This is a genomic window from Klebsiella sp. RHBSTW-00484 (genome assembly GCF_013705725.1).
Classification (GTDB): domain Bacteria; phylum Pseudomonadota; class Gammaproteobacteria; order Enterobacterales; family Enterobacteriaceae; genus Klebsiella.
This window is the reverse complement of record NZ_CP055486.1, coordinates 1-46,437: the sequence shown is the minus strand read 5'-3', so window position 1 is coordinate 46,437 and position 46,437 is coordinate 1. Positions and strand designations below refer to the sequence as shown.

The 46,437-nt window shown below is 54.4% G+C and carries 54 protein-coding genes and 6 pseudogenes; 32 read left to right on the top strand and 28 right to left on the bottom strand.

The features are described 5' to 3' along the window. Nucleotides 1–165: 165 nt before the first annotated feature. From parC to HV213_RS32845, 8 genes and pseudogenes are all read right to left on the bottom strand, one after another. Nucleotides 166–552: a ParC family partition-associated protein gene (parC, locus tag HV213_RS32875; RefSeq protein WP_011270177.1), complete on the bottom strand. Its 387-nt coding sequence runs from the start codon at nt 550–552 to the stop codon at nt 166–168. A 33-nt stretch (nt 553–585) separates the two neighbouring features. Beyond that, nucleotides 586–786, bottom strand: coding sequence for a plasmid partition protein ParG (locus HV213_RS32870; protein ID WP_008166578.1), 201 nt, complete (start codon nt 784–786; stop codon nt 586–588). 42 nt (nt 787–828) lie between these two features. Continuing rightward, nucleotides 829–1,467: a ParA family partition ATPase gene (gene parA, locus HV213_RS32865; protein ID WP_008166580.1), complete on the bottom strand. Its 639-nt coding sequence runs from the start codon at nt 1,465–1,467 to the stop codon at nt 829–831. A gap of 154 nt (nt 1,468–1,621) precedes the next feature. Further along, a complete protein-coding gene (locus tag HV213_RS32860; protein ID WP_154597817.1) occupies nt 1,622–1,789 on the bottom strand; it encodes a hypothetical protein in 168 nt (55 codons plus the stop codon). 36 nt (nt 1,790–1,825) lie between these two features. Further along, nucleotides 1,826–2,449 (bottom strand): annotated as a pseudogene (locus HV213_RS32855) (Tn3 family transposase); the annotation flags it as partial. Further along, a pseudogene (locus HV213_RS33675) lies at nt 2,398–2,614 on the bottom strand (hypothetical protein). The pseudogenes HV213_RS33675 and HV213_RS32855, both read right to left, overlap by 52 nt. Next, a complete protein-coding gene (locus HV213_RS32850) occupies nt 2,596–3,495 on the bottom strand; it encodes an IS5 family transposase (protein WP_442788180.1) in 900 nt (299 codons plus the stop codon). Before HV213_RS32850 ends, HV213_RS33675 begins: the two are co-directional and overlap by 19 nt. Nucleotides 3,496–3,890: 395 nt before the next feature. Continuing rightward, complete coding sequence (locus tag HV213_RS32845) at nt 3,891–4,790, bottom strand: integron integrase (protein ID WP_228288650.1); 900 nt, start codon at nt 4,788–4,790, stop codon at nt 3,891–3,893. 174 nt (nt 4,791–4,964) lie between these two features. On the opposite strand from HV213_RS32845, the pseudogene istA reads away from it, so the two are divergent. The 14 genes and pseudogenes from istA to HV213_RS32775 all read left to right on the top strand — a co-directional run. Next, nucleotides 4,965–6,437 (top strand): annotated as a pseudogene (gene istA, locus HV213_RS32840) (IS21-like element ISAs27 family transposase); the annotation flags it as partial. 252 nt (nt 6,438–6,689) lie between these two features. Next, a pseudogene (istB, locus tag HV213_RS32835) lies at nt 6,690–7,238 on the top strand (IS21-like element ISAs27 family helper ATPase IstB); the annotation flags it as partial. 428 nt (nt 7,239–7,666) lie between these two features. Then, entirely contained in the window at nt 7,667–7,921 is a 255-nt protein-coding gene (locus tag HV213_RS32830; RefSeq protein ID WP_181486567.1) for a hypothetical protein, read from the top strand. An 81-nt stretch (nt 7,922–8,002) separates the two neighbouring features. Further along, nucleotides 8,003–8,383: a hypothetical protein gene (locus tag HV213_RS32825; protein WP_181486566.1), complete on the top strand. Its 381-nt coding sequence runs from the start codon at nt 8,003–8,005 to the stop codon at nt 8,381–8,383. Nucleotides 8,384–8,478: 95 nt separating this feature from the next. After that, on the top strand, nt 8,479–8,871 hold the full coding sequence (locus HV213_RS32820) for a VirB8 family type IV secretion system protein (RefSeq protein ID WP_181486565.1): 393 nt from the start codon (nt 8,479–8,481) through the stop codon (nt 8,869–8,871). A 98-nt stretch (nt 8,872–8,969) separates the two neighbouring features. Then, complete coding sequence (locus tag HV213_RS32815) at nt 8,970–9,299, top strand: DUF6966 domain-containing protein (RefSeq protein WP_181486564.1); 330 nt, start codon at nt 8,970–8,972, stop codon at nt 9,297–9,299. 158 nt (nt 9,300–9,457) lie between these two features. Further along, nucleotides 9,458–9,718, top strand: coding sequence for a hypothetical protein (locus HV213_RS32810; protein ID WP_181486563.1), 261 nt, complete (start codon nt 9,458–9,460; stop codon nt 9,716–9,718). Between the two features lie 1,098 nt (nt 9,719–10,816). Beyond that, nucleotides 10,817–11,158 (top strand): hypothetical protein, encoded by a 342-nt coding sequence (locus HV213_RS32805; RefSeq protein WP_181486562.1) that lies wholly within the window; start codon nt 10,817–10,819, stop codon nt 11,156–11,158. A 195-nt stretch (nt 11,159–11,353) separates the two neighbouring features. Next, complete coding sequence (locus tag HV213_RS32800) at nt 11,354–11,737, top strand: hypothetical protein (RefSeq protein ID WP_181486561.1); 384 nt, start codon at nt 11,354–11,356, stop codon at nt 11,735–11,737. A 581-nt stretch (nt 11,738–12,318) separates the two neighbouring features. Then, complete coding sequence (locus HV213_RS32795; RefSeq protein WP_181486560.1) at nt 12,319–12,810, top strand: hypothetical protein; 492 nt, start codon at nt 12,319–12,321, stop codon at nt 12,808–12,810. 95 nt (nt 12,811–12,905) lie between these two features. Further along, the gene (locus HV213_RS32790; RefSeq protein ID WP_181486559.1) at nt 12,906–13,181 is read left to right on the top strand and encodes a hypothetical protein; all 276 of its coding nucleotides are present in this window, start codon (nt 12,906–12,908) and stop codon (nt 13,179–13,181) included. Between the two features lie 26 nt (nt 13,182–13,207). Next, nucleotides 13,208–14,152, top strand: a complete 945-nt coding sequence (locus HV213_RS32785; protein ID WP_181486558.1) for an IS1595 family transposase — start codon at nt 13,208–13,210, stop codon at nt 14,150–14,152. A 58-nt stretch (nt 14,153–14,210) separates the two neighbouring features. Then, on the top strand, nt 14,211–14,417 hold the full coding sequence (locus HV213_RS32780; RefSeq protein WP_181486557.1) for a hypothetical protein: 207 nt from the start codon (nt 14,211–14,213) through the stop codon (nt 14,415–14,417). A 299-nt stretch (nt 14,418–14,716) separates the two neighbouring features. Continuing rightward, nucleotides 14,717–14,974, top strand: a complete 258-nt coding sequence (locus HV213_RS32775) for a hypothetical protein (protein ID WP_181486556.1) — start codon at nt 14,717–14,719, stop codon at nt 14,972–14,974. Nucleotides 14,975–15,240: 266 nt separating this feature from the next. On the opposite strand, the gene HV213_RS32770 is transcribed toward HV213_RS32775, so the two are convergent. Continuing rightward, nucleotides 15,241–15,816: a recombinase family protein gene (locus HV213_RS32770; RefSeq protein WP_001173919.1), complete on the bottom strand. Its 576-nt coding sequence runs from the start codon at nt 15,814–15,816 to the stop codon at nt 15,241–15,243. A gap of 179 nt (nt 15,817–15,995) precedes the next feature. Here HV213_RS32770 and HV213_RS32765 point away from each other — a divergent pair, with 179 nt between their 5' ends. The 3 genes from HV213_RS32765 to HV213_RS33475 are packed head-to-tail and all read left to right on the top strand — an operon-like array spanning nt 15,996 to nt 17,187. Continuing rightward, the gene (locus HV213_RS32765) at nt 15,996–16,247 is read left to right on the top strand and encodes an AbrB/MazE/SpoVT family DNA-binding domain-containing protein (RefSeq protein WP_003108276.1); all 252 of its coding nucleotides are present in this window, start codon (nt 15,996–15,998) and stop codon (nt 16,245–16,247) included. Then, on the top strand, nt 16,244–16,639 hold the full coding sequence (locus HV213_RS32760; RefSeq protein WP_003159186.1) for a type II toxin-antitoxin system VapC family toxin: 396 nt from the start codon (nt 16,244–16,246) through the stop codon (nt 16,637–16,639). The genes HV213_RS32765 and HV213_RS32760 overlap by 4 nt, the downstream gene beginning before the upstream one ends. 11 nt (nt 16,640–16,650) lie before the next feature. Further along, entirely contained in the window at nt 16,651–17,187 is a 537-nt protein-coding gene (locus tag HV213_RS33475) for a hypothetical protein (RefSeq protein ID WP_003159187.1), read from the top strand. Nucleotides 17,188–17,600: 413 nt separating this feature from the next. Here the strand turns inward: HV213_RS33475 and intI1 are convergent, their stop codons facing one another. After that, entirely contained in the window at nt 17,601–18,614 is a 1,014-nt protein-coding gene (gene intI1, locus HV213_RS32750) for a class 1 integron integrase IntI1 (protein WP_000845048.1), read from the bottom strand. Nucleotides 18,615–18,770: 156 nt separating this feature from the next. Here intI1 and dfrA1 point away from each other — a divergent pair, with 156 nt between their 5' ends. The 5 genes from dfrA1 (at nt 18,771) to HV213_RS32725 (ending at nt 22,100) form a co-directional block, all read left to right on the top strand. After that, a complete protein-coding gene (gene dfrA1 / locus HV213_RS32745; protein WP_181486555.1) occupies nt 18,771–19,244 on the top strand; it encodes a trimethoprim-resistant dihydrofolate reductase DfrA1 in 474 nt (157 codons plus the stop codon). Nucleotides 19,245–19,336: 92 nt separating this feature from the next. Then, the gene (aadA1, locus tag HV213_RS32740; protein ID WP_032490338.1) at nt 19,337–20,128 is read left to right on the top strand and encodes an ANT(3'')-Ia family aminoglycoside nucleotidyltransferase AadA1; all 792 of its coding nucleotides are present in this window, start codon (nt 19,337–19,339) and stop codon (nt 20,126–20,128) included. A gap of 163 nt (nt 20,129–20,291) precedes the next feature. Continuing rightward, complete coding sequence (locus tag HV213_RS32735) at nt 20,292–20,639, top strand: quaternary ammonium compound efflux SMR transporter QacE delta 1 (protein WP_000679427.1); 348 nt, start codon at nt 20,292–20,294, stop codon at nt 20,637–20,639. Continuing rightward, nucleotides 20,633–21,472 carry a sulfonamide-resistant dihydropteroate synthase Sul1 gene (gene sul1 / locus HV213_RS32730; protein WP_000259031.1) on the top strand — a complete coding sequence of 280 codons (840 nt, stop codon included), beginning with the start codon at nt 20,633–20,635 and terminating at the stop codon, nt 21,470–21,472. The genes HV213_RS32735 and sul1 overlap by 7 nt, the downstream gene beginning before the upstream one ends. A gap of 127 nt (nt 21,473–21,599) precedes the next feature. Continuing rightward, nucleotides 21,600–22,100 (top strand): GNAT family N-acetyltransferase, encoded by a 501-nt coding sequence (locus HV213_RS32725; protein WP_000376623.1) that lies wholly within the window; start codon nt 21,600–21,602, stop codon nt 22,098–22,100. Nucleotides 22,101–22,156: 56 nt separating this feature from the next. On the opposite strand, the gene HV213_RS32720 is transcribed toward HV213_RS32725, so the two are convergent. From HV213_RS32720 to HV213_RS32685, 8 genes and pseudogenes are all read right to left on the bottom strand, one after another. Further along, nucleotides 22,157–23,056, bottom strand: a complete 900-nt coding sequence (locus HV213_RS32720; protein WP_011899345.1) for a TniB family NTP-binding protein — start codon at nt 23,054–23,056, stop codon at nt 22,157–22,159. Nucleotides 23,057–23,058: 2 nt separating this feature from the next. Beyond that, nucleotides 23,059–24,738, bottom strand: coding sequence for a Mu transposase C-terminal domain-containing protein (locus HV213_RS32715; protein WP_000179844.1), 1,680 nt, complete (start codon nt 24,736–24,738; stop codon nt 23,059–23,061). A 74-nt stretch (nt 24,739–24,812) separates the two neighbouring features. Continuing rightward, nucleotides 24,813–24,878: pseudogene (locus HV213_RS32710) on the bottom strand (EAL domain-containing protein); the annotation flags it as partial. An 85-nt stretch (nt 24,879–24,963) separates the two neighbouring features. Beyond that, a complete protein-coding gene (locus tag HV213_RS32705; RefSeq protein ID WP_015060223.1) occupies nt 24,964–25,386 on the bottom strand; it encodes an antitoxin MazE-like protein in 423 nt (140 codons plus the stop codon). Continuing rightward, complete coding sequence (locus tag HV213_RS32700) at nt 25,383–25,703, bottom strand: BrnA antitoxin family protein (protein ID WP_045286807.1); 321 nt, start codon at nt 25,701–25,703, stop codon at nt 25,383–25,385. Before HV213_RS32700 ends, HV213_RS32705 begins: the two co-directional genes overlap by 4 nt. Next, nucleotides 25,663–25,941 (bottom strand): BrnT family toxin, encoded by a 279-nt coding sequence (locus HV213_RS32695; RefSeq protein ID WP_015060221.1) that lies wholly within the window; start codon nt 25,939–25,941, stop codon nt 25,663–25,665. The genes HV213_RS32700 and HV213_RS32695 overlap by 41 nt, the downstream gene beginning before the upstream one ends. A 41-nt stretch (nt 25,942–25,982) precedes the next feature. Next, complete coding sequence (gene traI / locus HV213_RS32690) at nt 25,983–28,655, bottom strand: TraI/MobA(P) family conjugative relaxase (protein WP_181486576.1); 2,673 nt, start codon at nt 28,653–28,655, stop codon at nt 25,983–25,985. Further along, a complete protein-coding gene (locus tag HV213_RS32685; RefSeq protein ID WP_021029055.1) occupies nt 28,636–28,956 on the bottom strand; it encodes a plasmid mobilization protein in 321 nt (106 codons plus the stop codon). The genes traI and HV213_RS32685 overlap by 20 nt, the downstream gene beginning before the upstream one ends. A 310-nt stretch (nt 28,957–29,266) precedes the next feature. Here HV213_RS32685 and HV213_RS32680 point away from each other — a divergent pair, with 310 nt between their 5' ends. From HV213_RS32680 to HV213_RS32660, 5 genes are all read left to right on the top strand, one after another. Beyond that, nucleotides 29,267–29,623: a hypothetical protein gene (locus HV213_RS32680; protein ID WP_021029054.1), complete on the top strand. Its 357-nt coding sequence runs from the start codon at nt 29,267–29,269 to the stop codon at nt 29,621–29,623. 12 nt (nt 29,624–29,635) lie between these two features. Next, nucleotides 29,636–30,319 (top strand): nucleotide-binding protein, encoded by a 684-nt coding sequence (locus tag HV213_RS32675; protein ID WP_181486575.1) that lies wholly within the window; start codon nt 29,636–29,638, stop codon nt 30,317–30,319. Further along, nucleotides 30,312–30,953 (top strand): DUF6753 family protein, encoded by a 642-nt coding sequence (locus tag HV213_RS32670; protein WP_181486574.1) that lies wholly within the window; start codon nt 30,312–30,314, stop codon nt 30,951–30,953. Before HV213_RS32675 ends, HV213_RS32670 begins: the two co-directional genes overlap by 8 nt. Beyond that, nucleotides 30,950–31,702: an OfxX fusion product gene (locus HV213_RS32665; RefSeq protein WP_181486573.1), complete on the top strand. Its 753-nt coding sequence runs from the start codon at nt 30,950–30,952 to the stop codon at nt 31,700–31,702. Before HV213_RS32670 ends, HV213_RS32665 begins: the two co-directional genes overlap by 4 nt. 479 nt (nt 31,703–32,181) lie before the next feature. After that, nucleotides 32,182–32,814, top strand: a complete 633-nt coding sequence (locus tag HV213_RS32660) for a DUF6904 family protein (RefSeq protein WP_001567369.1) — start codon at nt 32,182–32,184, stop codon at nt 32,812–32,814. Nucleotides 32,815–32,842: 28 nt separating this feature from the next. Here the strand turns inward: HV213_RS32660 and HV213_RS32655 are convergent, their stop codons facing one another. Together HV213_RS32655 and HV213_RS32650 are read right to left on the bottom strand one after the other, a co-directional pair. Then, entirely contained in the window at nt 32,843–34,246 is a 1,404-nt protein-coding gene (locus HV213_RS32655) for an ISNCY-like element ISKpn21 family transposase (protein ID WP_001567368.1), read from the bottom strand. 400 nt (nt 34,247–34,646) lie between these two features. Then, nucleotides 34,647–34,913, bottom strand: a pseudogene (locus tag HV213_RS32650) (site-specific recombinase); the annotation flags it as partial. Nucleotides 34,914–35,311: 398 nt separating this feature from the next. Here HV213_RS32650 and ampC point away from each other — a divergent pair. Next, nucleotides 35,312–36,487, top strand: coding sequence for a class C beta-lactamase (ampC, locus tag HV213_RS32645; protein ID WP_181486571.1), 1,176 nt, complete (start codon nt 35,312–35,314; stop codon nt 36,485–36,487). Nucleotides 36,488–36,570: 83 nt separating this feature from the next. Here the strand turns inward: ampC and HV213_RS32640 are convergent, their stop codons facing one another. Further along, nucleotides 36,571–37,224, bottom strand: coding sequence for a hypothetical protein (locus tag HV213_RS32640; protein WP_228288651.1), 654 nt, complete (start codon nt 37,222–37,224; stop codon nt 36,571–36,573). Nucleotides 37,225–37,275: 51 nt separating this feature from the next. Here HV213_RS32640 and HV213_RS32635 point away from each other — a divergent pair, with 51 nt between their 5' ends. Both HV213_RS32635 and HV213_RS33860 read left to right on the top strand, forming a co-directional pair. Further along, on the top strand, nt 37,276–37,488 hold the full coding sequence (locus tag HV213_RS32635; RefSeq protein WP_001326882.1) for a hypothetical protein: 213 nt from the start codon (nt 37,276–37,278) through the stop codon (nt 37,486–37,488). A 54-nt stretch (nt 37,489–37,542) separates the two neighbouring features. After that, nucleotides 37,543–37,671, top strand: coding sequence for a type VI secretion protein (locus HV213_RS33860; protein WP_001260374.1), 129 nt, complete (start codon nt 37,543–37,545; stop codon nt 37,669–37,671). A 55-nt stretch (nt 37,672–37,726) separates the two neighbouring features. Here the strand turns inward: HV213_RS33860 and tet(C) are convergent, their stop codons facing one another. Continuing rightward, a complete protein-coding gene (gene tet(C) / locus HV213_RS32625; protein WP_000841446.1) occupies nt 37,727–38,917 on the bottom strand; it encodes a tetracycline efflux MFS transporter Tet(C) in 1,191 nt (396 codons plus the stop codon). A 92-nt stretch (nt 38,918–39,009) separates the two neighbouring features. On the opposite strand from tet(C), the gene tetR(C) reads away from it, so the two are divergent. After that, nucleotides 39,010–39,645, top strand: coding sequence for a tetracycline resistance transcriptional repressor TetR(C) (gene tetR(C) / locus HV213_RS32620; protein WP_181486570.1), 636 nt, complete (start codon nt 39,010–39,012; stop codon nt 39,643–39,645). A 22-nt stretch (nt 39,646–39,667) separates the two neighbouring features. Here the strand turns inward: tetR(C) and tnpA are convergent, their stop codons facing one another. Continuing rightward, the gene (gene tnpA, locus HV213_RS32615; protein WP_009873365.1) at nt 39,668–40,123 is read right to left on the bottom strand and encodes an IS200/IS605 family transposase; all 456 of its coding nucleotides are present in this window, start codon (nt 40,121–40,123) and stop codon (nt 39,668–39,670) included. A 76-nt stretch (nt 40,124–40,199) separates the two neighbouring features. Between tnpA and HV213_RS32610 the strand changes: the two genes are divergently transcribed. Beyond that, complete coding sequence (locus HV213_RS32610) at nt 40,200–41,579, top strand: RNA-guided endonuclease InsQ/TnpB family protein (protein ID WP_009873366.1); 1,380 nt, start codon at nt 40,200–40,202, stop codon at nt 41,577–41,579. 50 nt (nt 41,580–41,629) lie between these two features. Here HV213_RS32610 and HV213_RS32605 read toward each other — a convergent pair whose 3' ends face one another. From HV213_RS32605 to HV213_RS32585, 5 genes are all read right to left on the bottom strand, one after another. Continuing rightward, nucleotides 41,630–42,457, bottom strand: coding sequence for a 3'-5' exonuclease (locus HV213_RS32605; RefSeq protein ID WP_059385974.1), 828 nt, complete (start codon nt 42,455–42,457; stop codon nt 41,630–41,632). Nucleotides 42,458–42,651: 194 nt separating this feature from the next. After that, nucleotides 42,652–42,843: a hypothetical protein gene (locus HV213_RS32600; RefSeq protein WP_033147142.1), complete on the bottom strand. Its 192-nt coding sequence runs from the start codon at nt 42,841–42,843 to the stop codon at nt 42,652–42,654. Further along, a complete protein-coding gene (locus tag HV213_RS32595; protein WP_064169966.1) occupies nt 42,843–43,754 on the bottom strand; it encodes a DNA-binding protein in 912 nt (303 codons plus the stop codon). The genes HV213_RS32600 and HV213_RS32595 overlap by 1 nt, the downstream gene beginning before the upstream one ends. 305 nt (nt 43,755–44,059) lie before the next feature. Continuing rightward, a complete protein-coding gene (locus HV213_RS32590; protein ID WP_058686741.1) occupies nt 44,060–44,305 on the bottom strand; it encodes a hypothetical protein in 246 nt (81 codons plus the stop codon). Between the two features lie 755 nt (nt 44,306–45,060). Continuing rightward, nucleotides 45,061–46,437, bottom strand: coding sequence for a helix-turn-helix domain-containing protein (locus tag HV213_RS32585; protein WP_015060213.1), 1,377 nt, complete (start codon nt 46,435–46,437; stop codon nt 45,061–45,063).

Sequence of the window (46,437 nt, the reverse complement as noted above, 5' to 3'; positions counted from 1 at the left end):
AACCCTCTTTCCGCTTGTGCGGCAAGAGGTAGGGCGCTACAATGCAGACCATAGTTTGGGTGTTTCTGGTCGTCTGCATCGGTCACGCCTTGGGGTTCCAAACAGTGCCACCTGCTAGGTTCCCACCTCTTGCCAAGCCCCGCTGCCACGCGGGGCTTTGCTTTTTCATCCATCTGAACTCCGCTCCTTCGCTTCCAAAGTTCGCGGAATCCAGCCTTTTGCATTCGCCGTCCAGTGCAGCACGCCATGCTGCCGCAGCACTGCCGCCGCGCCATCGAAAGAGCGAAAAAACCGGATGCCTCCCCGGTACTGGCCGAGAATGCGCCGCTCGTTGCCAACGTGCAGCACGATCACCAGCCCGCGCTCTGTGTTCTCGATGACAGCGCCCTTGATCTCATGCGGTGCGTTCTTCGCAAACGCCTTGAAATGAGAGGGCGGCAGTACCTCCAGACTCAACGGTTCCATTTCAACCATCACTTTATACCCCACGCGCCGTATTTCATCAACATTATTAAATTTCGCCAAATCAAAAATGTATGGACTATAGTCCATGCTTTTGACCCGTCCAGCCGGTTAAGTGATTACTCAATCACTCTTTTCATCAAGTGAGCGCACCAGTTCGCGCAGAATGTCCGTGATGCTGCGCCCGGTCTTGGCGGCGTAAATCTTCAGCTTCGTGTGCTCGGCCCGGTCGAGGTCGAAATTCACCCGGACGGTGGCGGCCTTGTCGGCAAGGTCGGACAAGGTAGGGCCAGCCTTCGCGGCGCTCGGGCGGCCTGCTTTCATGCCAAGTTTCCCGCTACTCATTTTCACCTACTCCTTAATTACTCAAATGGTGCAATTGAGGAAACGGCGCACTTCCTCAGCCAGCGCCCGGATTTCCTCGGCGGCCTCGCTCGTCGGCTCTTGGTCAATGGCCGTGGTGCCGCTGGCCGCGCTGCTCGGGTAGATGACGCGCTGCGTGATGCGCGTTTGCAGGATCGGCAGGCCGTACCCGGCCAGCGCCTCGGAGACTTCCGCACCAATCTTGGTGCCCTTGATCGCACGGGACACCACGAAAGCCGCTTTCAGCTTGCCGTCGGTCAGCTCGATGCGCTGCTTGACCAAATCCACGAGGTCAGAGGTTGCCCAAATGTCGTAGGGCGACGGCTGCACCGGGATCAGCACGCAATCGGCGGCCTTCATTGCCGACACGGCCAAGTCATGAGCCTGCGGCGCTCCGTCGATCACAACAAAGTCTTTCCGGGCCACGCTCTTTAGATCGCGCTCGATGGTGGGCCGGTCGATGCCAACCACGGGCACGGGTTGATCCTCGCGGACGGCGGCCCAATCGCGGGCGCTGCCCTGCGGGTCAGAATCAACCAGCAACACGTCTGCGCCGTCGAGTTGCAGGGCGCGGGCAAGGTGGGTGGCGATGGTGGTTTTACCCGCCCCGCCCTTCTGGTTCAGTACAGCAATGACTTGCATATGCGCTCCTTGAGCTATTGAGCGTTTGAGGAAAAAAGGAATTACTCAAGCGCAGTATAGCATATTGAGGATTTGAGTAAATGCACCTTTTGAGGGTTTGAAGTCATAAAAAACCCCGCACGCGGCGGGGTTCGGTGGCAGGGCAGGGGAGGGCTTAGGCGGCCTGGTGGATCTCGTCGGCCACCTGTCGGCACATGGCCAGCATGTCGAGCGTGCCCGCTGCGATGGCCTCAAGGGTCGCATCATCCAGCGCCTGCACGATGCTGGTAGCCCGGCGCTCAAGCTCCTGCCGGGCGATGCGCTGCCAGTCTTGCACGTCCATCAGGGGGTCGTCTCAGAAAACGGAAAATAAAGCACGCTAAGCCGGTGGCAGCGGTCGCAATGGCCTGAACTTCCCCGCACCGACCTTGGCACTGCTGCGCCATAGGTAATCGCCGGTCAGGTTGATATGCTCCCACCCCAGCGGGGACAGATATTGCAGCAACGTATCGTCCAGCGCCTTGCCGTGGGCACGCAAAGCACTGGTGGCACGCTCCAGATAGACCGTGTTCCACAACACGATGGCCGCCGTCACCAGATTGAGGCCACTGGCCCGGTAGCGCTGCTGCTCAAAACTGCGGTCGCGGATTTCACCCAATCGGTAGAAGAAGACCGCCCTGGCCAGCGCGTTGCGCGCCTCGCCCTTATTCAGCCCCGCATGGACGCGGCGGCGCAGCTCCACGCTTTGCAGCCAATCCAGAATGAACAGCGTGCGCTCGATGCGCCCCAGCTCGCGCAGGGCGACGGCCAAGCCGTTTTGGCGCGGATAGCTGCCGAGCTTGCGCAGCATCAGCGAGGCCGTCACCGTGCCCTGCTTGATCGAAGTGGCCAACCGTAGGATTTCATCCCAATGAGCGCGAATAGCCTTGATGTTCAGCCTGTCGCTGCTAATCATCGGCTTGAGTGCATCGTAGGCAGTATGGCCCTTGGGAATGAACAGCTTGGGAAGGTGCGAATAAGCAGGTCATTTCTTCCCAAGCTGACTCGCTGATTAAAATTTCGCGGATCTGGGCCGATTTTTTTCCCGCAAACACATCGAATCAGCCTATTTAGGCTATTTTTCGACATTTCTGGCGTTATTTCCGGTTTTTACTGAGATCTCTCCCACTGACGGATCATCTGGTCCACCCGAAACAGGTTGGCCAGGGTGAATAACATCGCCAGTTGGTTATCGTTTTTCAACAGCCCCTTGTATCTGGCTTTCACGAAGCCGAACTGCCGCTTGATGATGCGAAACGGGTGCTCCACTTTGGCACGGATGCTGGCTTTCATGTATTCGATGTTGATGGCCGTTTTGTTCTTGCGCGGATGCTGCTTCAAGGTTTTTACCTTGCCGGGACGCTCGGCGATCAGCCAGTCCACATCCACCTCGGCCAGCTCCTCGCGCTGTGGCGCTCCTTGGTAGCCGGCATCGGCTGAGACAAATTGCTCCTCTCCATGAAGCAGATTACCCAGCTGATTGAGGTCATGCTCGTTGGCCGCGGTGGTGACTAGGCTGTGGGTCAGGCCACTCTTGGCATCGACACCAATGTGGGCCTTCATGCCAAAGTGCCACTGATTGCCTTTCTTGGTCTGATGCATCTCCGGATCGCGTTGCTGCTCTTTGTTCTTGGTAGAGCTGGGTGCCTCAATGATGGTGGCATCCACCAAAGTGCCTTGGGTCATCATGACGCCTGCTTCGGCCAGCCAGCGATTGATGGTCTTGAACAATTGACGGGCCAGTTGATGCTGCTCGAGCAGGTGGCGGAAATTCATGATGGTGGTGCGATCCGGCAGGGCGCTATCCAGGGATAATCGGGCAAACAGGCGCATGGAGGCGATTTCGTACAGGGCATCTTCCATGGCACCGTCGCTCAGGTTGTACCAATGCTGCATGCAGTGAATACGCAGCATGGTCTCCAGCGGATAGGGCCGCCGGCCATTACCAGCCTTGGGATAAAACGGCTCGATGACAGCGGTCAGATTCTGCCATGGCAGAATCTGCTCCATGCGGGAGAGAAAAATCTATTTTCGGGTCTGACGGCGCTTAGTGCTGAATTCACTATCGGCGAAGGTGAGTTGATGGCTCATGATGTCCCTCTGGGATGCGCTCCGGATGAACATGATGATCTCATATCAGGAACTTGTTCGCACCTTCCTTAGCCCTCGCCTCACTACTGTCTATCGCACATTTTTGCAAATCCCGTCGATTATTTATTTCCATATGAAACTGAAATCCGTAGCATAGTTTGACGAAAAGAACAGGCCATCAGGATGAAAATGGCCCGGGTAACAACCCACCACCTGAAACGGATGTCAGCCTCTAGGAGCTGTAACCTAAGGGCGGTAGCGTGCCTGCGTCAGGCCACTCGTTCTGAAAAACCGAGCGTCCCGCCCCCCAACCATTACAGATCAGACAAAGGGCTACGTACCCCATTGGCGCCGTTTTGCAGCACATGGGTATAAATTTGTGTGGTTCGGACATCAGAATGGCCCAGTTGCTCCTGCACGGTTCGAATATCCGCCCCCCGCGCCAGCAAATGGGTGGCAAAGGAATGGCGCAAGGTATGACAGATGACCGGTTTTCCCAGCTGTAGCTGACGCGCCGTGGCTCGAACCGCTTTTTGCAGGGTAGTTGGATCCAGATGATGTCGACGCAAGGCCCCATCGACAGGATCGCGACTCAGATGGGATGCCGGAAACAGGTAGTGCCAACCCAGCTCTTTGCTGGCAGCCGGATACTTGCGCGCCAATGCCGTCGGCAAGGCCACCCCGGCATACGCGTCGTTTAAGCAGTCCGTCATATAAAAGCGCTGGACGTAGGCAATTTGCTCCCGCAGGGCCGGAATGAGTTCCGAGGCCAGAGTCACACGCCTGTGCTTGCCCCCTTTGCCATTCCAGACCATCAGGCAGAGGTAGTTGAAGTCGATATCCTGCACGCGCAGGCGCATCACCTCCATCAGCCTGAGTCCGCTGCCATACATCAGTTGCGTCAAGAGACGAAGATGAACTGGCATAGCCAGCAACAAGGCTCGGACTTCACTTTGCGTCAAAACAGTTGGCAGTTTGGGAGGGCGCTGGCCGCGCGTAAATTTCATCTCGAGCTGCAGAGGCCGTAACAAGACAGTGCGATACAAGAAGACCAGCGCATTCAACGCCTGGGCCTGAGTCTTGACAGCCACATGGCGCTCGGTGACCAGATAGGACAAAAATTGCTGAACCTCCGCCTCACCCAGCTCGACCGGATGCTTCATCCGGGAAAAACGGATAAATGCTGCATATTCCCACGCATGGCGATCGCTCAATAACATTCATGCCGATCACGTAATAACATCCATGCCGATCACTCAATAACATCCCAAGCCGATCACTTTTTACCCTCGATGGGAAACCATGATCGGCATCCATGTTATTGGTGACTTTTTCTTCCCGCTTCGTTAAACCCGCACTTTCCCATCTGCTCCAACAGAGGAACGTGCATGTCTGCGAGGCCTATCACTGTGAGAAAACTCAAAGAAATTCTTCGCCTTAAATATCAGGCTCAACTGGCTCATCGGCAGATCGCCCTCAGCCTGCATATCTCTCCTAGCACCGTATCCTATTACCTCAACCGGGCGGCTCAACTGGGTATCATGACCTGGCCCCTGTCTGAGTCCTGGGATGATGTCTCCCTGGAGCGCGCATTTCTCAAGACCTGCTCTGTCCATAACACTCAGCACAAACCCACTCCCAACTGGGCCTTGTTGCATCAGGAACTCAAAAAACCAGGTCAAAAAGGCGTGACCCTCGAGCTGCTATGGCAGGAGTACGCCGAGCGCCATCCAGGCTCCCACTACAGCTACAACCACTTCTGTCGGCTCTATAAAGAGTGGGCGGCCCTGCTGCAACCCTCGATGCGGCAGACCCATATTGCGGGCGAAAAACTCTTTGTCGACTACTGCGGCCAGACCATGCCCATTGTCGATCCGCATACCGGCGAGATCCTTTACCGGGCCCAGATCTTTGTCGCCGTGCTGGGGGCCTCCAACTACACCTTTGCCGAGGCCACCCGCTCCCAGCAGCTCGATGACTGGGTGATGAGCCACAAGCGCGCTTTCGAGTTCTTTGGCGGTGTGCCGCAATTGGTAGTACCTGATTGCCTCAAGAGTGCCGTCAGCGTGGCGCGCAATACCGATCCGGATCTCAACCCCACCTACCAGATGCTGGCGGCCCATTTCGGTACGGCGATCATGCCCGCGCGGCCCCGCAAGCCGAAGGATAAGTCCAAGGCGGAGGTGGGCGTGCAGATCGTCACCCGCTGGATCCTGGCGGTGCTGCGTCATGAAACCTTCCATAGCCTGGCCCAGCTCAATCAGCGAATGGGTGAACTGCTGACCCGGCTCAACCAGAAACCCTTCCAGAAGCTGCCTGGCTGCCGTGCCTCACTGTTTGCCGAGCTCGATGCACCGGCGCTCAAGCCGTTGCCGGATTATCCCTATCACTACACCAAAGTAGTGCCGGTGCTGGTTGGTAAGGACTACCACGTCGATCTGGAAAAGCACTATTACTCAGTGCCCTATGCCTTGCAGGGCAAGCGGCTGGAGGCGCATCTGGCCGAGCATACCGTCACGCTGTACCACGCGGGCAAGATCGTGGCCGAACACCAGCGGAGTCATCACAAAGGCCAGCACAGCAGCCTGCGTGAACACATGCCCGCGCATCATCAGGCACTGCTGGAGTGGTCGCCGGAGCGACTGCTTGGCTGGGCGGCGTCCATCGGCCCCTACACCACGCATTGGGTGGATGGCTTTATCCGGCAGGCAGAGCATTCGACGCAAGCGGTGCGTCCTTGCCTGGCCTTGCTGGGGCAGAGCAAAACCTATGGCAAGGAGCGGCTGGAAGCGGCCTGCCTCCGGGGGCACCTGACCGGCGCCAACCGGCTGCACAACATCCGCAGCATGCTCAAGCAGGGGTCAGTTTGGAGATCGGAAATTTTTGTACGTTAAGCACATTATTCAACCAATTCGGATGCGTAAGTGATTGATTTATCGTCAGTGGCTATCGCTTTTAGGTTGTCGCTCTTGCTGTATCGCATTTAGGTTATCCGATTAAGACAAAATCCCCTGAAAACGCTGTATAGCGCGGGAGTACACCCTATTGCTATAGGTAAGTCTGTTCAAAAAACAGGCTTACCGTACAATAATTCTCTATATCCAAACTGACCCCAGGTGGAGCAGCTCGACTATCGGGCGGGTCGAGGCGTGAGCAAAGCGCAGATCCGCCAACTGCTGGAAGGACACTGGCTGAGTCATCAACAAAACCTGCTGCTAACGGGCGCGGCAGGCTGTGGCAAAAGTTACCTGGCGTGTGCCCTGGGTCGTTACTTTATCCGGCAAGGAGTCGGCGTGCGGTACTACCGGCTGAAAACCCTGCTCGAAGAGATGCGACTGGCCCAAGCGGATGGCAGCTATCCGAAACTGCTGGAGCGGGTAAGCAACATAGGGGTACTGATCCTGGATGACTGGGGCATGGAGATGCTGGACGCGAGCGAACGCAGCAACCTGCTGGAGATCATCGATACCCGCTACGGCAACGTCTCAACGATAGTGGCGAGCCAATTGCCGGTGGAGAAGTGGTACGGGATGATCGGAGAGGCAACCTTCGCCGAGGCGATCTTGGACCGACTGATCCACAGAGCGGTGCGCGTGACCTTAACGGGAGAATCGATGAGAAAACAGGGCGCCAACTTGACCGATGCCGATCAGGCGGAGTAAAAGGAAGACGCTATAAACGCGGGCAGAAAAAAAGTGATCGGCATGATGTTATTGGCTGATCGACATGATGTTATTAGCCAAATGCCTTGATCCAGTGCAGATAGGCTTCAACGGTTGCCATCGCGTAACGCAGCATCAACATCTGCTCATAGATGCTTGCCAAAAACGGCGAATGAGGCTTGCGCATGAGTCACCTACACATGTATATATAAACAGTATATATACGAGCAAGTCCCATTGCTGACTATGAAGAAACTTTCCGCATTTTTGCATAATCTATGCGGTACAAAAACATTGCCAAAGCGGGCTTTATCCGGGATTTTCAAGCTTCCGGTACATAGTCTCACACCAGACTATGACGACCCGATCCACCCCAAAATCACGGATAGATTCCGTACAATAAATTGTTGGGCGTCAAGGAGACAGTGGTGATCGAATCTGGCAGCGAAGACATTTACGCCGGGCTTAGTGAACGCGACTGGCACTCTCTCAAGACTTTGGTGTTGGATGCGGCACATAGCCCGGCGGGCATTTCAGTACCACCACATTTGCGGTTCCATGACGCAGCAAAGTCTTTGCAGTTGTTTGTCGAAACGCGTGACGCGAAGCATTTGGATCAAGCAGCCAAGGCGTTGTGCCCGTTATATCCGGAGAGGGCATGGTTAGCCTTAGCAAAGAGTTGACGCCCAACCCATCCATCGAGAGGGACCGCCTATCGGCGGCCCCTCATGTCAGACGTTAGGCCAAAAGATAGGACGCTTGCGATGATTCAATGTAATAGCTTGACAGATCTTATAAATTTGTCGATTGATAAAGGTGACGATCTGAATTGCTGGATCTATACCAATATAAGTACATGGAATAACTCACCATCCTCAGCAAAATTCTTTTTCATTGACGAAGATGAAGTCTATGATATGGCAGATGATGAAGTATATGAAACTGAGAATGGCGGGTATCTCCCTCTGACTCTTCGTGAGCTTGATCTTTATCCGTGGTTTGAAAGCGGAACACTGGTCGGAGTGATTGAAAATGCATCTATTACTCAAGCGCCAGGTCAAAATGAAGTCGATCGATTTATTTTCGCTGCAAACTACTACCGCGAATATGATGACTTTTATGATTACCCAGATACTTCGGCCTAACAATTCATTCAAGCGGACGCCATAAAGCTTCGCTTTTCGGTGCCCTCGCCTGTGGCTCGGCGCCGCTTAATTCAAACGTTAGGGCTAATTTCATCATGCACAGAAAACTGCTTGCTGCATTTTTAATATTCACGGCGATCATATTGGGGTGTTCCGATAATTCGTCAGAAGAGCGCATTCGCGAGGTGCTTGGAATTCCAAAAAACCAGGAACTTACTGAATCGCTGGTATCAGAGCGAGTCAAAGCACTCGTTCCTATTGAAACGCCGGAATGGTTGGTGGCCGAGAAATTAAAGAGAGCCGGTATTGGAGAAGACTCATTAAGTAGCTATAGCTTCATCCCAACGAAAAACATTGCAATTGTACGAGTCGAGTTCGATTCGAACACATCCGGTGTCGTGAAGAGCACATGGATCATCACTCTGCAATTTGATTCTTTGAAGAAGCTTCAGGCTGTCTCAGCAAAGCGTTACCTTACAGGCATATGAGAGCCAACGAGCCCTAACAAATAGTTTAAGTCGTTCGCTTCGCTCACTGGGACGCGCAAAAAGCACGCGCGCCCCATAACTAAAGTGTTAGGTGCCAGATGCATCCAGAAATCGAGGATTTATCCAGAACTATCCAAGAAGCTGCAGACTTTCTTTTGTCTGTAGGTGAGCAGCACTGGGGCAACTGGCTTGCAAAAGATGCAGCTTTAATCCGAAATTCGGATTTTAGAGGCGTTGAACATGTTTTAAATGCATTTGGCGGTATGGGCAGCATCAACGATTTGATCATTCATCCAATAAATGGTCACTCAGTGAGCGAAGATCAAGTTTCAACCGCTAATGAAAAACTAGAAGTATTACTAAGCTCTGTAGCCATCAAATCGAAAAAGCTCTACAACGAAGAAGTTGATGCTCGGCGAGGCACCTAACTAGTGGTTCAATCCGTTCGCTTCGCTCACTGGGACGCGCATAAAAGCCGCGCGCCCCATAACTAAAATGTTATGTGGGCAGCAGAATTGAATTTATCAGTTTCGTCTAGTTTTATAGAAAACACTGAAAAATATCAGAATTTTTCAAGGTATTAAAAATGGCTAGAGACAAAAGAGAATATGGCCTTACAGGTTCTGACAGAAAGTATATTATTCAAGTAAAATTTGGATCAAATCATATTCCTGCAATTGAAGCACTCCTTTCAAATGTGGTTGAACCAAGAGAAAATGTTTTGGGGGCAATATTATTTTTAGCTCGCCCTGGCAATTTTGAAGACATAGAAAACTTTATTGAATTGGCTAATAATAATGTAAGCACATTATTGAATGCAGCTCAGGTTAAAGATGAAAGAACATAATTATTAAATTAATGCATAGTTTTTTTACTTTCTTAAAATGCAAGCACATAACAAGGCGTTCCAGCACGCACACTTCGTGTGCTGGACAGTTTGTAAGTCGCAGTTTTGTGGTTTTGCTGCGCAAAATTTTTTCACAAAACCGCAACTTACAAACTGCCGCTGAACTTGGCGTTATGCAACTACATTATGATTATGAAATTTTTTCTTAGAGTGATCTTTATTTTTGTATTTATTTATCTAGGCTGGTTGTTCAATGATATTCGAAATGAATTTTCTAATATTAAAAAAGTAAACAATCACAGCTTTAGTGAGATACTACCGTTTATTGATCGTCGTATAAGCAAAGAAAAACTACAATCATGTAGTGAACTTAAAGGGAATACCGTTGGTGATGTTCTAGCTTCAATCATAGATATTAACAATCTATTCAAAACCAACAGAATGTCATTTTATTGTATGGATAATTCATGTTATATAACTGTTTCTTCATGCAATAAATACAAGCAATCAGAATGTGGTAGTAGAATCCTTCATTTTAATTACATTGGTAAAAGCATTGATAACTCCTCTTTTGAGTGCATCGATACACCTTAGATATAACGAATGTCAACATATAGATTAATATACATATTAACGACTCCTATAATTGCCACAATAACTTTAGTTATTGGATATGAATATGGGCATCATTTAGCTGCTCTTCACGGTAGAACTTATAGAGGAGGTATCGGTTTTGGTTTTTCCTTGTGGGTTTCTTATGCTATATTTTTTATAGCATTTGTTTTTCAATCAATATACATAACAAAGAAAAATTGTAATCCTTTAGCAGTAACTACAATTCTATTTTGCATATTTTATGTGTATAGTTTTCATTTTTTAGGTGGTTATTTTTCAAGCAGATGGTCGCACCCATACAGAACTATGTATTTTCATTTATGTGCAACCACTATATTTTTCACACCTGTCATGTTAATTAAATTAACATCTAGCATGCATCGTTGCATAACAAAAAATTAATGTAGGACCACTTCGTGGCCCCATAATTCGAAGTTATGCAGCACAAATAGACTGCTTGTGCGTCTTTAAAAGGATTTTGCTATGTTGTTGTTTACTCGAATGGGATGGCTTGTTCCAGTTTTATGGTTATCTGCTGTTTGCGTGGCATCTCAAGTTCCAGCCGGTTGGTTTCTTGAAAACATCCCACAGTTATCAGGAGTAGCGGCTATCTTTATTTTGGCTGCAATTCTCTCTACCCCGTTAGTGCTTATTGCAGGTTTGATTTTAAACAAAAACAAAGTGCAACGCACCATAGTAAGATATGGAAAGAAGAAAATAGTAAACTGGGGCACTCACACTTTCTATTTCCTGCCAATTGAATATTGGGCTTGGCTTATTCCTGTGTTCACCATTTTATCCTGGGCCATTTGTTCATTCGTATGAACTCCCCCCATTAAATTGCCAACGCATATTACTCCGTATCAGCATGTAGCAAAACAAAAGTGAATAAACTGAAAAACGCATAACCAATAGTTTAAGTCGCTCGCTTCGCTCACTGGGACGCGCATAAAGCCGCGCGCCCCATAACTAAAATGTTATGCAAGCCAGAAAGTCAATGATTAGACAAGGAGTAACATCATGAAATCCAAGCTAGAAATATATGCACTTGCTATTTGCTTTACATCTGTAATATGCCTAGTTATTTCTTTTGGCATTGGCGGCTATGCAATTGTTACGATTGGCGCTCCAGAATTTACAATGAACTCATATGAATACAAAAAATTCACATCTAATGACGCTTATTGGGAAAACATTAACTCGTGTTACAAACATGAAAAGTGCAAAGATAGACCATCCGAAGATGTGCTAACAAAAGAAAGAAACGAATCAAAGGCCATTGCAATCAAAGAAGAAAAGCGAACTGGAATGCAGTTATTAATTCAATGTTTGATATTTATAACTGCTTCTGGTGTTGCATTATACATTCACTCAAAAATAGCAAAGCAAGCAAGGGCAGAATAAAGCATAACAAATAGTTTAAGTCGTTCGCTTCGCTCACTGGGACGCGCAAAAAACACGCGCGCCCCATAACTAAAATGTTAGGGTTCTCAAATTGCTACGGCGCTATGGCCTCTGGCTCTTCACCTGCTCCCGCTCCTTTGATGATCCAAGGATTTGGCGCGAGGACAAAAATTCAGACTCCTTGCCTACTCCATTCCAAAGAGCAATCGGTGTGCGTTACGTCGGGCGAAGATCATCCCGCTATCCCAACTCAAAGGGTGGCTATTGTGATAATCGGTTGTCTGGCCCGCCCAAGAGCATTCCGTTATTGCTCAAAGGTTTCTTCTCTCCGGGGCCTGTCTCACCGCCCAAGCTCGCACTTGTTCCAGGTCATCGTGCAATCCTGCGGCGCTCAAAAGGCTATGCAATTCTTTGGGCACCTCACATTCGTTTTATTTCGGTCGGTGGTTTCGCACACTTTGTCGGGAGCGTTTTGGTCAATGAAACAACCAAGCCCTAACACTGAGGTCAAGTTCGCTCCACTTCGTTCCGCTGGGACGCGCCGCAAGCGGCGCGCCCCTTACCTTGAACGTTAGCCGTCTATGACAAATCTCCTTCGCTCGATCTTTTCGTTTCTGAACCGCGATCTATCTGGCCAATCATGGGAAGAAACCCGGTCTCACCCATTCTTTGGGGAGCTCATTTACTTTGGTTTCAAAGATCCAGCGAAATCCTATTGGGAAGGTGAGTTGTCCCTTCCAGGAGAGAGCACCAAATTTAGCGTCACAATGCAGGGCACAGCCGAAGGCCCAACAGCAGAAGAAGAAGCGTTCTGCCGTCACGTTCTTGGCAACCCAGACGCTCTATTTGAGAAATGCCGCCAAGCGTTTGAGCCCGTTTTCAAAGAATGGACACACCAGTCAATTCCAAGTGGTGATTGGAAAACAAATTTCCAACTCGACGGACTCGAAATCCCAATGCGTGGAGACGAAAATTCGCCGTGGCAAGCTACCTATTTCGTCACCGCCCCCGGTCTATATTTCACTGCCAATTTTCAAAATAGCCATGTTTCTCAAGTGCTGGTCAACGGCTAACATCCCAGTCAAACCGCGCCCTGCGGGCGCTTGGACGTGCCGTAAGCGGCACGCCATTTACTTTGCACGTTATACGATATAAATGGTGCGCATGAATGCTTATTGAGCGAAATATCGCAGATGATTTCTTATATAAATATCAAGCGGTGATGATGTACCTGAATGGTGGTTTGCTTCCAAATGGCGCCTTGGGGTTTGCAGCCATTCGACCTGAAATTTATAACTGCCTTGATGAAATTAATGATGCAATGTCAGGTGTTGTTGGTGGTGATTTTGTGAACAACCTGAGACGTGCAGTTTATGGAAAATTCATATATCTTAAAAATTATCCTGATTACCACCATGATTCAGCCCTTCAGGACTACACTTAAAGGGTTCTGTTCTGGAGGGTTAAATCATGGCCAGAAACAAGGTTCAATTTCAAAAAAGCATGAGCATTCATACCTTTATTCAGCGTTATGGCGATGAAGCGCAGTGTCAGCAGCGACTTTTTGACATCCGCTGGCCACAAGGATTCCAGTGCCCAAACTGCGGACACACCCATGCTTGCAAACTCAAATCGCGACCCGTCTACCAATGTAATCAATGCCACCAACAAACCTCGCTAACAGCCGGAACTCTCTTTGCCTATTCCAAATTGCCTCTTTCCATCTGGTTTCTGGCCATCTATCTGATGACTCAAGAGAAAAATGGTGTTTCCGCTCTCGAGCTATCCCGTGAGCTTGGAATTTCCTACAACGCCACCTGGCGGCTTAAGCACAAGCTCATGCAGGCCATGAAAGAGCGGGATGATGAGGCTCCTCTCTCCGGTATCATCCAGCTTGATGATGCCTATTGGGGCGGTGTCCACACTGGAAAGGTTGGCCGTGGCGCAGCTGGCAAGCGCCCTTTTGTTGCTGCCGTTTCACTCAATCATGAAGGGCACCCGATCCATATGCGATTCAGTGCCGTTGAGGGATTCAAGAAAAAAGAACTCACGCAATGGGCTATTAAACACCTGCGGCCATCTTCCTTGGTGGTATCCGATGGTTTGGCCTGCTTCCGTGGCGTTGAAGAAGCCAAGAATGCTCATTTAGCTATCGTGACAGGCGGTGGTCCTGCCAGCGTAAAACTGCCGTATTTCAAGTGGGTCAACACGATGATAGGCAACGTGAAAAACGCCATGCATGGAACGTATCACGCAATCAATCAGAAGCATCTGCCGCGGTATTTAGCGGAGTTCTGCTTTAAGTTCAATCACCGATTCAATCTGGAGTTGATGATAATGGAACTGGTCAGGATCGGCTGTCGAACGGCTCCAATGCCACAACGCCTGTTGAAGCTGGCTGAGTCTCGATGGTAATCAGGAAAATTATAAAGATGGTTATGCTTTTATGCATATAGAGACAGGTGCTTTCTATATGGCATTTGCATTAACAACGCGCATCGAAGAACTATCCAAAGAGTTTGCCGTGGTTAATACCGCACTAATCCCATTTAACGGAATTCTTGTGTGTGATGGTCTGCTGGCAAGATGCAACGTCACATTAGGTAAAAACTACATCAAAGAAATCCGTGATGCTTATTGGAAAGCAAAGCGGAGCGGCTCGCTAATTAGATTTGTATAACAAATAGTTTAAGTCGTTCGCTTCGCTCACTGGGACGCGCATAAAGCCGCGCGCCCCATAACTAAAATGTTATGTCTTGCAACTTGCAGCGCCAAGGTTACGACAAAAATGGTTAAGTTAAATTTTATTGTTTACTTCGTAGGTGTTGTAGCATTCGCGATAGTTTATGAGCCAGTAAAACAATCCTTAGGTGGCGGGTTATTGTTTTTTATTTTAGCCATCGCATACCTGATCTCCCTAAGAGCTCTTGGATGCCTATTAATAAATAAACTTAATCAACCGGAAGGCATGAACAAGAAATGAAATATGTGATTGTTATTATTTCATGCTCCATTTGGTTGTTAATTTTTAAACTCTCAGGGTGTGAACTACTTGACTCGCCGTTTGGTTTTGTTTCTGGGTGCAAGAATCATGGAGTGAATTGGAACTCATTTTTAGCACCAAGTGGTTTAATTCTTTTGATTATTATGCCAATGGCTCTTATCCATTTGTTGATGACAGTAATTGGTGTGTTAATTAGTTATATCAAATTCATCATCAAAAAACAGAAAACATAATCGGGTAGCCGGGGGTTTCTAGCCCCCAGCCCCCACAACACCCTGCGTGCGGGTCCGCACAGGGCGTTTCACTTAGAATGGTGAAGCCGTATCCAACCATCGCGCAGCGCAAACAATCCTTGGGATTTCAGATAGGCGTTCGATAACGCCTGCTGGATCCCCGGGGTTTTCGAGCTACGCCATGGGCCTTTACTGGTGATGCCACACGCCACCGCCGTCCGAACGTGGACGCCCCTGTCGTTTTCAGAAGGCGACTGCACGAAATATCAGGAGTCGGCTGCACTGCCAGAACTGGCCGCCTGCAAGGCAGCGTAGAGAGCGGTTTTTCCTACCTTGAGGCGTGCGGCGGCCTCGCGGACATTCAAGCCGTTGGCGACAAGCTCCCGCGCTCGTTGCAACTTGTCGGCAGTGACAACCGGCTTGCGTCCGCCTTTGCGCCCGCGTGCGGCGGCAGCGGTCAACCCGGCCTTGGTGCGCTCGCGGATCAGGTCGCGCTCGAACTGGCCCAGCGCACCGAACACATGGAAGATGAGCCGTCCGCCCGGCGTGGTGGTGTCGATGTTTTCAGTCAACGAGCGGAAGCCGACGCCCCGTGCTTCCAGCTTGCCGACCGTCTCAATCAGGTGCGGCAGGGAGCGGCCAAGCCGATCCAGCCGCCAGACGACCAGCACATCGCCATCGCGCAGATAAGCCAGCGCATCGGCCAAGCCGGGCCGGTCTGCCTTGGCCCCGGATGCCGTGTCCTCGAAAACCCGTTCGCAGCCTGCATTGCGCAGCGCATCCGTCTGCAAGGCGGTGTCCTGTTCCGCCGTCGATACCCGCGCATAGCCGATGAGTGCCATTTCCGCCCATTTGTCCGTTATACCGTCCGCCTATCTTATTGTCCGTCATCCCGTTGCGCAAGATGTTTTCGGACAGGCGTCCGGTTTGGCCGCCTAATGATCGTTTGACGGACATTGACGGTAAGGCATTTTTGCATTACTATGTGAAGCATCAACCTTGATTGCGAGGGCAAACCACCATGACCACATTGACCGTTACCGCACGGGGACAAGTGACGTTTCGGAAGGACGTACTGCAACACCTCGGCATCAGGCCAGGCGACAAGATCGAGCTGGACTTGTTGCCAGACGGTCGGGGCGTGCTCAAGGCGGCACGGCCCGCAGGGACGATAGCCAGCTTTGTCGGCCTGCTCGCGGGCAAGACGCAGAAGGTTGCCACCATCGAAGAAATCAACGAGGCGGCGGCGCAAGGCTGGGCAGGTAAGCAATGAAGGTCGCAGTCGATACCAACGTCCTTGTGCGTGCGGTTGTGCGTGACGATCCCGCACAAGCGGACGTTGCCGCCGCAGTCTTGACCGACGCCGAGTTGATCGCGGTCGCGCTGCCGTGCCTATGCGAATTTGTTTGGGTGCTGCTGCGTGTCTACGGCTTCCAGCAAGCCGACGCGGCCAGCGCGATCCGGGCACTACTGGCCGCCGCGAATGTGGAAGTGAACCGGCCTGCCGTGGAGGCTGGCTTGCTGGTGCTCGACGCGGGCGGAGACTTTGCCGATGGCGTCATTGCCTACGAAGGCAACTGGCTTGGCGGGGAAACCTTCGTTTCCTTCGATAAGAAGGCGGTGGCACTTCTCACGGCGCAAGGGCAATCAACGCGCCTTTTGTGACGGACATGAGCATGAACGAATTCCGCCGACTGGCCGCGAAGATCGACCAACACATGCAGCAGCTTGCCGCCCAGGGTGTCAGCGAGGCCCATGCCATCATCAATCGCATGATGGGGTACGGGCCTGACCTGCACAGGATTTGGGTCGGCACATCCGATCAGCAGCTCATGGCGCTGTCCCGCGAGTTCCCAGGGTTCTACCGCTACGCCCGCATCATGGAAGAGGCATCCGAAGCCGAGCGCCGCAAGGCTTCGCGGCCCTATGACGGCATGGCCGAGTTCTCCGAACAGCACAAGCAAATGGGCGCGCAACTGCTGACCACGGCGGCCACGCTTGAGCGTGGCTACCAGGCGTTTCGTGCGAGCGGCAGTCTCCAAGACTTCCGGCCTCAGCTCGACGAGCTGGGCCGCCTGCATCGGCAATGGCTGTCCGACCTGGAAGCCTTCAAAGACTCGCTGCGCACGCAGGGCGCAGAACCCAAGGTGCTGGAATACGTGAACGAGGCTTTCGGCCGCCTGGCCGAGCGCATCAAGCAGCTTGCCGGTTGATCGCCGGAATTTTCGGCGGTTCCGGCTTTGTCGCGCCGTGCACAAGAGTTCTGAGCAATTCCGATCTCTCGCGGCGCTTCGTGCATAGAACTTCTGACCGTTCCCGGTCAGAAGTTCTATGCACACACGGCGGCCAGCCCAGTGAACTGGTGCAGTCGCCTTCTGAAAACGACAGCGGCAGCCTGTCGCGTAACTTAGGACTTGTGCGACATGTCGTTTTCAGAAGACGGCTGCACTGAACGTCAGAAGCCGACTGCACTATAGCAGCGGAGGGGTTGGATCCATCAGGCAACGACGGGCTGCTGCCGGCCATCAGCGGACGCAGGGAGGACTTTCCGCAACCGGCCGTTCGATGCGGCACCGATGGCCTTCGCGCAGGGGTAGTGAATCCGCCAGGATTGACTTGCGCTGCCCTACCTCTCACTAGTGAGGGGCGGCAGCGCATCAAGCGGTGAGCGCACTCCGGCACCGCCAACTTTCAGCACATGCGTGTAAATCATCGTCGTAGAGACGTCGGAATGGCCGAGCAGATCCTGCACGGTTCGAATGTCGTAACCGCTGCGGAGCAAGGCCGTCGCGAACGAGTGGCGGAGGGTGTGCGGTGTGGCGGGCTTCGTGATGCCTGCTTGTTCTACGGCACGTTTGAAGGCGCGCTGAAAGGTCTGGTCATACATGTGATGGCGACGCACGACACCGCTCCGTGGATCGGTCGAATGCGTGTGCTGCGCAAAAACCCAGAACCACGGCCAGGAATGCCCGGCGCGCGGATACTTCCGCTCAAGGGCGTCGGGAAGCGCAACGCCGCTGCGGCCCTCGGCCTGGTCCTTCAGCCACCATGCCCGTGCACGCGACAGCTGCTCGCGCAGGCTGGGTGCCAAGCTCTCGGGTAACATCAAGGCCCGATCCTTGGAGCCCTTGCCCTCCCGCACGATGATCGTGCCGTGATCGAAATCCAGATCCTTGACCCGCAGTTGCAAACCCTCACTGATCCGCATGCCCGTTCCATACAGAAGCTGGGCGAACAAACGATGCTCGCCTTCCAGAAAACCGAGGATGCGAACCACTTCATCCGGGGTCAGCACCACCGGCAAGCGCCGCGACGGCCGAGGTCTTCCGATCTCCTGAAGCCAGGGCAGATCCGTGCACAGCACCTTGCCGTAGAAGAACAGCAAGGCCGCCAATGCCTGACGATGCGTGGAGACCGAAACCTTGCGCTCGTTCGCCAGCCAGGACAGAAATGCCTCGACTTCGCTGCTGCCCAAGGTTGCCGGGTGACGCACACCGTGGAAACGGATGAAGGCACGAACCCAGTGGACATAAGCCTGTTCGGTTCGTAAGCTGTAATGCAAGTAGCGTATGCGCTCACGCAACTGGTCCAGAACCTTGACCGAACGCAGCGGTGGTAACGGCGCAGTGGCGGTTTTCATGGCTTGTTATGACTGTTTTTTTGTACAGTCTATGCCTCGGGCATCCAAGCAGCAAGCGCGTTACGCCGTGGGTCGATGTTTGATGTTATGGAGCAGCAACGATGTTACGCAGCAGGGCAGTCGCCCTAAAACAAAGTTAACCTCTGAGGAAGAATTGTGAAACTATCACTAATGGTAGCTATATCGAAGAATGGAGTTATCGGGAATGGCCCTGATATTCCATGGAGTGCCAAAGGTGAACAGCTCCTGTTTAAAGCTATTACCTATAACCAATGGCTGTTGGTTGGACGCAAGACTTTTGAATCAATGGGAGCATTACCCAACCGAAAGTATGCGGTCGTAACACGTTCAAGTTTTACATCTGACAATGAGAACGTAGTGATCTTTCCATCAATTAAAGATGCTTTAACCAACCTAAAGAAAATAACGGATCATGTCATTGTTTCAGGTGGTGGGGAGATATACAAAAGCCTGATCGATCAAGTAGATACACTACATATATCTACAATAGACATCGAGCCGGAAGGTGATGTTTACTTTCCTGAAATCCCCAGCAATTTTAGGCCAGTTTTTACCCAAGACTTCGCCTCTAACCTAAATTATAGTTACCAAATCTGGCAAAAGGGTTAACAAGTGGCAGCAACGGATTCGCAAACCTGTCACGCCTTTTGTACCAAAAGCCGCGCCAGGTTTGCGATCCGCTGTGCCAGGCGTTAAACATCATGAGGGAAGCGGTGATCGCCGAAGTATCGACTCAACTATCAGAGGTAGTTGGCGTCATCGAGCGCCATCTCGAACCGACGTTGCTGGCCGTACATTTGTACGGCTCCGCAGTGGATGGCGGCCTGAAGCCACACAGTGATATTGATTTGCTGGTTACGGTGACCGTAAGGCTTGATGAAACAACGCGGCGAGCTTTGATCAACGACCTTTTGGAAACTTCGGCTTCCCCTGGAGAGAGCGAGATTCTCCGCGCTGTAGAAGTCACCATTGTTGTGCACGACGACATCATTCCGTGGCGTTATCCAGCTAAGCGCGAACTGCAATTTGGAGAATGGCAGCGCAATGACATTCTTGCAGGTATCTTCGAGCCAGCCACGATCGACATTGATCTGGCTATCTTGCTGACAAAAGCAAGAGAACATAGCGTTGCCTTGGTAGGTCCAGCGGCGGAGGAACTCTTTGATCCGGTTCCTGAACAGGATCTATTTGAGGCGCTAAATGAAACCTTAACGCTATGGAACTCGCCGCCCGACTGGGCTGGCGATGAGCGAAATGTAGTGCTTACGTTGTCCCGCATTTGGTACAGCGCAGTAACCGGCAGAATCGCGCCGAAGGATGTCGCTGCCGACTGGGCAACGGAGCGCCTGCCGGCCCAGTATCAGCCCGTCATACTTGAAGCTAGACAGGCTTATCTTGGACAAGAAGAAGATCGCTTGGCCTCGCGCGCAGATCAGTTGGAAGAATTTGTTCACTACGTGAAAGGCGAGATCACCAAGGTAGTCGGCAAATAATGTCTAACAATTCGTTCAAGCCGACGCCGCTTCGCGGCGCGGCTTAACTCAAGCGTTAGATGCACTAAGCACATAATTGCTCACAGCCAAACTATCAGGTCAAGTCTGCTTTTATTATTTTTAAGCGTGCATAATAAGCCCTACACAAATTGGGAGATATATCATGAAAGGCTGGCTTTTTCTTGTTATCGCAATAGTTGGCGAAGTAATCGCAACATCCGCATTAAAATCTAGCGAGGGCTTTACTAAGCTTGCCCCTTCCGCCGTTGTCATAATCGGTTATGGCATCGCATTTTATTTTCTTTCTCTGGTTCTGAAATCCATCCCTGTCGGTGTTGCTTATGCAGTCTGGTCGGGACTCGGCGTCGTCATAATTACAGCCATTGCCTGGTTGCTTCATGGGCAAAAGCTTGATGCGTGGGGCTTTGTAGGTATGGGGCTCATAATTGCTGCCTTTTTGCTCGCCCGATCCCCATCGTGGAAGTCGCTGCGGAGGCCGACGCCATGGTGACGGTGTTCGGCATTCTGAATCTCACCGAGGACTCCTTCTTCGATGAGAGCCGGCGGCTAGACCCCGCCGGCGCTGTCACCGCGGCGATCGAAATGCTGCGAGTCGGATCAGACGTCGTGGATGTCGGACCGGCCGCCAGCCATCCGGACGCGAGGCCTGTATCGCCGGCCGATGAGATCAGACGTATTGCGCCGCTCTTAGACGCCCTGTCCGATCAGATGCACCGTGTTTCAATCGACAGCTTCCAACCGGAAACCCAGCGCTATGCGCTCAAGCGCGGCGTGGGCTACCTGAACGATATCCAAGGATTTCCTGACCCTGCGCTCTATCCCGATATTGCTGAGGCGGACTGCAGGCTGGTGGTTATGCACTCAGCGCAGCGGGATGGCATCGCCACCCGCACCGGTCACCTTCGACCCGAAGACGCGCTCGACGAGATTGTGCGGTTCTTCGAGGCGCGGGTTTCCGCCTTGCGACGGAGCGGGGTCGCTGCCGACCGGCTCATCCTCGATCCGGGGATGGGATTTTTCTTGAGCCCCGCACCGGAAACATCGCTGCACGTGCTGTCGAACCTTCAAAAGCTGAAGTCGGCGTTGGGGCTTCCGCTATTGGTCTCGGTGTCGCGGAAATCCTTCTTGGGCGCCACCGTTGGCCTTCCTGTAAAGGATCTGGGTCCAGCGAGCCTTGCGGCGGAACTTCACGCGATCGGCAATGGCGCTGACTACGTCCGCACCCACGCGCCTGGAGATCTGCGAAGCGCAATCACCTTCTCGGAAACCCTCGCGAAATTTCGCAGTCGCGACGCCAGAGACCGAGGGTTAGATCATGCCTAGCATTCACCTTCCGGCCGCCCGCTAGCGGACCCTGGTCAGGTTCCGCGAAGGTGGGCGCAGACATGCTGGGCTCGTCAGGATCAAACTGCACTATGAGGCGGCGGTTCATACCGCGCCAGGGGAGCGAATGGACAGCGAGGAGCCTCCGAACGTTCGGGTCGCCTGCTCGGGTGATATCGACGAGGTTGTGCGGCTGATGCACGACGCTGCGGCGTGGATGTCCGCCAAGGGAACGCCCGCCTGGGACGTCGCGCGGATCGACCGGACATTCGCGGAGACCTTCGTCCTGAGATCCGAGCTCCTAGTCGCGAGTTGCAGCGACGGCATCGTCGGCTGTTGCACCTTGTCGGCCGAGGATCCCGAGTTCTGGCCCGACGCCCTCAAGGGGGAGGCCGCATATCTGCACAAGCTCGCGGTGCGACGGACACATGCGGGCCGGGGTGTCAGCTCCGCGCTGATCGAGGCTTGCCGCCATGCCGCGCGAACGCAGGGGTGCGCCAAGCTGCGGCTCGACTGCCACCCGAACCTGCGTGGCCTATACGAGCGGCTCGGATTCACCCACGTCGACACTTTCAATCCCGGCTGGGATCCAACCTTCATCGCAGAACGCCTAGAACTCGAAATCTAACGTCCGTTCGGGCATCGAGGTCCATGTCGGGGTGGGACGGGCCCGTGGCTTCAAGATCACTTGCAGTCCGACCGCGATGTCTTGGTTGCGCGAGAGGTTGTCGATATGCTGAGTGTGCGATGGTTGATCGCTTCCTCGCCGCTCTCCACGGCGACGATGGCCGCCGCCATCAGCAAGTGCGCCAGTTCCCCTATGGTGCCCTCGCTGCGTGTGAGCAGGTAGCGAGCCATGTCCAGCGTGGCAATTGGGGAAGGCCGGCGCAGCGGGAGCGAAGCGGCGAAGCTGGCCAGCAGTGAGCAGCAATCGTCGTTGGCCTCCCATACCGGCAGCATCATCGGCTCGAAGCGATTTTCCAACTGGTCATCGGAGCGGATGGCTAGGTAGGCGTCGCGCGTGCCTACCCCAACCAACGGGATGCGCAGTTCGTTGCCGAGGAAGCGCAGCAGGTTGAGGAATTCCCGGCGGTTGACGCTGTTGCCGGCCAGCACGTTGTGCAGCTCGTCGATCACCAGCATGCGCACGCCGACCTTGCGCAGCAGTGCCAGAGCCAGTTGCTCCATTTCCGGCAACCGTGGGCGTGGGCGCAGCGGCGCGCCCATCGCGGCGAGCAGCGCGACGTAGAAGCGGATCACGGACGGCTCGGACGGCATCTGCACGACCAACACCGGGATGTGCTCCTGGTCGGCGTCGGAGCTGGCCGGGTGGGTGCGGCGGAACTTCTCGACGATCATCGACTTGCCATTGTTGGTCGGGCCAACCAGCAGCAGGTTGGGCATGCGTTGCTTGTTTGGCCACGCATAAAGGGCTTCCAGCCGGTTCAGCGCCTCGACTGCGCGCGGATAGCCGATCCAGCGGTCGGCGCGAAGGCGCTGGATGCGCTCGTCCGCCGGAAGACGGGCCAAGCCCTGGGCCGCCGGCAGCAGGTGGGACAGGTCGATGATGGGATATTCGTCCACGGCTACCACTCCTCAATCTGGTCGAACGGTTTGGCGGGTGGCAAGTTGTCTGCCTGCGGGTCGGCAATATCCGTATCCGGCGGAACGGGCTTGTCCGGCCGAGCTGATGTCTTGAGGTGCTGGCGGCGATCCGCGTCACGCCGCGCCTTGCGTGTGGCCTTCTGCGCGCTGGTCACAATCTCACGCATCTGGCCGATCATGCGGAACAGCGCCGACTCATCCACCTGTTCGCGCCCTTGCTGCCGCAGTTTCGCCAGCGCCTGCCGTTGTTCCCAGAGGGTGACAGCCGGATGCGACAAGGTACGGTAGGGAATTTCCAGGTAATGCTGTCCCTCCGGTTCCAGGACCCAGATACGGCTGATGTCGCGCGGATCGCGCCGGATCAGAAAGGACGGCCAGCGTTCACGCCGCGCAATCCACGGCTTGAGCGCATCGGCGTAGTAGTGGATGTGGTCGATGACAAAGCCGGTGCGGGTCAGCGTGCGCCGGAGGATCGGCAGAAAATCGACCAGGAACGAAGTAGCGCGTGTGACGACGGCCGGTACGCCGACACGCGCCACGGCCTCGGCCCAGCGCGCGGCCGGCGGTTGGAGCAGGCCGTTGTGCACCGAACCGTGGTAGGTGCCGACCGCCAATGTGAGCCAGCGCTCTAGCTCGCGCAGCGTCAGGGCGGCCTTGTTTTCGGAATCGTAGTCGCCGCGCTGGTCAGGGTTGGAGAAGGTCGTTCCCGGCAGTTCGTCGTGAATCATCTGCATCGCCGTGCCGATGATCCGTTCCACGATGCCGCCATAGTGCGGCTGTCCCAGCGGGCGATAGTCCAGCCGGATGCCATGCTGCTCGCAACCCCGGCGCAGGGCCTCGCTCTTGAACTCGGCCGCGTTGTCTAGGTAGAGCAGCAAGGGCTTGCCGCTCATCTGCCAATCCATTTCCACGTTCAGTCCTTCCAGCCAAGGGCGCTTGTCGCAGGCGACATGCACGAGGCACAGGCCAACCGAAACGGCAGACGGCGCTTCCAGCGTGACGACCATGCCGAGCACGCAGCGGGTGAACACGTCGATGGCGAGGGTCAGGTACGGGCGGCCAATAGGTTGCCGGTCGCGGTCATCGACCACGATCAGGTCGATGACCGTATGGTCTATCTGCACCTGCTCCAGCGGCGCGGTCACGGCAGGAGGCTCGCCGCCCACACCTTGTAGGTCACGAGCGGCATCCTGGCCTTCCCGCCGGCGGATGACCTTGCGCGGGTCAAGGCTAGCGATCCGTAAGGCCACGGTATTGCGCGCCGGCACTCGCAGTTTTTGAGCCTTGCACACCTGAGTGACTTCGCGGTGAAAGGCCGCTAGGCTGCGCTTCTGCTTGGTCAGGAACCGCTTTTGCAGTAGCTCGTGGATGACGCGCTCGACCGGTTCCGGCAAGCGCCCCTTACCTTTACCTCCACCGGACTGGCCGGGCACCAGATCCGTCACGAGGCCGCTGCCTTGCCGGGCACGCCGGATCAGAACGTATACCTGGCGCCGAGACAAGCCCAGCGCCTGAGCCGCCATATCGGCCGCTTCGTGCCCGACCGTCTCCGACTGCGCCAACGGACTGATGATCTCCGCACGACGGCGCGCACGCTCCCAAGCCTCATCAGGCAGAGTGGCCACGCCTTGTTCTGGAATCCGTGGGGTGTCCGTCGCCATGCTCACCTCGCTTTGGTGCACACGAGTATTGAGCATAGTCGAGATTGGTGCAGATCACTTCTGATATTGAACTGTCAGGAGCTGGCTGCACAACAGCCATTACGCCCAATCAACTGGTGCAGTCGTCTTCTGAAAATGACAAAAGCGAAACCCTGCAGACCTGTCCAGAAAACCACCGTTTGCTGAACACTTGCCGGGTTACGATGAAACACCAACAAATGCCGCTCACTGCCTGCCCTGCCACGCCTTCACGGCCTCGGCCTGCGCCTGTGCCGCATATCCTTCATCGAGACTGCCGAAGGTGTCCGCCGCTACCTCGTCCATTAGGGTCTGCAAGGCCGTGTCGGCACTATCCGCTTGCGCAACAAGTTGGGCCTGTCGGCGGGCTTCCATCGCTGCCTCGGCGGCTTGCAAGTCCTCTCGGTCTTGCAGTTCCTCCACGATGTTTTCGCGCCAAGTCGCATCACTGCCCGCCTCGTTGCATAGCTCGCTGAGACGCTGCGCGGCATCCTCTGAACGAGCAAAAAGCCGCGCACATCGCAGGATGCGGGCGGCTTCTTCCGGGTTGCCTCTGGCTTGGTCGAACAAGAGCATTTCGCCCACGGCCGCGAGGGCTTCAAGCTCAAGCTGCTTGTCGTCGCCGCTCATTTCGCGTGCGCCTTGTGCGCCTCAACGTAGGAGCGCAAAACAGCATTCATGCGCGACTGATAACGCTTGCCGGTGTGCTTGAAGAACTCCAACACTTCGGCATCAATGCGCAGCGTGATTTGCTTCTTGGTGTGGGGCAATTGCTCCGCTGCCTTCATCCAGACAGCATCAGGCAGATAGGGTGCATCGCTATAGTCGATCTGCTCATCCGGCATCGAGGCCACGGCATCCAGTCGCGCCTTCTGCTCGGCGCTCAACTGTGGCGGCTTCTTGAGGTCAAGAGTTCGCTTCACGATATTGCTTTCTTTCGTCGGCATTTGCTTTCCTCGCAGAGATAAGGCGGATGGTTTCCTCGTGTCGGACGGTGTAGACCACATACAGGACAGCCGAGTAGGCAAGCCCAATCGTTGCCCAACGATCTTCCCCGTAGTCCTCGCGTCCGTCGTAGGCTTCAACCCGCCCGGAGTCGTAAAAAACAAGCTCGGCATCCTCGAAGGAAACGCCGTGCTTTTTCAGGTTTCGTGCCGCTTTATCGGCGTCCCATTCAAGTTCCATTGTGTTCTTATTGTAGCGTCTTTTTGTAGTTACATCAAGTCTTATCGACTCATGCCGGGTGAGTTGTCGCGCTCGATCTTCTGCGCCTTGGCCTGCTCCTGCTGGCGTACAGGCTCGCGCCCTTCCAGCTTCTCCCACTGCTGGCGGTACTTCCCAAGCTCGGCGGCTTGCCGGTCGCCTGCGGCGCTGTAGGCATAGCGGGCGGTGCGCTGCGCGTAGTCGTTCCAGTCGCGCCCCTCGTCCTTCTGCCGGGTGGCCGGGGCGCACTGGCGGATAGCGCCCTCGATGGCGGCTTGATCGTGGCCGGTAACGCGCATCCGCACGGCAATCATGGAATCCACGCGGGACAAGTCCACCTCGCCGCCACGCTGCCGCTTGATCACGTCGCGGTAATGCCGCTGGTAAGCGTCGATCGCGCTGCCGCTGGCCGCTGCAAGCTCCAAGGCGGGCTTGGCTTTGCTGCGTTCTGGCTGCTGCGCCTTCAAGGCGGCCTGACGCTGATACTCGGCGTCGATCTGGCTGGACAGGGCCAGCGCCTTGACGCACTCGCGGCGCTCGGCCTTGAGCAAGCGCACTTCGGGATAGCTGCCGTCCTCGCGCTGGTGCTTGGGCTTGCGATTCTCGTAGCCGGGTGCGCGGTGCGGGTGGATGGCTCCCGATAGCTTCGGGTCGCCGTATTCACGGTTCAGGGCATCGCTCAGCCGGTTGCCCACGTCCTTGTCGTGGGCCGTCCCCAGCTTCGGCACGGTGATGATGGCCTGATAGTTGCCGGGGCTTGATTCCAGCACAACGGCGGGCCGGTAGCCGTCACGGATAAGCCGCTCCAGCTTTTCCCGGTTCATGTCGTCGATGAGGATGTGATGCTTCTTGTCCGATAGTGGCGTGTAGTAGAGGTTTTCGCCCCGGCGCTGTAGGCGCAGCATCTCCGGCGTGCGCTGCTCGATCTCCTGCGGCGTGAAGCCCCGCGTGATGCCGTCCTTCTTGTCGAGGATGAAGGTTTGCTTCCTTCCGTCTGCCTGCATCTTGATGGACGTTACCCGGTAGCGCTCCGCGCCTACCGCTTCCGCGTACAGCTCAAACTGCTTTAGCTGCTCCGATTTCATCGCCTGCGCCCTCTCCTGCTGTATCCGCTGCCGCTCCTGCTGGATGCGCTCCTGAAGCTCAGGATTCGTGATCTTGAAACCGTGCTCTGCTGCTAACTTCGCGCACATGGCCTTGTATTCGTCGTTCCCGGTTACGGTGAAGCTGTCCCACTTCTGCGCCGATAGCTGCAAGGCGGCAAGCGTGCTGTCCCGGTTGCGCCAGTCGTGAATATCGATGCTTTTTCCCTTGTCCACGAAAGACACACCCCCGCCCGCCCCCGCTTCTTCCTTCCGGCTGTAATGCACCTGCTGGCCCACGATTTCAGGCTGATAGGCGCGGATGTCTCGCGGCGTCGGCGGCTCGCCGCTCGCGCCCTCGATGCGCTGCGGCTCGCTGGCGCGGTGCCGCCACTGCTCGGCAAGCTCCGGGCTTTTCTGCATCCGCTGCCACTGCTCCAGGTCGGGATAGGGCCGGAACTGCTGCCGGTGCTGCTCGCGCTGCTTCTGGTGCTTCTCTTTCAAGGCTGCTTTCTCTGCGGCCTGCTCGGCGGCAATCACGCTGCGCATGGCGTTGAGCACTTCGCCCTTACCCTTCCAGTTGCCGCGCATGAGTTCATCGCGGCGGGCTTTCTGCTGCTCGGCAATCTGCTTGCGCTCCTGCTCCTGCCGCTTGTCCAGTGCCAGCTTGGCCGCGTTCTTTTCCGCGTAGTGCGCCTTGCGCCCGGTGATGTAATCCTTCCATCCCGGCACGTCTGGCTTGATCGGCTCTGGCTCGCGCTGTGCTACCTGCTGACGCTGCGGCGGCGGCTGGTAAGCTCCGAGTCGCTTTTGTAACTTGGATAGGCTCGCGTCCCGGTCTGCGCTGCTGGCCTTCACGCCAACATCACCGACAAAGAGCGTCGCCCCGCTGCCTGTTTTCTCGTAGCGCATCCCCTTGGCTGCTAACTCGCGGTGCAACTGCTCCCACGTCTGCGCCTTTTTGATGATCGGTGCGCCGTCTTCAATGGCGATGCGTTCGGCGGATTTCTCCCCGGTGCGGTTTTCCATGTCGCGCTTCGGCTGGGCTGGCTGGCGCGGCTTGTCCTTGTCGATGTGCTCCCGGCCTAACTCACCATTCTCCAACACCTGATAACGCCCGTTCTGCTCACGCTGCCAGCCTTGTGCGTTCTCGATTCGTGCTATCGCCTTGTGCGCTGCCTCAATGTCGAAGCCGTTATTGATCTTCACCACCTTGAGCGTTTCAGGATGCACGCGGTTGATGGCAAGGTGCAGGTGCAAGTTGTCCGTGTCGGCGTGCAAACCATAGATGGCTTGATGGTCTTTAACACCTAGCTCATCCATGAAAATGCTTACCGCTTCTTCGACCTGCTCCGGGCTGGGCTGCTCGCCTTCTCGCCAACTCAGGACATAGTGATTGATCGTGTCCTTGCTTCGCACTGCCTCTTGTGACAAGGCAATCATTTCTGCCGTCTGGCTCTGTGGTTCATCGGTGATGAATCCACGCGCCCCGGCATGGATGCACTTCTCCTGCGAGTTCTCACGCTCCGGCTCGCGGATGTAGTCGGTTAGGCGAGAAACGCGAACCGCCTTGCTTGCTGCCTTCTGCGGGTTCTTAACCTTCTTGACGATCACGGCTCAGTTTCCCGATGTAGGCTTTCAGGGCCACAAGTGCCCCGGCTGTGTCCTTGTTGTAAATGCCTCCGCTTTCGTTGTGGATGTGCTTGAGCAATCCACCGATGCGCCGCAGCTCCTTGAGCATCACGGCGTCAGCGTTGGCAATGATCGGCCTGCCGAAGTAGCGGCGGCGGACAAGCTCGGACATGCTCAACCCGGCAAGGTCGGCATCCTCTTTCAAGCGGGCCTTCTCCGCTGCGGTCAGCCGTACATTGATAACGGCGTCCAGCGGTTCCGGCCCCTGTGTTTCAAATGGCATCGTGTCTCCTTCTCGCCGGGGCGGGGGGGCGGGGTGTGTCTTGGACAGTAAGAAGCGAGAGCGCCGCACTGTCCGGGGTCAAGGGGATACCCCTTGCAGGATAAGCCAGACCGTGAGAAGCGAAGCGCCGAATGGGCAGGCGTCCGTTGGAACCACGTGGCGAAGCCATGTGTGTTACAACGGTCATCCTGTATTGCTCATCCGCTTTACTATCGTATCAGCAGTTTAGGTGCACGGGACGCACTTTGCAACAAGCACAAATGGCGCTATGCTGTCAACTCCGCAACAAGTAAGCAAAGGAGTTAGCACGATGAAGCATACGACAGAACAGCTAGAGGCTATCGCTGCAAAGCTGCGAGAGATGCCGCCAGTCGAGAAAAAGAAGCAAGAGCACAGCAAGCAAGATGCCGTGCGCATACTCTCGAAGGAAATCGCCTTGTTGCAAAAGCGTGGATACACGCTTGACCAGATTTCCGAGACGCTGCGCGGTGAAGGTCTGAGCATCGCAACTCCAACACTCAAGAGCTACCTGCAGAGAGCAAAGCCAGCGAAAAAAGCTCCGGTGCAAGCACCGGGAGACACACCCCGCCCCCGCCCCGCCGTCAAGAAGCCTGCGGATACATCAAAGGCGACATTCACCCCGAAACCTGACAGCGACGACATTTAAGGAGTAAGCAACATGGCGAAAAGCATTTACCTGATCGGTGGCAGCAAGGGCGGCGTTGGCAAGTCGCTTGTCACGATGGCAACGGTTGATTACCTGCAAGAGCGCGGCGAAAGCGTCTTGCTGATTGAGTCTGACACCTCTAACCCGGACGTATGGAAAGCCTATAAAGAAAGCACGGAAACGGAGCTTATCAATCTGGATGAGGCGGACGGATGGATTCAGCTAGTGAACTTGTGCGATAGCAAGCCGGATAGCGTCGTGGTAATCAACACGGCAGCACGGAATAACAAGGGCGTGAGCGCCTACGGTGAAACACTGAATAGCACGCTTGAAGAACTCAAGCGGAAGCTGCTCACGCTGTGGGTGATTAACCGCCAACGGGATAGCCTCGAACTGCTCAAGGAATACATGGACGCAATTCCGAATGCGGATGTTCATGTGGTACGCAATGGACACTTCGGGGAAGAAAATAAGTTCGAGCTTTACAACGGCTCCAAGCTGCGCACGGCGGTAGAGGAACGCGGCGGGAAATCGGTGACATTCCCGGACATGGCCGACCGTGTGAGCGATGACATTTACAGCAAGCGCATGAGCATTGCGGTAGCACTCAAGGAATTGCCCATTGGCAACCGTGCGGAGCTTACGCGGTGGCGCAACGAGGCCAAAAAGGTATTGGAGGCCGTAGTCCATGAGTGACCTAGACGACAGCTTTGCAAAGCTGCTCGGCAGGCAACCTAGTGACGCGGAGCGGCAAAGTCTTTACCGGGTTCGGGATGCACTCGGCCTGAAAAACAATGATGCGCTGTGGCTGGTGCTCATGGCCTTGCAACACTACCAAGGCCAGTATGAGAAGTTCCCGCAAGCGATAGCACAAGCAGCCAAAGATACCTTGGTCAATTTCAAGGTAACGGCGGATGCAACCGTGAAAGCATCAGCGGAAGCAGCCAAGGCGGATTTGGCGCAAGCGGTAGCAGCAGCAGCGCAAGAGGTCGCGCACAACACATCAGCAAAGCAGATGTGGCAGTGGGCGGCGGGCTGCATCGCCGTGGCCTTCCTGTGCTTCGGCCTGTTCGGCTGGCACATGCACAGTGAGGGAAGCACATCCGGTTACAGCCTTGGCTACGGAACCGGATACAACGAGGCCAAAGACGAGAAAGCGGCGGCGGCATGGGCCAACACGCCGGAAGGGCGGACGGCCTACCGCTTCGCCCAGTCTGGCGAACTGCAACGGCTTGCCCGGTGCAGTGGCAAGGGCTGGAAGGTCGAGAAAGGCACTTGCTACCCCCACCCGGTTCCGAATGAAGGCGTTTACGGATGGAGGTTGCCATGAGAATCAAGATCAAAGGAGAAATCACGGCAGAACGCCTAGCGGAAGCACTGCACGCAGCAGCAGAAAAATACGAAGCTGTGAGGCCGGGGCACAAGGTCTATGGGGCCAATCTCTACCTAACCGCCTTCGATGCTGATGGTCTGCCGTTCGATCTGGCAGACCATCGCGGCGAACCGCTTTCGATCACCATCGAGGCCAAATCGGGCGAACTGGTGAAACCGGCCCTCACAGCAGAAGGAGAAGCACGCCGACAGAAAGCCAAAGAGGAAGCACGAAGGCAAGCTGAAGAAGCGGAAGCTGAAGCACAGCGCAGACACAGGCAAACCTTAGACGAATACGAACAGGAGCGGCAAAAACGACGGAAAAAGGAAGCCGAAGCAAGAAAGCAATTTGAGGACGCGAACGCAATCACTGCCGAACTCTTGAAAACCATGCCGGAACGCTTCATCGACGAACTGAACAAAACCGTGCAAGGCGTTTGGGACGACCTCAAGCCAACCGAAACGCAAGGCAAGAAGAAGGGCCAGCCGAAAGCGCTACCAGTCTTTTCCATCCATGCGGACGGGCTGGTGCTTTCCGTCGAGACATGGAAGAACCCGCGCCGGGTTCTCAATCCGCTTTGCACACTCCAGCACGGCGAAATAGCCCCATTCTGGATGCACGAAGCGTGGTTAGAAGCCATGAGGCGGATAGTCGATCTGCTGGATACGCTCACCGCAGCCCCGGCAGAGGCCCTAGAAAGCCAGTAGAGGCGTTTTCGCCTGCAAGGAAGGGGGTAGCGGCGGGGCGGGGGCGGGGGTGTGTCTGCAAGGGCTTTAGCCCGCGCAGGGCGAAGCCCGAAGGCAAGGCTTCAGACGACGCCTAAAGCGGCGGCTGAAAGCCGCGCATGGTAGAAGTTCTTTAGAACTTCTTAGACCGGAATTTTGGAAAAACGCGAAAACTCAGTACTGACAAGGGTTTGCGGGCGTTTTTGTGGCTTGTCAGGTTACCACCTGCGCCGGGGGTGGTTACCACCTGCGCCGGGGGTGGTTACCACCTGCGCCGGGGGTGGTTACCACCTGCGCCGGGGGCTTGAATTAAATTAGATAAATCTCTTATTGATAGACAAACACTGTCAAGGCTCAATTGAAATGTCCGTTATCCAGCTCAATTAAAATGACCACTTTGATCTCTCATTCTCTTTACTGATAGACTTTCCTCCGACTGAAACAACAGGATGATTGAGCCCATGCTTCGATACGAGTTAACGCCGAACAATGCAGGTTTTATACTGTGGGGAGATTCAGAAGCCCTGAATGAATTACATGAACTCATTCATTACATCGTGGATGAAAGCCCACTGATTAAAGTTAAAGACGGATTTATGTTATCCCTTGCCTATGATATTCGTAAAGCACGGGAAGGTAATCGTCGTGTTGAGCAACATCAGTATGATCAACATGATACATATAAGCTTTATGGTGTTGAGCTTTTATGGCCTCTGGTCCTGGTACAGTCCTCAATACTCAGAAACTCAATGGGTTATATTCAGACAGACAAAAACCAGCTGTCTGTCATGTATGCCTTTGAATACCTGATAGAATCAGCATTAACAGAGTCTGAGAGAACAACGTCGAATGATATTATGCTAACAGTAAAATATGCATCAGACTCTGATTTTAATTTCATTGAGGATAATATTGACAGCAGGTGCTGCTATTTTATCAGCCTATCTCCGGAGCAAAGAAAAAAGCAGTTAATCAGTATTGTTCGTTCTTTTCATTCATTATGGGGTAAGTATGCCCGTGAAAAGCAGGACATAAAGATGCTGAACGAAATGAATAATACATCATGGGTCTGGCCGGACAATATCAACTGGTGAGCAACCACTGTCCGGCCAGTGAGTACCATCAGCGGGCTCTTTTACCAAAAATGTCCTCTGAACGTGACTGAAGCTGTTTGAGTGCTTCGAGCATGTCATCATTATCCAGTGAGCGCTGGGATTTCTTCCCTTCCTGCTTTGGCCGTCGTCGGGAAGGGCCATCTCCAGCGGGAATTGACTGAGAGCGCGTGTTATCCCGCTTGCTCTGCACCAGACTGATAAACTCCAGGGTTCGGCCAAGACGCTTGTTATCGACAATCGCGCCCTGGTCGATTTCTGACAGTCGGTCGTAGGTAGAGTAGGGAAGTAGCGTACCGTTCAGGCGCAGCTCTTTTCTGCCATCAGGATAGTGATACACATCGATATATTTACCTATTGCACGGCGACTCAGTTCGCTGTCTTCAATCAGGTACAACATTTTATCATATTGTATCGTCAACGATTTTGAGACTTTACGTTTTTCACGAACAGTGAAAATAAGCCCCAGGTCCTCATCATGTTCTACAGCACGGTGTACGTCAAAATCATGTCGCGGTACTTTGCCAAAACGGCGGTTATAGTCAGCCATATAGGCCTCAGCGAAGTCATTTGCAGCCTCCATTGAACAAATGCCCTGTAACCGCAGCTCTTTGACCAGACGATCCTGTAAAGTGAGGTGAGCTCGTTCTACACGCCCTTTGGCGGGACTGGTTTCTGCACAGATAGTCTGGATGTTCAGTTCATGCATGGCTCGCCCAAACTGAGTATGCCCGTCTCCGCCTGTGGCGTGTTTATTGTTAACACGAAAAACACCGGCTTTATCGCTGTACAGTGCCAGCGGTTTACCATGCTTATCGATATAGCGCCGCGTGGCTTCGAAGTAAGAAAACGTGGACTCCGATTTAACAAACAACAGTTCCATCAGTTTGCTGGTTGCATCATCAACATAGACCAGCGCGGTGCAGGCCGGGCCACGGCCTTCAAACCAGTCGTGATCACAGCCATCTATTTGTATCAGCTCACCAGTACACGGACGCCGGTACCGTGGTTGAGGGATCCTTGCGGCACGTTGTTTACGGGGAACCCATAAGCCAGCCCGCACCATGATGCGCCGGACAGTTTCTTTGCCAAGAAACAGTCCGTGGAGTTCTTCGAGCTTTTCACGCGCCAGAGTCGGACCGAAATCAGCATAACGCGTCTTGATCAGTTCCAGAGCCTGATCTGCGAGCCCGGGTGGCAACTGGCGGTTACCACGCATGCCACATCGTCTGCTGGCCATACCAAGCGGTCCGCCTTCACGGTAACGGGCAAGAAGTCTGCGGCATTGCCTGTCGCTGATACCGAGGTGCTCGGCCGCACGGCGCGTTGTGATGCGACGTTCAATGACGTCCTGTATAATCTTGATCCGGTTGATCTCTTTCAAAGTAAACACTCCTGAGCTTTCTGCGCTCATGATATGCCTCCCGGTAGTTTAAACGGACCAGTGAAGCTTACCATAGCGCGGACATCTGAATTGAGCCACAGGCGGACATTACTATTGAGCCATTACAAACACACTACACTTAATACCCATTATGTTAAAAACGACAGGATTCATGAAAATCATCAGAATTGTGCAGGATGGTTCACCTATCGATTAGATATGGGGTCTGAAGGCCAATAGAACGAAAACGTACGTTAGTGAAGTAACTGTCTGATATATCGAAACATAATGTACATTGGAAAACGCCATCAAAACGGTGTCTTTTTAATCGAAAATTGGCACTTAACGGACTTTCTTGTCTACTAATCGATTTTTCAGACGATAATTTTCCTCTTACCGTACGTTTTCGTACGGTTGGACCTCAAACCCCTTTGAGCGTGGCAAGCTGCACAAAGGGATAGGGCGGCACCAGAGAAAAATCACTCAGGGTCAATGCCAGCGCTTCGTTAATACAGATGTAGGTGTTCCACAGGGTAGCCAGCAGCATCCTGCGATGCAGATCCGGAACATAATGGTGCAGGGCGCTGACTTCCGGTGCCAGCAGATATTTTGGCAGTTTGCCTTGGATCAGAGCCATCTGACGCAGGGCTAGTGCAGCCGGATAGTCAATAGCTACCGGCAGCGGTGCGGAGCCCATCCTGGATTTTGTGTAACTTCTATTTGCTAATAGGGTATAAGAAGTTACACAAAGTTTGGGAAACTCGAGACCTTCCTAAATTTTGTGTAAGTATTTAATCTAAACGTCAGTTACACAGAATCTGGGATGGTCTCGACCACCTAGAACAGTCTGTTATAAGCGGTTCTCTTATAGTGGTCTGTTTTAGGTAGTCTGTTAATAGGTTTTTGTGGCTTTTACGTCGGTTCCGCTAGGGTATACCCTAAAAAATCCATTCTATGGTACTAAATCGCTAAGCTTGTCAGGGGTTCAGCATTCTGAGATAATGCAAAACGGCATATCCGAACTGAAAGCAAAAAGCTATTTGCATACGCATTAAATTCTTAGTCCATCTATCAGAATAAACGAGAAGCCCTATAATGAAAAAATCCGTTAAAAACCTGTTAAATCAAGTAGGACTTACCGCTTTAGTGACAGCAGCATTACTATCTGGAACCGTACATGCAGCTGACAGTGATGATCTTCTGAAAAATGCCGTTGATCAGCAAGCCAGATTATTAATGAATGAGTATGATATTTCAGGGATGGCTTTTGGCATTATTATTGATGGTAAATCACACTTCTATCATTATGGTTTGGCTGATAAGAAAGCTAAAATACCTGTGTCAGAAAATACTATTTTTGAGCTAGGCTCAATCAGTAAGACGTTTGCGGCTACTTTAGCCAGTTATTCAGAATTAAATGGCACACTTAAATTAGAAGATACCGCTGACAAATATATTCCCTACCTAAAAAACAGCCCCATTGGCAATACTAAGCTTATAAACCTAGCCACCTATTCAGCTGGTGGTCTGCCGCTACAAGTACCTGATGACGTTAAAAATAATAAGGAGTTACTCCGTTATTATAAATCTTGGCAGCCAGTCTTTCCTGTCAACTCAAAGCGTTTATATTCCAATGCCAGCATAGGATTGTTTGGTTATATATCGGCATTGAGCATGGACGCTGATTACACACAATTGATGGAAGATAAAATACTGCCGTCACTCAATATGCCCAACACCTTTATCAATGTGCCTAGTGACAAAATGGCGGATTATGCATTTGGTTATAACGCTGCTGGCGATGCTATCCGAGTCAATCCTGGTATGTTAGACGCTGAAGCCTATGGCATTAAATCTACTATTAAAGATATGACGCATTTTATGGCTGCTAATATGGGTCTCGTGCCGCTGGATAAAGATATTCAGCAAGCGTTAGATAATAATAGAAAGGGTTACTATCAGGCGAGCACTTTTACACAAGGGTTAGGATGGGAGATGTACCCTTATCCGACTAAGCTAAATACATTACTCAAAGGTAACTCAATGGATGTGGTGCTAAAGCCTCAAGCCATTAAAATAGATAATCATCCAACGCCTATTTTAAACAACGTCTGGGTCAACAAAACAGGCGCTACTAATGGGTTTGGTGGCTATATCGCTTATATTCCTGCCGAAAAATCAGGCATTGTCATTCTGGCAAATAAAAACTATCCAAATGCAGATAGGGTCAAAGCAGCGTATACGATTTTAGAGAGTGCGATAACTCATTGATTGAGCATGAGTCACAAAGCAACCTTATAAAAATGGCCTTTCACTAATAACCCAGCTAGATGCTGGGTTGTTATGTTCAACTTTTAAGAGCAGCCTTCCACCAAATAAATCGCTTCTGGTATACCAATATCGATGCTTTCTACCTCACCTTTTAATAGATTTTTATTGTCTGCTGTCCACTCAGTCGCCTTAATCGTAGAACCACTCAGCTTTTGACCGCCCTTGATGTGATATTCAATTTGTAGGGGTAACTTATCCTGTTTATTATTAAGCTCAATATTGTCATCTTTTAAGAATTCTCCAAGTGGGCTTTCTTTTATCACCTTAAAATTGACGTTAGCAATCAGGTTATAGTAATCACCATCAACCGCATATTTATCAACCTCGTAGCTAAGCTCGTCATTATGTGCTTTCATAACGTCTGAGGCTAAATTGCCAACGTTGATGTCTTTATAAAACGGGATGCTTGGATCCTGAATACTGATCAGAGCAACTTTACCATCTATGATTTGATATAACACAGAAGCACGATCACCGTACTCTTTATCGACATAGCTCAGCTCTGGATTACTGACGTAATAGCATTGTTCGTTATCGCTCTTGGCTTTGGTCATTCCTAGGCTACTTAGCAATTCAGGAGTAATAACCTGACCGAAGCTTAGTTTCTGATACCCTGACGGGCTGACGATTTGCTCATCAGCTATATCTGCTGCTTCGTTAGTTTGTGCTTTATCCATAGCACTCGCGGTGCGGACTGTTGTAACTCAGAATAAGAAATGAGGCCGCTCATGGCGTTGACTCTCAGTCATAGTATCGTGGTATCACCGGTTGGTTCCACTCTCTGTTGCGGGCAACTTCAGCAGCACGTAGGGGACTTCCGCGTTTCCAGACTTTACGAAACACGGAAACCGAAGACCATTCATGTTGTTGCTCAGGTCGCAGACGTTTTGCAGCAGCAGTCGCTTCACGTTCGCTCGCGTATCGGTGATTCATTCTGCTAACCAGTAAGGCAACCCCGCCAGCCTAGCCGGGTCCTCAACGACAGGAGCACGATCATGCGCACCCGTGGCCAGGACCCAACGCTGCCCGAGATGCGCCGCGTGCGGCTGCTGGAGATGGCGGACGCGATGGATATGTTCTGCCAAGGGTTGGTTTGCGCATTCACAGTTCTCCGCAAGAATTGATTGGCTCCAATTCTTGGAGTGGTGAATCCGTTAGCGAGGTGCCGCCGGCTTCCATTCAGGTCGAGGTGGCCCGGCTCCATGCACCGCGACGCAACGCGGGGAGGCAGACAAGGTATAGGGCGGCGCCTACAATCCATGCCAACCCGTTCCATGTGCTCGCCGAGGCGGCATAAATCGCCGTGAAGATCAGCGGTCCAATGATCGAAGTTAGGCTGGTAAGAGCCGCGAGCGATCCTTGAAGCTGTCCCTGATGGTCGTCATCTACCTGCCTGGACAGCATGGCCTGCAACGCGGGCATCCCGATGCCGCCGGAAGCGAGAAGAATCATAATGGGGAAGGCCATCCAGCCTCGCGTCGCGAACGCCAGCAAGACGTAGCCCAGCGCGTCGGCCGCCATGCCGGCGATAATGGCCTGCTTCTCGCCGAAACGTTTGGTGGCGGGACCAGTGACGAAGGCTTGAGCGAGGGCGTGCAAGATTCCGAATACCGCAAGCGACAGGCCGATCATCGTCGCGCTCCAGCGAAAGCGGTCCTCGCCGAAAATGACCCAGAGCGCTGCCGGCACCTGTCCTACGAGTTGCATGATAAAGAAGACAGTCATAAGTGCGGCGACGATAGTCATGCCCCGCGCCCACCGGAAGGAGCTGACTGGGTTGAAGGCTCTCAAGGGCATCGGTCGACGCTCTCCCTTATGCGACTCCTGCATTAGGAAGCAGCCCAGTAGTAGGTTGAGGCCGTTGAGCACCGCCGCCGCAAGGAATGGTGCATGCAAGGAGATGGCGCCCAACAGTCCCCCGGCCACGGGGCCTGCCACCATACCCACGCCGAAACAAGCGCTCATGAGCCCGAAGTGGCGAGCCCGATCTTCCCCATCGGTGATGTCGGCGATATAGGCGCCAGCAACCGCACCTGTGGCGCCGGTGATGCCGGCCACGATGCGTCCGGCGTAGAGGATCCACAGGACGGGTGTGGTCGCCATGATCGCGTAGTCGATAGTGGCTCCAAGTAGCGAAGCGAGCAGGACTGGGCGGCGGCCAAAGCGGTCGGACAGTGCTCCGAGAACGGGTGCGCATAGAAATTGCATCAACGCATATAGCGCTAGCAGCACGCCATAGTGACTGGCGATGCTGTCGGAATGGACGATATCCCGCAAGAGGCCCGGCAGTACCGGCATAACCAAGCCTATGCCTACAGCATCCAGGGTGACGGTGCCGAGGATGACGATGAGCGCATTGTTAGATTTCATACACGGTGCCTGACTGCGTTAGCAATTTAACTGTGATAAACTACCGCATTAAAGCTTATCGATGATAAGCTGTCAAACATGAGAATTCGCGAATGAACAAGCTCCAACGCGAGGCCGTGATCCGAACCGCGCTCGAACTGCTTAACGACGTGGGCATGGAAGGTCTAACGACGCGCCGACTGGCTGAGCGCCTCGGGGTGCAACAGCCAGCGCTCTACTGGCATTTCAAGAACAAGCGTGCGTTGCTCGACGCACTTGCCGAAGCCATGCTGACGATAAATCACACGCATTCGACGCCAAGGGATGACGACGACTGGCGTTCGTTCCTGAAGGGCAATGCATGCAGTTTTCGACGGGCGTTGCTCGCTTATCGCGATGGCGCGCGTATTCATGCCGGGACGCGGCCAGCCGCGCCGCAGATGGAAAAAGCCGACGCGCAGCTTCGCTTCCTTTGCGATGCTGGCTTTTCGGCAGGTGACGCGACCTATGCGTTGATGGCAATCAGCTACTTCACCGTCGGCGCTGTTCTTGAGCAGCAAGCTAGCGAGGCAGACGCCGAGGAGCGGGGCGAAGATCAGTTGACCACCTCAGCGTCTACGATGCCGGCGCGCCTACAGAGCGCGATGAAAATCGTCTACGAAGGCGGTCCGGACGCGGCATTCGAGCGAGGCCTGGCTCTCATCATCGGCGGTCTTGAACGGAGTACTTGCGCAATCTCGCTCCTTTAGGGGCGAGTCAAGCAAGTGGTTTCTACTCTTTTCTTTGCTTCAACGCTTGTGATGTCTTCATGGCTTTTTCGCTGGGCGGTTCGTTCTGGTTGTTGATGTACTCCCGAACAACATCGAGGGCAACCCCTCCGCAAGAAACCACACAGTAGCTTGGCGACCAGAAATGGTTGCCCCAAAGCATTGTTTTTACCCTGTCCCAATACTCTCGCCGGATCATGTAAGACGATTTACCTTTTAACTTGCTGACTAAATTTGAGATTGCCAATTTTGGATGTACGGACACCATCATATGGATGTGATCGTCCTCTCCACCAAACTCCAGTAGCTCACAATCCATCTGCTCACAAGTCTCTTTCATTATTGCCTCAGTCCGTTCAAGCATTTCTTTGGTAAAAACACCACGACGATACTTTGTAACAAAGACTAGATGAACGTTGTTTTTAAAAATGCAGCTTCTACCTGTTCTCCAATCGTACATTATAACCACATGCTAGATTGACAAAGTTTAAGTAAGTGTAATAATTTCAGGTGTAAATAGCAAATAAACGGACATCATGTTAACTGGCATCAAGCTACGCGCTAACCCGACATCTCACCAAAAACTGATCTTGAGTCAGTGGATGGGGTGCGCTCGTAGTATCTGGAATGCCAAGGTAGAAGAAGAGCGTTATTACCGAACCTATGCCCGTAAATATTGCACCATCGGAACTTACGCGCCCATCGACCAGACCACTTCACAATTCAAATCCAAAGAGCTTTCTCCGTGGCTAAGTGAATGCCCTAGTCAAATCTTGCGTAATAGCGCGGTTAACTGGTATCAAACTTATCAGAAATTCATGAGCGGGAAATGCGGCAGGCCAAAGCGAAAACCTAAAACGGACAAAGGAAGCATTTATCTTACCCGTGAAGTGTTCCGTTTCGACCATTGCGATGACGGCAACGTGCGCCTGTTTATTGGGACAAAGACCAACAATATCGGTTATCTGTCCTTTAAGGCACATGGCAAATTTGAGATCCCAAACTCGCTTTATGTGAGAAAAGAGCGCGGCCACTATTATGTGTCATTCTGCTATGAGCAAGGACAGCCTGATCGCAAACTAAGTACCAATGAAGAGCACTTAGCTTTTCTGCAAGGGGCGACCAGAGAATATCTGGAAGAGCACACCATGGGTGTTGACCGAGGCGTGGCGATCCCCGTTTGTGCTGGCGAACAAACCTATGATTTCACCCATAGCCAGAAAAAGAACATGAGCAAAGCAGACCGCTATATCAAGCGATTGCAGCGCAAACTGGCAAGGCAGCAAAAAGGCTCTAACCGCAGAGCCAAGACCAAGCATCGAATTGCGGTTCATCATGCTAAAAAGGCTAACATACGAAATGATTTTGCGCATAAGACCAGTCGGTTATTGGTTGATAGCAGCGCCAAAATCATTGTGTTTGAGGCGTTACGAACCGCAAGGATGACGAGAAGGCCGAAAGCAAAACAGGATGAACAAGGTCGATTCATATCAAATAAAGCCAAGCAGAAAGCAGGACTGAATAAGTCTATTCTTAATGTGGGCTGGCATGTGATCGAGACTTACACCTACTACAAGGCTTATTCATCCAGCAAAGCGGTATTTAAAATACCCGCACCAACAACCAGTCAGGAGTGCGCAAAATGCGGTCACACTCATCCCGACAATCGCAAAACACAAGCCCTGTTTGTTTGCGGTAATTGTGGAAATACTGACAATGCAGATCACAATGCATCACTGGTTATCAAGAAGCGGGCAATTAACTTAATTTTGGACACTGGAACGGTGTTATCTGGCGATGGGGTTCTGCGAACTCAGTCGGATAGTGGACGTGGAGGCAATCGTAAGACTGGCCGAGCCAAAAGCTCAACCAGCAGTGCTCAACGAAGCGTCAAAAAAGAAAAGCTGGCCGCTTAGGTTAGTTTGGAAGCTCGACCGCTTTAGCAGCGAGTAGTTCACATAGAGTTTCATCCTAAAACAGAGGGCAAAGCCTCCTGCGGGACGGTGGCCACTTTCGGCCCTGCCGGTCGCCGTCCGTTCGTGCGGCGCTGCAAGTATCGCAGCACACCCAGCGTCATGCGGGCGTCGGCAAGGGCGCGGTGTGCGCCGTCTTCTGCCACGCCGCAGTCGGTCGCAGCCTCGATCAGCTTCAACCATCGCCAGCGGTCGCGGCTCCGGTCGTACTCTCCATGCCACTCGGCATACATCAGCATCGCGCAAGCGGTCGTCAACACTGGCGCGGTGAGTCCGTGTATCTGATAGGTCTGCCGCAGCAAGCGCGCATCAAAAGCGACGTTGTAGGCAACGACGGTTCGGCCAGCAACGGCGGCGGCGTACTGCTCGGCCACCTCGGGCCAGCTCGGCGCACTGGCCACCATAGCGTCGGTGATTTTGTGAATCGCTGTCGCCTCGACCGGGATTGGCCGGGTCGGGCGTACCAGCGTGTCGAGGATCGGTGCGCCGGTCACGTCGAGTATGGTTATCTCGCAAATCTCGGCGTCATCACCGAGGCCGGTGGTTTCGGTGTCGAGCACAATGCAGCCTGCGGCGATCAGGTCTTTTGCCTGCGCTGCGACGTGCTGGCGACGGACTTGGGCACGCCCAGGCATCCAGCGCCACGGCACGCACTCGGCTGGGTTGTACACATCATAAGCCCCCTGACCTTGCCAGACACTGCCAGCGGGCTTGGTGTTTAGTCCCGGCATGAGGCGGAGGCGTTCCTTGAGGTGCTTACGGCATAGAAGCCCCTTGGCCTCTGCTTCGGTCGGGGTGAGGTGTTTTCGGGTTTTGGGCATACGCCCCCCTTGTTGGTGTCTCAGTCCCGGCGGTAGTGGGCGACGATTCAGACGCTCGAAAGTATGAGACTTTATTTTCACGATTCAGGCCGCGCCCAATGCCACGCGATCCTTTCAGAATGACACTTTACCCGCCTGCCAAGCCTGAGTCTTTCAAAACAGTCCTGAAAATTGGCGTAGCTTAGGATGGGACTTTATTTGCATCCCACAGCTTCGCTGTCTGCGGCCTCTCTCGCCCACCATGCAGGCCGGGCGGCTGCGGATGACAGCGCCCCCACGGCCCACAATGCAAGCTCCTGATCGCCCAGGTTCGCAGCCTGCACGATCACCGCCCCAAGCTGCCGCAACTCATCGGACAGCGCCTGAAATTCTGCGGCGCTTGGCATCACTCGCCCCCCTTCCCTTTCGGTGCCTTCGTGGCCTTCTCGGCGGCCTCGGCTTTGTCCTGCTGCCGTTGCAGCGCCTCAAGCTGCCCGGTAAGTCGTGCGGCCTGCTCGCGGGCCTCTGCTGCCACCTTGCGAGCCTCGTCACGCTCGGCCTGCGTCTGCCGGGTTTCCTGCGCTGCTGCGGCGCGGGCGGTGTCGTGGGCCTGTGCAGCCTTGGCGGCCTGCTGCTCGATCTGCTCGGCGCGGGCCTCTGCGCGGCTCACACGGTCGGCGCACGCCTCCAGCTTGGCGGCCAGCACGGCGGCCTGTTGTTCGGCGGCGGTGCGGCCCTGCTGTGCCTCGGCCAGTGCGGCGCGTAGGCGCTCAAGCTCGGCGGCCTGCTCGCTCACGCGCTCGGCCTGCGCCTCGATCTTGTGCCGGGCGGTTGCCACCTCCAGCCGGGCAGACTCTGCCGCCTGCTGCTCGCGCTCGATGCGCTGCTGCGCCTCGGCCAAGTCGGCGGCCTGCTGGGCGGCTTTGCCTGCCAGCGTGTCGCGCTCAGTGGTCAGCACGGCCACCTGCTCGGCCAGCTCGTCGCGTTCGCCTTCCAGCACCTCGCCAGCGGCGGCCAGTTCGGCGGCCTCCGCCTGCGCCTGCACCAGACGGCCCTCGATCTCGCCGCGTGCCCGCGATGCGGCCCGCTCGATCTCGGCGGCAATGGCAGCGGTCAGCGCCTGCGGCAGTTCCGGCGCAGCGGCTGCGGCCACCGGGCGGGCCTCGCGCCACGCGGTCAAGTGCTTGTGAATAGTGTTCGGGCTGCCGGTGTCGCCCAGCTTCTCCCGCACCGCCCGGATGGTCGGCTGCTGACCCTCGCCTGCCAGCGCATCAGCGACGGCGGCGACCTGCTCAAAAGTGATGCCCTGACGTGCCATGATCGTTGCTCCTTTCGTACCATATCAGCGTAAATCGTACCAATACAGATATGATACGCAATACAGATACGATATGCGAGCGGTTTTCGTAACGTACCGCTGCCCGGTCGGCTGCTCGTTTTTGGTGAAACACCGTGCTGACGCCTCGCCTTCGGCTCGTTGTCGGCCAGAAACGGGCCTACAGCGCGTTTTGAGAGGGTAAGAAAGGGGGCAGGACGAAGGGCGAAGACCGCCACCCTGCCCCCAGAGCCTCACGGCGGCGAGTGGCCTCCGGCGGCCCTGCCGGGGGCATCTTGCAAACACGATCAAGGCGACAGCCGTTTGACCGCATCCACAAATGACAATCTGAACAGGTGCATGGTCAGGTCGATGGCACCGCCGCCCTGCTCTTTCCGCGTGTCGTACCACTTCGGCCCGGTCGCCAGTAGCTCAACACCGCCGCCACCAATGGACACATTCAGCCGCACCGTAGCTTTGTCCTTCACCGGCACAAAGCCAGGTTCACGTTTCCAGTACAGGCCCAGCCGGTCTAGCGTTTCCTGCACCGTCATTGCCCGCAACGAATCCAGCAGCGCGGGCGGAAAGGATCGACGGGCGCGACTCATGACAGCCACCCGATGAACTGGACGAGGGGGCCGCGCCGTACAGGCGCTACTCAAAGGCAGGCGCTACTCAAAGGCAGGCGCTACTCAAAGGCAGGCGCTACTCAAAGGCAGGCGCTACTCAAAGGCAGGCGCTACTCAAAGGCAGGCGCTACTCAAAGGCAGGCGCTACTCAAAGGCAGGCGCTACTCAAAGGCAGGCGCTACTCAAAGGCAGGCGCTACTCAAAGGCAGGCGCTACTCAAAGGCAGGCGCTACTCAAAGGCAGGCGCTACTCCAAGGCAGGCGCTACTCAAAGGCAGGCGCTACTCAAAGGCAGGCGCTACTCAAAGGCAGGCGCTACTCAAAGGCAGGCGCTACTCAAAGGCAGGCGCTACTCAAAGGCAGGCGCTACTCAAAGGCAGGCGCTACTCCAAGGCAGGCGCTACTCAAAGGCAGGCGCTACTCAAAGGCAGGCGCTACTCAAAGGCAGGCGCTACTCAAAGGCAGGCGCTACTCAAAGGCAGGCGCTACTCAAAGGCAGGCGCTACTCAAAGGCAGGCGCTACTCAAAGGCAGGCGCTACTCAAAGGCAGGCGCTACTCAAAGGCAGGCGCTACTCAAAGGCAGGCGCTACTCAAAGGCAGGCGCTACTCAAAGGCAGGCGCTACGCGCCGGGCGTAGGCTTCGCCATTAGTAATACGCATGGACTTGGGACACCTCACGATCAGCCCTCCCCGCCTGTAATACGCATGGACTTGGGACACTCTCCCGGCTCTGCGATGTAGCGCCCGGCAGCGGTCTTGCTAATGCCCATCTGTGCAGCAATGGCCCGCACGCTCAGACCCTGCGCCTTGAGGGCCAAAGCCTGCGCCTGCTTGGCGCTGGCTGCTTCCAGATAGGAAGCACGATCGACAGCCCCAGCGGCACGTCTGCGGGCTTTCTCGCGCTCGCTGTGGCGCTCTGCGGCCATGTCCCGGCTGATGAGCGTGCGCAGCTTGCGCTGCTCGTCGTCGGTGATGTGAAACAGGCTGATAAGCGTGTCGTTCTTGGGCGTGTAGAGCGGCGCAAACTGCTTGCCGCCGAACTCCACCTTTTCCCCGGCTTCGTGGGCCTTGGCCTTGGCGTACAGCGTCATAAGCTCGGCGCTGCGGTAGTTCCACCGTGGGTCAAGCTCACGGGCCAGCGCGGCGGCCTCGTGGTACATCTGGCCGGTGTGCGTCGCACCTGACAGCAGCAGGAAATTCAGCCGCCAAAACAGGTGCTGCATCCGCTCGCCCTCGGCCACGCCGCCGCGCAGCGCGGCCAGCGTGCGCAAGTCCTCCAGACGATCCCACGCCAGTTGCCGCCCGTTGAGCGTGCGCAGGTTGCCGGTTTGGCCGCCCGGCAGCAGCTTGAACTGGCGACGGTCGGCGCGGGCCTTGCGGTCGGCCTCGATGTCCCAGCGGGCCACCGGCAGTAGCGCCTCGGCCAGATACTCGAAGTTGTACCGGATCGGCTCGCCGTCCGGGCCTTGCTCAACGTGGATGACGCGGCAAACCTCGCCGCTCTTGCTGTTCACCGTATTGACCAGCCGCAGCACGCGGCTTGCATCCTTGGCCGCTGGATCAGCGCCCAGCCCGGCCAGACGGTCGATCAGGTAACGCTGGCAGGCATTCCAGCGTGGCAGCGCCTGACGCGGCAAGGTGCCATCCAGCAGCCACTTTGCTTGCACGCCACGGCCAGAGAAAACGAGGATCGACGGCGGCGGCACGCCTTCGTCGTAGCAGCGGAACATGACAGCGGCGGCCAGTTGCTCGGGGCTGCGCCCCTGCGCCCACGGCTCGCGGTAGGTGTCCAAGTCAGCGAACAGCAGCCCGATACGGGCCAGATTGACGACACGGCGGTTTGGCTTGATGAACTCGGCCTGAGACAGCCACGTATCCCTGCTGTGGTCGAGCATGGAGAGCACCACGGGCATCTGTGACAGCCGGTAACTGTCCTGCTTCTTGCCGCTGCCCTCGCCCGTCGCCATGAGCAACGAGAAAAAGCCCTGCCGGGCTGTGTCGTGATAGCAACCCGCCTCATCGGCTGGGCTGAAAAGTCGTAGCTGTGCTTGCCCCAT

What these genes read in the sequence shown, in the direction of transcription:
- intI1 (WP_000845048.1), bottom strand. Translation starts at nt 18,614, where the DNA reads ATGAAAACCGCCACTGCGCCGTTACCACCGCTGCGTTCGGTCAAGGTT.
- HV213_RS32635 (WP_001326882.1), top strand. Translation starts at nt 37,276, where the DNA reads ATGGCGTTGACTCTCAGTCATAGTATCGTGGTATCACCGGTTGGTTCC.
- HV213_RS32815 (WP_181486564.1), top strand. Translation starts at nt 8,970, where the DNA reads ATGCATCCAGAAATCGAGGATTTATCCAGAACTATCCAAGAAGCTGCA.
- HV213_RS32590 (WP_058686741.1), bottom strand. Translation starts at nt 44,305, where the DNA reads ATGACGGTGCAGGAAACGCTAGACCGGCTGGGCCTGTACTGGAAACGT.
- HV213_RS32660 (WP_001567369.1), top strand. Translation starts at nt 32,182, where the DNA reads ATGCTTCGATACGAGTTAACGCCGAACAATGCAGGTTTTATACTGTGG.
- HV213_RS32725 (WP_000376623.1), top strand. Translation starts at nt 21,600, where the DNA reads ATGGACAGCGAGGAGCCTCCGAACGTTCGGGTCGCCTGCTCGGGTGAT.
- HV213_RS32695 (WP_015060221.1), bottom strand. Translation starts at nt 25,941, where the DNA reads ATGGAACTTGAATGGGACGCCGATAAAGCGGCACGAAACCTGAAAAAG.
- HV213_RS32800 (WP_181486561.1), top strand. Translation starts at nt 11,354, where the DNA reads ATGAAATCCAAGCTAGAAATATATGCACTTGCTATTTGCTTTACATCT.
- HV213_RS32780 (WP_181486557.1), top strand. Translation starts at nt 14,211, where the DNA reads ATGGCATTTGCATTAACAACGCGCATCGAAGAACTATCCAAAGAGTTT.
- HV213_RS32675 (WP_181486575.1), top strand. Translation starts at nt 29,636, where the DNA reads ATGGCGAAAAGCATTTACCTGATCGGTGGCAGCAAGGGCGGCGTTGGC.
- HV213_RS32700 (WP_045286807.1), bottom strand. Translation starts at nt 25,703, where the DNA reads ATGCCGACGAAAGAAAGCAATATCGTGAAGCGAACTCTTGACCTCAAG.
- HV213_RS32600 (WP_033147142.1), bottom strand. Translation starts at nt 42,843, where the DNA reads ATGCCAAGCGCCGCAGAATTTCAGGCGCTGTCCGATGAGTTGCGGCAG.
- HV213_RS32775 (WP_181486556.1), top strand. Translation starts at nt 14,717, where the DNA reads ATGAAATATGTGATTGTTATTATTTCATGCTCCATTTGGTTGTTAATT.
- HV213_RS32610 (WP_009873366.1), top strand. Translation starts at nt 40,200, where the DNA reads ATGTTAACTGGCATCAAGCTACGCGCTAACCCGACATCTCACCAAAAA.
- HV213_RS32640 (WP_228288651.1), bottom strand. Translation starts at nt 37,224, where the DNA reads ATGGATAAAGCACAAACTAACGAAGCAGCAGATATAGCTGATGAGCAA.
- HV213_RS32715 (WP_000179844.1), bottom strand. Translation starts at nt 24,738, where the DNA reads ATGGCGACGGACACCCCACGGATTCCAGAACAAGGCGTGGCCACTCTG.
- HV213_RS32825 (WP_181486566.1), top strand. Translation starts at nt 8,003, where the DNA reads ATGATTCAATGTAATAGCTTGACAGATCTTATAAATTTGTCGATTGAT.
- HV213_RS32670 (WP_181486574.1), top strand. Translation starts at nt 30,312, where the DNA reads ATGAGTGACCTAGACGACAGCTTTGCAAAGCTGCTCGGCAGGCAACCT.
- HV213_RS32795 (WP_181486560.1), top strand. Translation starts at nt 12,319, where the DNA reads ATGACAAATCTCCTTCGCTCGATCTTTTCGTTTCTGAACCGCGATCTA.
- HV213_RS32860 (WP_154597817.1), bottom strand. Translation starts at nt 1,789, where the DNA reads ATGGACGTGCAAGACTGGCAGCGCATCGCCCGGCAGGAGCTTGAGCGC.
- HV213_RS32765 (WP_003108276.1), top strand. Translation starts at nt 15,996, where the DNA reads ATGACCACATTGACCGTTACCGCACGGGGACAAGTGACGTTTCGGAAG.
- HV213_RS32655 (WP_001567368.1), bottom strand. Translation starts at nt 34,246, where the DNA reads ATGAGCGCAGAAAGCTCAGGAGTGTTTACTTTGAAAGAGATCAACCGG.
- HV213_RS33475 (WP_003159187.1), top strand. Translation starts at nt 16,651, where the DNA reads ATGAACGAATTCCGCCGACTGGCCGCGAAGATCGACCAACACATGCAG.
- HV213_RS32870 (WP_008166578.1), bottom strand. Translation starts at nt 786, where the DNA reads ATGAAAGCAGGCCGCCCGAGCGCCGCGAAGGCTGGCCCTACCTTGTCC.
- sul1 (WP_000259031.1), top strand. Translation starts at nt 20,633, where the DNA reads ATGGTGACGGTGTTCGGCATTCTGAATCTCACCGAGGACTCCTTCTTC.
- HV213_RS32680 (WP_021029054.1), top strand. Translation starts at nt 29,267, where the DNA reads ATGAAGCATACGACAGAACAGCTAGAGGCTATCGCTGCAAAGCTGCGA.
- HV213_RS32850 (WP_442788180.1), bottom strand. Translation starts at nt 3,495, where the DNA reads ATGGAGCAGATTCTGCCATGGCAGAATCTGACCGCTGTCATCGAGCCG.
- tnpA (WP_009873365.1), bottom strand. Translation starts at nt 40,123, where the DNA reads ATGTACGATTGGAGAACAGGTAGAAGCTGCATTTTTAAAAACAACGTT.
- HV213_RS32585 (WP_015060213.1), bottom strand. Translation starts at nt 46,437, where the DNA reads ATGGGGCAAGCACAGCTACGACTTTTCAGCCCAGCCGATGAGGCGGGT.
- HV213_RS32770 (WP_001173919.1), bottom strand. Translation starts at nt 15,816, where the DNA reads ATGGCACTCATCGGCTATGCGCGGGTATCGACGGCGGAACAGGACACC.
- ampC (WP_181486571.1), top strand. Translation starts at nt 35,312, where the DNA reads ATGAAAAAATCCGTTAAAAACCTGTTAAATCAAGTAGGACTTACCGCT.
- HV213_RS32685 (WP_021029055.1), bottom strand. Translation starts at nt 28,956, where the DNA reads ATGCCATTTGAAACACAGGGGCCGGAACCGCTGGACGCCGTTATCAAT.
- HV213_RS32605 (WP_059385974.1), bottom strand. Translation starts at nt 42,457, where the DNA reads ATGCCCAAAACCCGAAAACACCTCACCCCGACCGAAGCAGAGGCCAAG.
- HV213_RS32785 (WP_181486558.1), top strand. Translation starts at nt 13,208, where the DNA reads ATGGCCAGAAACAAGGTTCAATTTCAAAAAAGCATGAGCATTCATACC.
- HV213_RS32595 (WP_064169966.1), bottom strand. Translation starts at nt 43,754, where the DNA reads ATGGCACGTCAGGGCATCACTTTTGAGCAGGTCGCCGCCGTCGCTGAT.
- aadA1 (WP_032490338.1), top strand. Translation starts at nt 19,337, where the DNA reads ATGAGGGAAGCGGTGATCGCCGAAGTATCGACTCAACTATCAGAGGTA.
- parC (WP_011270177.1), bottom strand. Translation starts at nt 552, where the DNA reads ATGGACTATAGTCCATACATTTTTGATTTGGCGAAATTTAATAATGTT.
- parA (WP_008166580.1), bottom strand. Translation starts at nt 1,467, where the DNA reads ATGCAAGTCATTGCTGTACTGAACCAGAAGGGCGGGGCGGGTAAAACC.
- HV213_RS32820 (WP_181486565.1), top strand. Translation starts at nt 8,479, where the DNA reads ATGCACAGAAAACTGCTTGCTGCATTTTTAATATTCACGGCGATCATA.
- HV213_RS32790 (WP_181486559.1), top strand. Translation starts at nt 12,906, where the DNA reads ATGCTTATTGAGCGAAATATCGCAGATGATTTCTTATATAAATATCAA.
- HV213_RS33860 (WP_001260374.1), top strand. Translation starts at nt 37,543, where the DNA reads ATGCGCACCCGTGGCCAGGACCCAACGCTGCCCGAGATGCGCCGCGTG.
- HV213_RS32705 (WP_015060223.1), bottom strand. Translation starts at nt 25,386, where the DNA reads ATGAGCGGCGACGACAAGCAGCTTGAGCTTGAAGCCCTCGCGGCCGTG.
- HV213_RS32735 (WP_000679427.1), top strand. Translation starts at nt 20,292, where the DNA reads ATGAAAGGCTGGCTTTTTCTTGTTATCGCAATAGTTGGCGAAGTAATC.
- HV213_RS32810 (WP_181486563.1), top strand. Translation starts at nt 9,458, where the DNA reads ATGGCTAGAGACAAAAGAGAATATGGCCTTACAGGTTCTGACAGAAAG.
- HV213_RS32805 (WP_181486562.1), top strand. Translation starts at nt 10,817, where the DNA reads ATGTTGTTGTTTACTCGAATGGGATGGCTTGTTCCAGTTTTATGGTTA.
- HV213_RS32760 (WP_003159186.1), top strand. Translation starts at nt 16,244, where the DNA reads ATGAAGGTCGCAGTCGATACCAACGTCCTTGTGCGTGCGGTTGTGCGT.
- HV213_RS32665 (WP_181486573.1), top strand. Translation starts at nt 30,950, where the DNA reads ATGAGAATCAAGATCAAAGGAGAAATCACGGCAGAACGCCTAGCGGAA.